Here is a 55,963-nt window from a genome sequence, read left to right as displayed (position 1 = left end):
ACGGGGGAGGGTGATGGTGACGCGCAGGCCGCCGTCGGGGCGGGCGCGCAGGTCCAGGGTGCCGTGGTGGGCCTGGGCGATGGCCGCGACGATGGAGAGGCCGAGGCCGCTGCCCTGGCCGGTGCCGGTCCGGTCGGCGCCAAGGCGGCGGAAGGGCTGCGAGAGTTCCGCCACCCGCCGCTGGTCAAGGACCGGTCCGCTGGACTCGACGACGAGGGACACTGCGCCTGTGCCGTCTCCTTCGGCCCGTACCGCGACACTGATCCAGCCCCCGGGGTCGTTGTGCGCGATCGCGTTGCCGACCACGTTGTCGGCCACGCGGCGCAGCAGTGTCCGGCTGCCCCACACCCACGCGGAGTCGTCGATCCGGTTCTCACGCACGGTCAGGCCCTTGGCCGCGATGTCCTTTGTCCGTCCGGTCAGGGCGGTCAGCGCGAGTCGGCCGAGGTCGAGGCGCGCCGAGTCGGTGAACTCACCGTGCTGGGTGCGGGCCAGGACGAGGAAGCTCTCCAGCAGCCGGTCCACCCGGTCGAGTTCGGTGCGTATCCGGGCGGCCAGCGCGGCCGTGCTCTCGGGTACCGGGCCCGGCTTGGCGAGGGCCACATCCAGGGAGGCCCGCATCGTGGTGAGTGGGGTGCGCAGCTCGTGGGAGGCGTTGGCGACGAAGAGGCGCTGGGCGTCGAAGGAGCTCTCCAGGCGGCCGAGGAGGTCGTCGATGGTGTCGGCGAGGTCCTTCACCTCGTCGCCGGGGCCGCCGATGGCCAGGCGTTCGTGCAGGCTGTCGGCGGTGATCCGGCGGGTGGCCGCTGTCATCACACGCAGCGGGCGCAGCACCCGGCCGGCGACGAACCAGCCGAGGCCGACCGAGTTCACCGCCATGACGCCGAGGGCGATGGCGGAGCCGATCAGAATCTGCCGGGACTGGGTGTCGTGCGCCTGAGCCAACTGCTGCTCCAGCTCGTCGATGCGGCCCTGGGCCTGTGCCGCCGTGGCGGGCTGATGGGTGCCGCCGTCGGGGGCGGTCCGGCTGGAGCGCGATCCGCCGGATGCCACCACGGCCGCGATGGCCAGCAGCGCCGTTCCCGACAGCAGGAACAGAGCCACGTACAAGGCGGTGAAGCGGGTGCGGGCGGTGCCACGGCGCAGGCCGAGCCCGGCAGCCAGGCCCGCGAGCCGTCGGAGCGGACCCCATTTCATCCGCGTGCTCCCCTCTCGCCACCGCACCAGGACACGTACCGGGCCAGGCTAGGCCGAGGCGCCTAACAGCGGGATGACAGTGGCCGTTCGGCCCCTGTAACCCGCTCCGTCACAGGGTGGGGCCCATGAGCGATGAGAGCACGAAGGCGACGATCGAGGTCGTCGGTCTGCGTAAACGCTTCGGGCCACGGACGGCTCTGGACGGGATGACGTTCACCGTGCGGCCCGGACAGGTGACCGGCTTCGTCGGCCCGAACGGCGCGGGCAAGTCCACCACCATGCGCGTGATCCTGGGCCTTGACGCGGCCGAGGAGGGAAAGGCCCTGGTCGGCGGGGTGCCGTACCGCACCCTGCGTCGCCCGCTTCGGCATCTGGGGGCACTGCTCGACGCCTCCGCGCTGCAGCCGAGCCGCACCGCCCGTAACCACCTGCTGTGGCTGGCCCACTCACAGGGCGTGCCGGCCCGGCGGGTGGACGAGGTCATCGATCAGGTCGGCCTGGGCGCGGCGGCCCGGCGCAAGGCCGGCGGCTTCTCGCTGGGCATGCGCCAGCGCCTGGGGATCGCGGCAGCGCTGCTCGGCGACCCGCCGGTCGTCATGCTGGACGAGCCGTTCAACGGCCTCGACCCCGACGGCATCGTGTGGGTGCGCGGCTTCCTGTCGTCGCTGGCCCGGCAGGGCCGCGCCGTCCTGGTCTCCAGTCACCTGATGAGCGAACTCCAGGACAGCGCGGACCATCTCGTGGTGATCGGCCGCGGCCGGGTCGTCGCGGACGCAAGCGTGTCCGAGTTGCTCGCCGGGGCGTCCGGCGGCCGGGTCACCCTGCGTACCTCCGCGCCTTCGCGCGCCGCCCAGGTCCTGCACGGCGCGGGCGCCACCGCTCTCGCCTCCGGCCCCGACACCCTCGGCGTCACGGGCCTGCCCGACGAGGAGATCGTGGCCCTGCTCGCCCGGAACGGGGTGCCGTTCTCCCAGGTGTCCACGCACCGGGCGACGCTCGAAGAGGCCTACATGGAGCTCACCCGGGACGCGGTGGAGTACCGGGGCATCCCGGCGGGGGAGACCACGCGATGACCGCCACCCTCACCCCTCGCCCCCCGGCCACGAGGCGCGCCGGGCGCGGCGGGTTCCTCAGGACGCTGCACGCCGAGTGGACGAAGTTCCGTACGGTACGCGGCTGGGTCCTCGCCATGGCGGGGGCGCTCCTGGTGACGATCGTGATCGGCCTGCTCGGCACGGCCGCCCCCGGCGGTCGCGGCGCCGACTCCGCCTCGTACCCGAAGGGCCCCGGCGGCGAGGCCGTCAACGACAGCTTCTACTTCATCCACAAGACGCTCACCGGCGACGGCGCCCTCACCGTTGCCCTGCGGTCGCTGACCGGTGTGGCCGACACCGGGACCGGCAAGACGGCCCAGGGCGTCCAGCCCTGGGCGAAGGCCGGGATCATCGTGAAGGAAAGCCTCGTCCAGGGATCCCCGTACGCGGCGGTCATGGCCACCGGCGGTCACGGCGTACGCATGCAGTACGACTACACGCACGACACGGCGGGCCCTTCCGGCAAGGTCTCCCAGGAGTCCCCGCGCTGGCTGCGCCTGGTCCGCTCCGGTGACAGTCTCACCGGTTCCACCTCCACCGACGGCTCCCACTGGACCGAGGTCGGCCGTGCGAAGCTGCCGGGGCTTGCGCGCACCGTGCAGGCCGGGCTCTTCGCGACGTCCCCGGAGGCGAAGCAGGACACGGCGGCGGGCGCGGGCTTCAGCCCTGCCGTGGCCACCGGCACCTTCGGCAGCCCGGCCCTCACCGGCGACTGGTCCCGGGGGGCATGGAGCGGCACACAGGTGGGCGGCGACGCGGGCACCTCCGGCAGCTACACGAACACCACCGAGGGCGGCTTCGCCCAGACCGACGGCGGGTTCACCGTGACCGGGGCCGGTGACATCGCACCGGTCGTCGGCGGGCCCGTCATGGGCGTCGGATTCTCCGTCGAGAACTTCCTCGTCGGCACGTTCGCCGGGCTGATCGTGGTGATCGCCCTCGGCACGGTGTTCATCACCGGCGAGTACCGGCGCGGTCTGCTGCGTACGACCATGGCGGCAACTCCCCTGCGGAGCCGGGTACTTGGTGCCAAGGCGCTGGTGGCCGGGGGCGTCGCGTCCGCCGTCGGCCTGGTGGCCGCCGCGATCACCGTTCCCGTCGGGGAACGCAGCGCGCGCGGCAGGGGCTTCCATGTCTTCCCCGTCACGTCGGCGACCGAAGCGCGCGTGATGGTCGGCACCGGCCTGCTCTGCGCGGCCGCCGCCGTGCTCGCTCTCGGCGTCGGTGCCCTGCTGCGGCGCAGCGGCACGGCGGTCGCCCTGGTCATCGCGTCGATCGTGCTGCCCTTCCTGCTCGCCACCTCCGGCGTACTGCCCCCGGGCGTCTCGGAGTGGCTGCTGCGGGTGACCCCGGCTGCGGGCTTCGCCGTCCAGCAGACCCTGCCGCAGTACGCGCAGGTGCTCAGCGTGTACGAGCCGTCGACCGGCTACTACCCGCTGGCGCCGTGGGCCGGACTCGCCGTGCTGTGCGGATACGCCGTGCTCGCCTTCGGCCTGGCCGTGGTGCGGCTGCGCGGGAGGGACGTATGAGTCTTCTGAACGGTGCACGACTCACGAGCACGGCGGACGGCGCGTGGCGAGGGGACTTCGGCCGCGCCCTGCGCGCGGAGTGGACGAAGCTGCGCACCGCAGGGGACATGGGCAGGTTGCTCCTCCTCGCCGTCGTGCTGACCGTGGCCGTCGGCTGCGGCACCGCCAAGGCCGTGAAGTGCCCGGACGCGGGGTGCGGCCAGGACGCCGTCAAGCTCGCCCTGACCGGCGTCACCGTCGGGCAGGCGGTCATCGCCGTCTTCGCGGTGCTGGCCGTCAGCGGCGAGTACGGCACCGGCATGATCCGCACCACGTTCACGGCGGTGCCGAACCGGCTCACCGTCCTCACCGCCAAGGCGACGGTCCTCACCACGGTCGTCCTGGCCTCCGGGGCGGCCGCCGTCCTGGCCTCCCTCCTCGTCGGCCGCCACATCCTGCCCGGCAACGGATTCACCGAGGCGCACGGCTATGCCCCGCTGTCCCTGACCGACGGCCCGACCCTGCGCGCGGCCGTGGGTTCGGTCCTCTACCTCGTCCTGATCGCCCTGATCGGCCTCGGCGTGGCGACGGCGGTACGGGAGGCGGCGACCGCCATCGGGATCGTGCTCGGGCTGCTCTACCTCTTCCCGGTCGTCACCCAGGTGGTCAACGACCCGGAGTGGCAGCGCCACCTCCAGCAGATCTCGCCCATGAGCGCCGGACTCACGGTCCAAGCCACCGTTCATCTGCACGAGCTGCCCATCGGCCCCTGGGCCGGCCTGGGCGTGCTCGCCGCGTGGGCGGCGGCAGCGCTGCTGGTCGGCAGCCTGCTGCTGCACAGGCGCGACACGTAGCCGAATCGGGCCGACCGCGAGCTCGGTGGCTTCGGGCCCCGACGACTTTGGGAACAGGTATACGACGGCCACCCCGGATCCCTGCACCGCCACCCCTTCGGGCAGCGGTGCAGGGAGGTCTTGGGGATGTGGTCCGAACGCTGATCTCCCCGTGGCCGGCGCCTCGGCCTCGGAGCGGACGCGCGTACTCGATCCTGTCGGCCGGGTGGTCCAGGATCTGGTGACAAGGCCGCGTGGACCTGCTGGACACCCGTGGTGTTCCACGCCCTGCCCGACGGCTCCCGGTATGCGCACTTCGGGGTGCGGGCCACGGCCAAGTCCGGATGCTGACCGGCGCCAACGCCTTCCAGGACCGGCCGCCCCCCATGTGCCGGTCGGTCTAAGATCCACTCCTGTTGGTGAGCGGGAGCCGGCCTGCGGCGAAACGAAGTCTTCGAGGAAACGAATCACACCATGTCCGAACAGGTCGCCGCGGAATTACGGCGTGCAATCGCCGTACACAGCCGCCGTGTCGTGGACTCCTCGGCCTTCGCCGGCACCGTGTTCTGCGTCATCGTGGCCAATGCGGCCCTGCTGGGGGTCGAGACGTACAGCGGCGTCGTGCAGGAGTGGCACGGCGCGCTCAAGGCGACGGAGCATGTCTTTCTCGCCGCGTTCACCATCGAGATCCTGCTGCGGGCCGCGGCCCACGCCGACCGTCCCAGGGACTTCTTCCGCGACCCCTGGAACGTGTTCGACGTGCTCGTCGTCGCCCTGGCCTTCCTGCCGTTCGCCCGCGAGAACGCCACGGTGCTCCGGCTGCTGCGGCTGGCCCGGGTGCTGCGTGCGGCACGATTTCTGCCCCAGCTGCGCATCGTGATCGTGGCGGTCGGCAAGAGCCTGCCCGGCACGCTGAGTTTTCTGCTCGTCGGCGCGCTCCTGCTCTATGTGTACGCCATGGTCGGCTGGGTCTTCTTCTCCGACGACAACCCCGAGCACTTCGGCTCGCTCGGCCGCGCGGCGCTCACGCTCTTCCTCCTCATCACCCTCGACGGCCTCGGGGACGCGGTCCGTGCCGCGCTGGAGATCTCGCGCTGGACGATCGTCTACTTCGCCTCGTTCGTCCTGCTCGGTTCCTTCCTGCTCGTCAATCTCCTCATCGGCGTAGTCATCAACTCCCTTGAAGAGGCGCGGGAGTTGGAGAAGGAGCGGGAGTCGCAGGAGAGCGAGGTGCCTTCCGGAGGGCCGCCCCGCGCCGATGACGGCACCGAGTCCCTGCGGGCGCAGCTCGATGCCGCCCGCCGGGCCCTGGACGGCATCGAGGCCGACCTCGCGACACCCCGGCAACCGTGCGGCTGCCGGGGCGCGGCCGAGGGGGAACTCGTGGGGGCCGGGGAGCCCGTCCCGTAGGAGCCCGTGCGACGGCAGCCGGGCCGTCAGCGGTCCAGCACCGGACCGGCGGTGTCGAGCGCGGCACCGGCGTGATCGGCGAGGGTCACCGCCACGAGACGGGCCTGCAGGGACGGGACGGTTCCGGGGATGGGCCGGAGCATGAACCGGCCGGAGTAGTGGCCGCCCGCCGAGGCGCGGAGCTCGATCTCGCCCTCCGGCCAGCCGTCGCGGTCGATGTCGCGGCGCCGGTGCCCCACGACGACGGAGCCGTCCTGCTCCAGCCGTGGCGGGTGCCCCAGCAGGCTTCCGTACTCGAAACGGCATTCCCGCAGCCGCAGCAGGCCCACGAGCTGCTGACGCACCCGCTCCACCACCAGGTCGGGAGAGGCGGCGGACTGGACGAGCAGGGCGATGTCGTGGATCCGGGCGAGATGGTCGGCGTCGGTCACGGTGATCACCCGCAGACGACGGGCGTGCGCGGCCAGTTGCGACACCACGAGACCGACGGCCAGGAGCAGGACCGCCGTCTCCACGTTGTCGGTGCCCGTGATGCTGAACCGCTGGTACGGCGGCGTCAGGAAGAAGTCGAACCACGCGGCGGACGACAGCGCCGCGACGGCCCCGGCCCAGCGGTTCCCGAGGGCCGAGACGGCCACCACCACGACGACCAGGACCAGAGCCAGGTTGGTGCCCGACAGGCTCGTACGGAAGGGCGTCAGCACCAGCGCGGCGAGGAGGGGGCCGACCAGGGCCGCGGCCAGTGCGATGCGGTCACGAAGCGGGAGTCCCATGATCCACCTCGCTGTGGTCCAGAGGTGTTCCGGAAGGCCGGCCGGTCCGGCCGGCCACTCCAGCATGCCTCCGGACCGTCCCGTCCGGATTCCCGGGCCGGATGCCTTGACGCGTTCCTGGCGCGGACCGGACATGGACGGACGCGCGCTTGGCGCAACGCCGTCCCGGCTCCTTGGAATCGCACGCACCACGCCGCGTCCGCTCTCCGGCCGAAGGTCACCCGACAGGCTCTCGGCGCCCGTCGCCCGGCTGCGGCGGGTCCACCCGCACCAGGCCCGACTGGTAGGCCATGGCGACGAGTTGGGCCCGGTGCCGGGCTCCCAGCTTGCTCATCGCCCGCCCGACATGGGTGCGTACGGTCAGCGGGCTGACATGCATCCGCTCGGCGATCTCGTCGTTCGACAGCCCCTCGGCGGCCTGCGCCATGACCTCGCGCTCGCGGGCGGTCAGGACGTCCAGTGCCTCGGGCACGGCGGCGGTGCCCTCCGGGCGGGCGAGATAGCGGGTGATGAGGGCCCGGGTCGCGGTGGGTGACAGCAGCGTGTCGCCCGAGGCCACCGTGCGGATCGCGTCCAGGAGTTCCTCGGGGCCGACGTCCTTGCCGAGGAAGCCGCTGGCGCCCGCGCGCAGGGCCCGCGCCACGTACTCGTCTATCTCGAACGTGGTGAGGATGAGGATGCGGGTCTCCCGCAGTGCCTCGTCGCGGCAGATCTCCTCGGTCGCCGCCAGTCCGTCGAGGCCCGGCATGCGGATGTCCATCACGACCACGTCCGGCGCGGTGGCACGGGCCTGCTCCACCGCCTCCCGGCCGTCCGCCGCGACGCCGACGACCTCCATGTCGTCGTTCGAGTCGATCAGCAGCCGGAAGGTTCCGGCCAGCAGCGCCTGGTCGTCGGCCAGCAGTACCCGGATGGTCACCGCGCCGTCCTCTCGTGGTCGTTCTGGCGGGGTTCGGGTTCCGCCGTCTCCAGGGGAAGTTCCGTGGTCACTTCGAAACCGCCGCTCGCCCGGTGCCCGGCGGCCAGTCGGCCGCCGACGGACAGGGCCCGTTCCCGCATGCCGATGAGGCCGTACCCGGGCGCGCCCGCCGTCTGCGGCTCGTGTCCGTCGTCGGTGATGGTGAGGGTGAGCAGACGGCGCGTGTAGCGGAGCCGGACCGAGGCCGTCGCGGAGCCCGCGTGCTTGGTGACGTTGGTCAGCGCTTCCTGCACGATCCGGTACGCGGTCAGGTCCGTGCCCGACGACAGCGCCCGCTTCTCACCCTCCACCGACACCGAGACGGCGAGGCCCGTCCGCTCGAACGAGGCGATCAGCTCCGGGAGCTGGGCCAGCCCGGGGGAGGGTTCCAGAGGCGTCTCCGGATCGCCCTCGCGGCGCAGCAGCCCCACGGTCGCCTTGAGTTCGCGCAGTGCGGAGGAGGTTGTTCCGGCGAGCTGGTCCATCATGTCCTGCGCCTGCTCGGGGCGGCTGCGCAGCAGGTACGCGGCGGTGGCCGCCTGTGCGTGGGCGAGGGCGATGTGATGCGCGACGATGTCGTGGAGCTCGCGGGCGATCCGGGTCCGTTCCTCGCTCACCCTGCGGTGTGCCTCCTCCTCGCGGGTACGTTCCGCCAGTTCCGCCCGTGCCTCCACGGCGGCGAAATGGTCGCGCCGGGTCCGTACCGACTCACCGAAGGTCCCCGCCAGCAGGACGCAGGACAGGATGCCGATCTGGTTGGGGCGCAGCAAGGAGCCGCCGCCCCAGATGAGGGAGAAGACGGCGAGGATGACGGCCGCCGCGGCCGTGTACACCGTGGTCGTGCGGAGGTCCGTACGCAGCGCCAGGAGGTAGAGGGCGACCATGGCGGCGCCCGCGACGCTCGGACTGGGATCGAACCCGATGCTGTTGCCCATGAGGGCCAGGACGCTGCCGCACACCGTCGTCACCACCACCACCGTGCGCGGATACCGGCGCTGCCCCAGCAGCAGAACGGCGGAGGGCACGACGGCGGCCAGGGAGAAGACGAGCATCGGGGAGCGGACGATCCGGCCGCCGGTCAGGGTGCTGGAGAAGACCGCGAAGACCCACAGCAGCACAGCCACCGCCGCCTCGACGGCCCGGGGGTGGCGTCGGGCCCATTGCCACCAGTCGGTGAACACGCAGTCTCTCTTCCTCTTCCGGAGGGTCTGTCCGGCCATCCATGGTCGTCGACCCGGCCGCCCGCCCGCGCGGGGCGGCCGCGGGCCCGTCCGTCGTGCTTGGGGCGGACGGGCCGGCGGCCGTCTCACGTCACTCCACCTCGACTCATACGCGTACGGGACGGGGGTCGGGTTCCGCCGTCGGCGCGGGCGCCGCGGGCCCGCCGTGGTTCAGCTTCTCGCCCTCGACGTCCACCTGGGGCAGGACCTTGTCCAGCCGGCGGGGCAGCCACCACGCCCGGTCGCCGAGCAGGGCGAGCACCGCCGGGACGACCGTCATCCGGACGACGAACGCGTCGAAGAAGACAGCCGTGGCGAGGCCGACGCCCATCATCTTGATCATCGACTCGCTCATCCCGATGAACCCGGCGAACACCGCGATCATGATGACGGCCGCGGCCCCGACGACCCGGGCACTGTGCCGGAACCCGGTGACGATCGCCTCGCCGGGCCGCTCCCCGTGGACGTACGCCTCCCGCATCCGGGTCACGAGGAAGACCTCGTAGTCCATCGCCAGACCGAAGACCACCCCGATCAGGAATATCGGCATCATGCTCATCACGGGTCCGGTCTGCTCGACGCCGAGGGCGTCGGCGAGCCAGCCCCACTGGAAGACCGCGACGATCGTGCCGAAGGCCGCCGTCACGGACAGCAGGAAGCCGAGGGCCGCCTTGAGCGGGACCAGCAGCGAGCGGAAGACGACCATCAGGAGCAGGAAGGCCAGGCCGACGACGAGCGCGAGGTAGGGGACCAGTGCGTCGGTGACCTTCTGCGACACATCGATGTTCACCGCGGTCGCACCGGTGACGAGCATCGTCGCACCGGTCTCGGACCGCAGGTCACGAGCCTCGTCGCGGATGGTGCGGACGAGGTCCGTGGTGTCCGCGGAGCTCGGTCCGGTGGCGGGTACGGCGGTGAGCACCGCGGTGTCACCGGCCTTGTTGAAGGCGGGGGGCGTCGCGGCGACGACGCCGTCGGTGGCGCCGAGCTGCTCGGCGGCGCGCGCCGCGGCGGCCTTCGGGTCGTCCGAGCCCTTGGCGTCGACGACCACGGTGAGCGGTCCGTTGAAGCCGGGCCCGAAGCCGTCGGCCAGGGCGTCGTAGGCGCGGCGCTGGGTGGTCGAGGTGGACTTCGACTCGTCGCCCGGCATGCCGAGCTGGAGGTCGAGCGCCGGTACCGAGATCAGGCCGAGGCCGAGGACGCTGAGCACCAGGACCGCGAGCGGCCGACGGATCACGAAGCGGGCCCAGCGGGTGCCCAGGTTGGGCCGGCCGTCCTCGGCGCGCTGCCCGCCTTGGGCCTTGCGCCGGGCGCGCGGCAGGACGGCCTTCTGGAAGAAGCCGAGCAGCGCGGGCAGCAGGGTCATCGCGACCAGGACGGCGATCACGACGGTGCTCGCCGCGGCGAGGCCCATCCTGGTCAGGACGGGGATGCCGACCACGGACAGGCCCGCCAGGGCGATGACGACGGTGAGACCGGCGAAGACGACGGCGGAGCCCGCCGTTCCCACGGCCCGTGCCGCGGCCTGTTCGGCGCTGTGGCCCTCCGCGCGTTCCGTCCGGTAGCGCGAGACGATGAACAGGGCGTAGTCGATGCCGACCGCGAGCCCCAGCATCAGGGCGAGCGTGGTCGTGGTCGTGGACATCCCGATGGCGACGATCGAGGCCACGCCCACGCCGATGCCGACGATCGCGGTGAGCAGCGGGAGGCCCGCGGCGGCGAGCGATCCGAAGGTGATGAGCAGGACGACCGCGGCGGCGGCGACCCCGATGAGTTCGGTCGTGCCGCCGAGCTCTCCCTCCGGGACCAGGGCCGAACCGCCGAGCTCCACGGTCAGGCCCGCGTCCCGTCCGTTCTCGGCGGCGTCCTCCAGCGCCTTGGTGGTGGCGTCGGTGAGGTCGGTGCTCCGTACGTCGTACGAGACGGTGGAGTACGCGGTCGTGCCGTCCTTGCTGACGGCCCCGGCCATGTCGAACGGGTCGAGCGCGCCCTTGACCTGCGAGCCGGCCGCCACGTCCGCGACGATCCTCTCGACGGCGGCCTTGTTCGGGCCGGCGGTGATCTTCTGGCCCTCGGGTGCGACGAAGACGATACGGGCGTCGGCGGCGTTGGAGTTGCCGCCGGGGAAGCGCCGGTCCAGCAGGTCGAACGCCTTCTGCGACTCCGTGCCGGGCATCGAGAACCCGTCCTCGGGGGCGGTCGGCGCCTTGGCCGCCGCGAACGCGCAGGCGGCCAGGACCACCACCCAGAGCAGGGCGACGAGCCTGCGTCTCCGGAAGGAGAAGCGGCCCAGCCGGTAAAGGAAGGTAGCCACGAAGAGGCGCTCCAGTCTGTCTGGATCGGGCAACGGGTCGGCGGCGCGCATGCCGCGCTCCGGCCGTGCCGGGGCCGCGCCGGGCCACGGCGGGGCCGGAGGAATGCCTCAATCCTTTGTGAACAGGGGCGTCATCGTCGTCGTCCGCCTGCATGGAGTCGCACGTACTACCGCTGACGTACGCGGGGTCTCGGCCGTACCGCCGGAACAGGACGGCGGGGGCGCGTCGCGGGAGCTGCGCGACGGGGGACGGCGTGCGAAGTTCCGTTCGCGTGGCGGGAGATGGAGACGGCGCGCCACGGCGACGGAATCACCCCCCTGTGTGCGCGACCGTGCGCATGGGGCAGCCCCCGGCGGTGCGCCAGCACCATCCGAGGGCCTGCACTCCCCGAACCCCCTGGTCCTGCCTCGGCCGCGAGAGCTCCCGATCACGGGACAGCCCTTACTTTCCGTCCTTCGTTCGGGCGCGGGGCCGTCCGAAGTCCTGCGTCCAGTAGTTGCCGGGCTGCGCGAGACCCAGGCCGATCTCCTTGAACGAGCAGTCGAGGATGTTGCGCCGGTGGCCGGGGCTGCTCATCCAGCCGGCCATGACGCTCTCCGGGGTGGTGTAGCCGTGGGCGACGTTCTCGCCGTACGCGCTCCGCTCGTACCCGGCGTCCGCGATGCGGTCGCTCGGGGCGGAGCCGTCGGAACCGGTGTGGGACATGTTCCGGTGGGAGGCCATGTCCGCGCTGTGCTTCCGGGCGGACTTCATGAGTTTCGTGTTCGTCGTCAAAGAAGGGCAACCAACCGCGCGGCGCACACCGTTGACCAGCGTCAGCAGGCGCGCGGTCTCCTTCTGATGCGGGCCGAAGAGGGTCGCGGTGGCGGTGGTGGGCACATCTGCGGCTTCCGCGGTCCCCGCGAGTCCCGTGGTTCCCACGGCTCCCCCGGTTCCGAGAGCGACGACAGCAACGGCCATCCATCGGCGGGACGTCTTACCGCGGTGCTTCCTCATGTGTGTGACCTCACTCGGTATGCGAAACCCGGCAGTCGGTGTTTCGCCCGGGAACGGCTGCAGGAGTGTGCTGCGGGAAGCGCCGGACCTGTTGACGTCCCCCACGTACCCCGCCTCCGGACCCCTTCCCGCCTCCGGCGGTCCCGCACTCGAGAGCGAGTCCGACCGGATCGAGTGGATCCCGTCGACGCACGCACGCGGGATGATCGACCGCCGAGGCCCCCGCCCGGCAGACTATTTCGCCCGGGGAAGCCGAGCCGTTCGTCCACACCCGTCGCCCGACAACGTGACACCAGTGGAGCAATGCGCCGTCGGGCCGGGCCCGGTCGAGGCGAGATGCCCTAACGCGCCGTCCCGGCCCCCTTGGCGTCGCGGCCGCGGCGGGTCGCGGCGGCGACGGTGGCCATCAGCTCCGCGTCCAGGACGGACGGGTCGGCCAGCCGGGTCGGGGCGGCGTAGGAGTTGAGCAGCGCCTTCGTGACGCGCAGGGCGGCCTCCGGCCGGCGCACGATGGGTTTGGCCCACGCGGTGACCGCCGCGTCGAGGGAGTCCTCGGGCACGATGCGCTGGAGGACGGACAGTTCGTACGCCTCCGCGGCGTCGAAGGCACGTCCGGTCAGGATGAGCTCGCGCGCACGGGCGGCGCCGACCTCATGGATCAGCCGGGGCAGCACGCCGCCCCACGCGGTGGGCAGCCCGAGCGCCAGCTCCGGCAGCCGGAATCCGGCGGTGTCCGCGCCGACGCGCAGATCGCAGGCGAGTGCCAGCGCCAGTCCCGCGCCGATCGCCTTGCCCTGGATCCTGGCGATGGTGACGGCCTGGCTGGTGGAGATGGCCTCACAGACGCGGCGGGCCTTGTCGCCCGCGATCCGGATGCCCCGCCCGGTGGGGTCGTCGTCGAGCCAGTCGGCGAACTCGCCGCGGTCACCGCCCAGGCAGAAGTCGTCGCCGGCACCGCTGAGCACCATCACCCGGACATCGGGGTCCGGGACGGCCAGGACCGCCAGCAGATCGTCCAGCATCGCCTCGGTGACAGCGTTGCCGGTGGCGGGGGAGTTGAGCTCCACCCGCAGGACGGGGCCCTCGCGTTCGGTGCGCACCGTGCCCGGTCGCCGGTAGGGGGAGAGGCGGTCGGGGAGGGAGAGCTTCATATCGCCACGTTCATCGAGGTCACGCGCCTGAAGACCAGGCGGGACGCGTAATTGGCCGGTGTGACGGCGCGCAGGGTGGGGAAACGTTTCAGGAGCTGGGTGAGCAGCGTGCGGGCCTCCAGGCGGGCGAGGGCCGCGCCCAGGCAGTAGTGCACCCCGCCGCCGAAGGTGAGGTGGGTGCCGGTGCGCTCGATGACGAAGGCGTCCGGGTCCTCGTTGCGCCGCGGGTCGTGGTTGGCGGCCCCGTACATGACGTGGACCATGCTGTCCTTCGCGATCGGCACGCCCGCCAGGACCGTGTCGTCGGCCGCGATCCGGGTGTTGATCCCGATGGGCGGGTCGTACCGCAGGACCTCGTCGACGGCGGCGTCGATGTAACCCGGGTTCTCCGCGAGCCACGCCCACCGGCCGGGCTCCCTCTGCAGGAGACCCACCATGGTCGACAGCAGGGTCGCGGTGGTCTCCAGCGAGGCGATGGTGACGAACATGGTGAGACGGTAAAGGATCTCGTCCGCCGCCTCGCGGTCGGGCTCCTTCGCGTCCCAGGTGTGGATCCAGCCGGTCAGGACATCGTTGCCGGGGTTCGCGCGGCGCTGCTTCACGAGTTCGGTGAAGTACGCGCGTAGATGCACGGTCGCCTCGGCGGACACGGCGAGCTGGCTCTTGGTGGGCAGCAGCTCCTGGGCGTGCACCTGGTTGTGGGTGATCTCCAGGATGTGGGCGTAGTCCTCGGGCGGGATCCCCAGCCAGGAGCCGATGGTGCTGATCGGGAGCTGTTCGCTGACCGTACCGACGAAGTCGGCCTCGCCCCGGCGCAGTTCGTCGGCCAGATCGTCGAGGAGGCGGGTGACGTGTGCTTCGACCTGCGGGGTCAGCCGCTGGATGGTCGAACGGTCGAAGAGGTTGCCGAGGCTGCGGCGCTGGCAGGTGTGCTCGGGCGCGTTGAGGCGGGAGAGCGTCTTGGTCATCTCCTGGGTGGCGACCGCTTCCCAGCGCTCGGTGTCCTCCTGGCGCTCCTGCCAGGCGAAGTCCGGCGCCAGCCAGTTGCGACCGCGGAGCACTTCGCTGCACGCGTCGAACCCGGTGACGAAGTACGCGTCCCAGGGAGCGCGCACGACATCTCCCATGGCTCTCATCTCAGCCAGGAGGCCGTAGGGATCGGCCTGCCCCTCCGGCGATTTGAGACGTCGTAGGAGGGAGATGAGGGCACGGCGGTCGACGGCGGGCCGGTCTGTGCCACATATAGCGCTCACGCAGAGTTCCTTGCCCTGGGCTCATGGTTACGGCCAGAACTTACCCCTCCGCATATGTCCGCCAAGCGTCGATCCCTGTTGCTCCTGTCACAGAGAAATGCCCTGCTGACCCCTTGTCATGTGCCGGACGCTGTTCGAGCCGGGTGGTGGACAGGGCCGGGTACGCGTATGAACCGGCCCTGTCCCATGGCGCCGGACGGCGTCATACCCGGAAGACGTCCAGAAAGGAACTCCACCAGCCCTTCGTCTTCTTCGGCGGCTCCGCGTGGTCGTAGCGCGCGGCGGGAAGCTCTTCAGCAGGGGTGATCCGGGACGAAACGGGCGACTGCGTCGCCGCCTTCGCCGCATGGCGCGGCGCACTCGGGCTGAACCGGACCGGCAGGGACACCATGGCCCGGTGGAACGGACCCGGCCGCCATTCGATCGCCGAGGACGGGATGGCGAGGGCGAGGTCCGGCACCGAGTTGAGGATCTTCTCGATCGCGGTGAGGGCGATGAGCTGGGCGGGGGACTTCGCCGGGCAGACGTGCGGGCCCGCGCCCCAGGCGAGGTGGGCGCCCTTGCTCAGGGTCTGGCGGGCGTCGGTGAGCGCGGGGTCGCTGTTCGCGGCGGCGAAGCTGATCAGTACCGGGGTCTCCGCCTTCAGCGTCACACCGCCCAGGTCGACGTCCTGGATCGGGTAGTGCGTGGCGTAGTTGGCGATCGGCGGGTTGTTCCACAGCACGTCGTCGAGGGCGTCCTCGACCAGCATTCCCGTACCCCGCCGGTGCGGGTTCCCGGCGTTGTCGGACAGCAGGAGGAGCAGTGCGTTGGCGATGAGGTTGCGTTCCGGCTCGATGCCCGCGCCCATCAGCATGACGAGCTGGTCCTTGAGCTCCTCGTCCCGCAGCCCGGCCGGGTGCTGGATGAGCCAGGAGGTGATGTCCTCACCGGGCTGCCGCCGCTTGAGCGCGACGAGCTCCATCAGGCACTCCGTCAGCTCGGCGTTGGCCCGCAGCACGTCCTCGCCGTCGAAGATCGCGGACATCGAGCGGGTCAGCCGGTCACCGATGTCACCGGGGCAGCCGAAGAGCTGGTTGAACAGCAGCAGCGGCAGGAGCTTGGCGTAGTCGCCCAGCAGGTCGGCGCTGCCGCGCTCGATGAACTGGTCGATGAGGTAGTCGGCGATGCGCTCGACGTCCCGGCTGAGCCGGTTGGTGTTGAGCCGGCCGAGGCTCTCGGTGACCGCCTTGCGCAGCCGCAGATGCTCGGTGCCGTCCGTGAACAGGCAGTTGGGCCGGTACGCCATCATCGGCAGCACCGGGCTGTCGAGCGGTATGCGACCCTCCCGCAGCGCCGCCCACCGCCTGGAGTCACGGGCGAAGAAGGAGGGGTTCTGCAGAACCCGGAGCGCGGCCTCGTGCTGCACGATCAAAGTGGCGTCCACCCCGGGAGCCAGCTCGATCGGAGCGGCGAGCCCGTGCGCCCGGAACTCGTCGTACACACGCTGCGGATCGGACGCGAACTCCGGCCCGTAGAGCGACTTCTGCCGCTCGCCGTGCATCGGGCACCCGGTGGGGGCGCTGTACGGGGTGGCTCCCGGCTGAGAGTCCATGTGTGATTCCTAGGTGTGATCGCGGGCCTCGTGGGCCCGGACGGTGGACGGAAGACGGGGCTCGGGTCACCCGTTCCGACGGACGGCGTACGGAGCGGAGGTCAGGCCACCCGGGCGAGAAGGTGCTGGACCAGCGTGATCAGCGCCTGCGCGGACGAGTTCTCGTCCCGGGCGTCGCAGTAGACGACCGGGGTGTCCGGCAGCAGGTCGAGTGCCTCGCGCAACTCCTCCTCGGCATGCCGGGAGTACGGGTCGAAGCTGTTGACCGCGACGGCGTACTCCAGCCCGTACGTCTCGACCAGGTCGATCACCGGGAAGGTGTCGGCGAGACGGGCCGGGTCCACGAGGAGCAGTGCCCCGAGCGAACCCCGGGCCATGTCCTCCCACAGCTCGACGAAACGCTGCTGGCCCGGCGTACCGAACAGGTACAGCACCAGCTCGTCGCTCAGCGTCAGACGGCCGAAGTCCAGCGCGACCGTCGTGGTGACCTTGTCGGGTGCGCCCCGCAGATCGTCGACGTGGGCACTGGCCTGCGTCATCCTCTCCTCGGTACGCAGCGGTGTGATCTCGGAGAGGGTGCCGATGAGCGTCGTCTTGCCCACGGCGAAGTGTCCGACGACGAGGATCTTCGCCGCACGCTGTACCGCGTCCGGCACATAGATGCTCTCAGCCGAACCGGACGTGGAGTCCATGCAACACCTCTTCGAGGATCTTCCTGTCAACGAGCTGAGCCGGCGGTGGCGCCTTGCGGCGCATCAGATGACCCTGTTCCGCTAAATCGTTCAGCAGCAGCCGTGCCACTCCTACGGGCAGTTCCAGATGGCCCGCGACCTCGGCCACCGAAAGATAGCCGCCGGAGCACAGCTTCCAGATCGCCCGGACCTCGGGGCTCGGGTTGGGGGGCTGCTGCCGGCCGGGTGCGATGGTGACCAGAGTGACGAGGGACAGGCCCTCCGCGTCGGGCAGCCCGCGTCCACCGGTGATGACGTAGGACCGGACGAACCCGCTGCTGACGGACTGCTCCTCACCCGGCGCCGTCATGCGTCGCTTCCGACGTTGTGGCGGGGAGGCGTGGTCATCGCCTTGCCCAGCGCGGTGACCTGCTGCTGCATACGGAAGGACATGGCCTCCATGTCCACGTCGGCCGCGGCGGCCGCCGCCAGGTAGGCGCCGGTGCCCGCGGCGATCAGGAAGATCCAGCCGTGCTCGTACTCAAGGAGCGTCTGACGCCAACGACCGGGGGTCTGGGCCCCGATGAAGGGCGCGACGGCCCGGCTCAGCGACTGCATGGAACTCATCGCGGCCGCCACGGTCTCCGCGTCGTCCCGGCCGATCTCACTGGAGTTGGCCAGCAGCAGGCCGTCGGCGGAGACGAGGATCGCGTGCCGAGCGCCGGGTACCTGGAGCACATCGTTGAGCACCCAGGTCAGATCGGGGTTCACTGGATCTCGGGTCCTTCCATCGTCGTCATGTCACGTCCGGACCGTGTTCCGCGCTGGAACGCGCCCAGGCGGGAGGCGGTTTCCTCGTTGCTGCGCACCGGCCCGGGGTCGGTCGACGGCACCACTGAGACCGGGCTCTTGCGACGACGCTTGGGCAGGCCACCGGCGGTGGTGAAGGACCCCGAGGGCTGCGGGGCGGAGACCGGCTGTGCGGCCGGCGGGAACAGCGGGGTCGGCGGCGGCGCGCTCACCCGGCGGCGGGGGAGCGCCGACACCTCCGCGTCGTGGTCGAGGGGCGCCGCGGCGGCCACCGGGGGCGTGGGCGCATCACCGGTGAGAAGCTCGTCGGGCAGGAGAACCACCGCGCGTACGCCTCCATAAGGGGATACCGAGTCCACCGAGACCTTGAACCCGTAGCGGGCGGCCAGCACACCGGAGACGGCGAATCCGAACTGTGGGGGAATGCCCAGGCTGGAGACGCTGATCGCGGCCTGGGGTGCGAGGAGGGCCGCCGCGCGGTCCTTCTCCTCCTGGCCCATGCCGAGGCCCGCGTCGTCGATGATGAGGCAGACGCCCTTCGGGACGGCCTGGATGTTGATCTCCACCGGCGTGCCGGGGGCCGAGTAGTTGGTGGCGTTGGCCAGCAGCTCGGCGAGGACCACCGCGACCGGTTCCACGGCCTTGCTGACGACCGAGAAGTTGACCTGTCCGTTGACCCGGACGCGGTCGAACTGGCGGATACGGCCCTGCGCGCTGCGGGCCACGTCGAAGACCGAGGCGACGGTCTCCCTGCGCCCGAGCCAGCCGCCGCACAGCACCGCGATGCCCTGCGCGCGGCGGCCGAACTGGCTGTTGGCGTGGTCGATGGCCATCAGGTCGGCGAGCATGTTGGGGTCGTCGCCGTACTTCTTCTGGGCGTTCTCGACGACCACCTGCTGCTCGTCCGCGAGTCCCTGAAGGGTACGCACGGCCGCCTTGAGGACGGCCTTGGTCTCCTCCTCGGCGTCCTTGCGGACCTCATTCATCTCGGCGGCCTGCCGGTGCAGCAGACCGGTATGGGCTACGTGGAGCTCGTCCCGCTGCCGTTGCAGCGCGTCACGCTCGCCCCGAAGATCTGTGTTCTGTCTGCGCAGCCCGATGTTGGTCTTGCGAGCCCGCAGGACGGCACCGACAGCGACCAGTGCTACGACAACCAGCGCCCAGAAGAGAGGGCCCTGTGCAAATGTCATGAGACTCACTTCAAGTGCCATGGCTATGGAAACGGCTTGACGCTCCCTCATGAGCCGCACCGGCCGGACTGGTCTAGTCGCGACTTGTGCCACGCAGGGAAGGCCCCTCCGGAAGCGGGGCCGAGGAATTCATCCCTCCCGGAATGCCCCCATACGCCATCAGCCCACTGGAAGTAAGATGATCTTAGCATCGGCCTCTCGGGTAAATGTCAAGACCGACACGCCAGTTGCACTCTTGACGCGGAATGTTCACATCCAGGGCCGAAGTCGGCCACCCATGACCGGGCTGACCTGGGTTTTTTCGGTGGACATAGGTGACGAACGGTCAAGAATGCGTACCCGGTGCGTATATGAATGTGTGACCCTCCTGGCCACCCCCGGGGCATACGCGTCGGTGGACGGCGCATGCGCCGTGCCTGCGTGAAGGGTTCGCGGATCGCTCGCTCCCGACCGAGGCTTCCGTCGCGCTTCCTTCCTCTGTCGCGCGCATGCCGCCTCTCCGTGCACCTGGACCGGGCGCCGGGGCGATGTGGCCCGAGCACGAGCATCCGGTCCTCGGCACCCCGCAGCGACCGGGGGCGCTCGACGGCCTGGCCGCCGCGCTCTTTCGGCGGGCCCGCTCCGGTTCGTGCGGTGCGTGACAACCCTGGCCCGGGCCCGTCGCGCATGTACGAGAGCGGGCCCGGCCGCGGGACGGTGGTGCCCGGAGTACGTGACACATGGGGCGGCAGCTGTCACGTCCCGCACAGCGGGTACCGGGTACCTCCCCTGGGCGTACGACCGCGGCGAGCGCTGGCGGCATCCGCGTGAGGATGCAGACTGGGAGTGCACGCCCCGGCGTGCCGGTGACGGGGCTCACCGCAACCGCGGACACCTTCCGCCGACGGTCCCCGGCCATGCGCGTGACGACACCGTGCCCGCCTGCCGCTTGGAGGCCGTTGCCGTGGAATTCGACGTGATCGTGGAGATCCCCCAGGGATCCCGCAACAAGTACGAGATGGACCACGAGGCCGGGCGCATCCGGCTGGACCGGATGCTCTTCACGGCCACCCGCTATCCCGCCGACTACGGCTACATCGACCACACGCTCGGCCGGGACGGCGATCCCCTGGACGCCCTGGTGCTCGTGGGCGAGCGGACCTTCCCCGGCTGCACGATCCAGTGCCGGGCCATCGGCATGTTCGTGATGCGCGACGAGAAGGGTCCCGACGAGAAGGTCCTCTGCGTTCCCGCGCACGACCCCCGCCACGCCGGCCTGCGGGACATCGGCGACGTGTCCAGCTTCGACCTGCTGGAGATCACCCACTTCTTCGAGGTCTACAAGGACCTGGAGCCCGGCAAGTCGGTGGAGGGCTCGCACTGGGAGGGACGCGACATGGCGTACGCGGAGATCGAAGCCGCCCGGAAGCGGGCCGCCGGTTCCTCGGGCGGCGGCTGAGAGTCTGTCGGGTGACCTTCGATCGGGCAGCGGACGCGGTCTGGTGCGTGCGATTCCAAGGCGCCGGAAGGTCCTCGGATGGGGTCTCCCCTGCTCCTTGAGAGCTTGGGGAAGGAGCTACCAGGGCATTTCGGCAACGCGGGAAGCGTGCGTGCCAGGGCGTGGCCGCCCGGTCAGAGGTCGCCCGACAGGTCCTGAGCCGCGCGGGCGCCGTGTTCCGCGGCCCCGACAGGCTCTCTCAGCCGCGGTGCGCACGGGTGCCGGACAGCAAGACCAGAGCGGCGGCCTGGATCGCCACGACCACCACGACGAGCACCGGGACCGAGTAGCCGTAGAGACCGCCGACGAGCGCGCCACCGGCCAGGGTCGCGGCGCCGATGACCCCCGCGAAGACCCCGTAGGCGGTCGCCCGCCGCCCCGGCGGGACGAGATCGGCGACGGTGGCCTGCAGCGTGGACTCCTGGATGCCCATCGCGGCCCCCCACACCAGTGAGCCGATCACCGCGACGGCGAGGCTGCCGCCGAAGGCCAGCACGGGCACCGAGGCCGCCAGCAGCGGCAGCACGGCCAGCACCCGGGGCCCGATCCGGTCGTAGGCCCATCCGGTGGCCAGCGCCGCCAGCGCGTCCATGGCCATGGCACCGGCGTACAGCACCGGAACCCAGGCCGTGGCGAGCAGCCCGTGCGTGACGAGGTGGAAGGACAGCACACCGTAGGTGGCGAAGCCCGAGGTCGTGACGGCCGTGAACGCGGCGTACCGCCAGAACGCGGCCGGCAACCGCCCGGAGCCGGTCCCCGTGCCGGCCGTCGCTTCCGTCGCCGCGCTTTCGTACACCGCCGGCTGCGGGACGTGGTGCCTGAGCCGGACCAGCAGGGCCAGGACCGCCACGCCCGGCAGGGCCAGGACGCCGAGCGCCGGTGCGTAGTCGCCGCCCGTCTGGGCCAGCACACCGGCGACGGTCAGCGGGCCGATCAGCGCGCCGACCTGGTCCATCGCCTGGTGCACGGCGAAGCCCCGCCCCCGGCCCGTCGCCGCGGTGGCGTACGACAGGAGCGTGTCCTTGGCGGGGGAGCGGACGGCCTTGCCGACCCGTTCGGCGACGACCAGGGAGCAGGCGGCCCAGAGCACCCCCGTCAGGCCCAGCACCGGCACGCTGACCACCGTCAGCGCGTATCCGGCGATCGTCCAGCCCCAGAACCGGCCCGTCCGGTCCGCCAACGGCCCCGAGACCAGCCGCAGGATCAGCGCCGCCGCCTCACCCGCGCCCGTGACGACACCGACCACCAGGGCCGAGGCCCCCAGCGAGGCCAGCAACGGACCCGTGATCGAACGCGCCCCTTCGTAGACGAAGTCGGCGAGCAGGCTGATGGTTCCGAACCAGACCACGAACCGCCAGGGGCGCATCGCCGGCCGGTGCATCACGCCCACAGGGCCTGGGCGAGGGAGACTCCGGCGAACGCGGCGCCGAGTCCGGCCACGACGCTCGCCAGGATGTTGACGGCGGCGTAGAACCTGGCGCCGTCCTCGGCCAGCCGCAGCGTTTCGTAGCTGAAGGTGGAGTAGGTGGTGAGCGCCCCGCACAGCCCGGTGCCGAGCAGGAGCTGCAGGTGGGAGGTGGCGGCCCCGGCGGTGGCGGCGCCGGTCAGCAGCCCGAGGACGAGCGACCCGCTCACGTTGACGGCGAGGGTGCCCCAGGGGAAGACGGTGTCGTGCCGGGACTGGACCGCGCGGTCGGTCAGATAGCGCAGCGGGGCGCCGACCGCGGCCCCGACGATCACCAGGAGCCAGTTCACGGGTTCTGCTCCCGGTCGTCGTCCTGCCGGACAGTCTCGCAGCGGTCCAGGACGGCCAGGCCGCCGCCCGTGAGCAGTTCCTCGACGAGCGGCAGGAACGCGCGGATCCTCTCCTCGGCATCGACGATCACGACGGCCACCGGCAGGTCCTCGCTGAGTGAGAGCAGCCGTTGGGTGTGGATCATCGAGGAGGCGCCGAACCCCTCGATTCCGCGGAAGACGCTCGCACCTGAGAGTCCCGCCCGGTGTGCCCGGTGCACGATCTCCGTGTACACGGGCCTGTGGTGCCAGCCGTCGGTCTCGCTGACGAGGACCGTCAGCCGCAGGGCCGGGACCGTGTTCGTCCGTCCTGTCATGGTTGCCTCCACGCCAGTACGCGGCGGGTGGCCCACACCGCGCTCCACACCGCCGCCAGGGCGGCGAACAGTGTCAGTCCCAGATACGCCAGGCCCGGACCGGGCCGGCCGTGGGCGACGAGGCGTTCGATGTCCACCGCGTAGGTGGAGAACGTGGTGAATCCGCCCAGCACCCCCGTGCCGAAGAAGGGTCTCACCAGGCGGTGTGCCGCCCATACGTCGCTGATCACCACCATGAACACGCCGATCACCGCGCATCCGACGACATTCACGGTCAGCGTCGTCCACGGGAAACCGCCCGGAGCGGTGGGCCACAGGAGGGACGCCCCGTACCGGGCCGACGCCCCGATCGTGCCCCCGAGGGAGACCACGGCGAGGACCGGCCACTGCCGCCGGGAGAGCCCGATCCGCCTGCCGGGCGCACTCCGCCCGGCGGGCGGAGTGCCGCCGCGCTCCGTCACCGCTGCCGGGGGCACACGGCGTGACTGGGCCTGCCTGGGCATACGTCTCCCACCTGCCGGGCGCCCGCGCACGGGCGCACTCCATCGCAAGCAGGGACCGTTGGCGGCGCGCGCACGCGCCCCGCGGTTCGGGTACGGCGGGCCCCACCGCCGTGCAGCAGCCGTCACCGGCCGCCGCTCCCCCAGGCTAGCGCCGCCGACGGCATCGCGGCCACCGCAGCCGGCGCGGGCGCATCCGGCGCGAACCGTGAAGGGGCATATCGGGCAAACAGGTAAAAATAACGCTAGGTTCTCCCTGGGTCGGGCGAGGGAGTCTGCGGGGCCGTGCAGCACACCGGGACGCATCGACGAGGAACGACATGACTGACACGGGCAGCGGCGCCGAGACCGCAGCCGCCGGACCGCGTCCGGCGGTGAAGCTCACCCCGCTGACGCCGGCGGCGATGGTCGCCGGCTCGACGGTGGGCGCCGGGGTGTTCTCCCCGCCACGGCGTTTCGCCACGGAGACCGGCGTGGCCGTCGCACTGATCGCCTGGGCGATCGCGGGCGTCGGGATGCTCCCCGACCCCGTCCGACCGAAAGGCACACCGTGACGAGCATCGACACCACCGGGCCGGCCCTCGGCGTCCACTCCGAGGTCGGGAAACTGCGCAAGGTGCTGGTCTGCGCACCCGGCCTCGCACACCGCCGGCTCACCCCCACCAACTCCGACGACCTGCTCTTCGACGACGTGATGTGGGTGGAGAACGCCCAGCGCGACCACGCCGACTTCGTGAACAAGCTCCGCCTGCGCGGGGTCGAGGTCGTCGAACTGCACGACCTGCTCGCCGAGACGATGGCCGACGCGGAGGCGAAGAGGTGGCTCCTCGACCGCAAGATCACCGCGAACGAGGTCGGCATCGGCCTCCAGGACGACACCAGGGCCTTCCTGGAAACGCTCCCGCCCCGCCGGCTCGCCGAGTTCCTGATCGGCGGCCTGGCCACCGCCGACCTGCCCGACGACTTCCGCTCCCCCTACGTGGCCCTGGCCCGCGAGTCAGCCGGCGTCCGCGAGTATCTGATGCCCCCGCTGCCCAACACCCTCTACACCCGTGACACCACCTGCTGGCTCTACGGCGGACTGACGATGAACCCCCTGTACTGGCCCGCCCGCCACGACGAGACCCTGCTGATGAAGGCCGTCTACACCTTCCACCCCGACTTCAGGGGCTCCACGGTGTGGTGGGGCGATCCGGAACGGGACTGGGGCCAGGCGACCTTCGAGGGCGGCGACATCATGCCGGTCGGCAAGGGCGTCGTGCTCATGGGCATGAGCGAACGCACCTCGCGCCAGGCCATCACCCAGGTCGCGGACGCCCTGTTCAGGAACGGCGCCGCCGAGCGCGTGATCGTGGCGGGCATGCCCAGACTGCGCTCCGCCATGCACCTCGACACCGTCTTCACGTTCGCCGACCGCGACCTCGTCACCCTCTACCCGAAGATCATGGACGAGGTCCACACCTTCTCCCTGAGGCCCGGCGACAGGGCCCCCGGGATCGAGATCACCGACGAGGGCACGACGCCGTTCGTCGACGTGGTCGCCAAGGCGCTCGGCCTGTCCGAGCTCAGGGTGATCGACACCGGCGGCGATGTGTACGCCTCGGAGCGCCAGCAGTGGGACAGCGGCAACAACGCCGTGGCCGTGGAACCGGGCGTCGTCTTCACGTACGACCGCAACACCCAGACCAACGCCCTCCTGCGCCGGGCCGGGGTCGAGGTCATCACCGTCGTCGGCGCCGAACTCGGCCGCGGCCGGGGCGGCGGCCACTGCATGACGTGCCCCCTGATCCGGGACGCGGTGGCCTTCTGACCCCGCCCGCCCCCACGGCCCCGCCCGCAGGGCCGGGATGGCCGATCGGGTGAACGACGGCGCGTGCCGCGTCCACCGGCCGCCGCAGGCGCGACCATACGCAGGCGATGGTTCCACCCCGAGGAAAGGGCTCTTCCGTGCGCCGTGCTCTGATCGTCGTCGATGTGCAGAAGGACTTCTGCGAAGGTGGCAGCGTCCCCGTGAAGGGCGGCGCGGACCGGGCCGTGGCCATCGCCGACCTGATCCGACAAGCCGACGGGCAGTACGCACACGTCGTCGCCACCCGCGACCACCACATCGACCCGGGCGCCCACTTCTCCGAACACCCGGACTTCCAGAACTCCTTCCCCGTGCACTGCGTCGTCGGCGGCGAGGGAGGCGAGTTCCATCCGGACTTCGCACCCGCCGTCACCTCCGGCGCCGTGGAAGAGGTCTTCTACAAGGGCGCGCACTCCGCCTCGAAGAGCGGCTTCGAGGGGGCGGCCGAGGACGGTACGTCACTGACGGACTGGCTGCGCGCCCGCGATGTCACCGACCTCGACGTCGTCGGCATCGCCACCGACCATTGCGTGAAGGCCACCGCGCTGGACGGTGTGCGAGCGGGCTTCGAGGTGCGGGTCCTCCTCGACTACACCGCCGGCGTCGCCGCCGACACCACCAGCACCGCGATCACCGAGCTGCGCCGGGCAGGTGTCGCACTGAGCGGCAAGCCCGTCGTCCTGGCCTGACCGGCCGGCCCGGCCCCGACACCGTGGCGGCGGCCGGCCCGGCCCCGACGGCGGCGCGGAGCGTACGGCCGGGGCCGGCCGGTGCACGCCGGGGAGAGGGCCGCGGCAACGCCGCCGCGGTCCTGATCCGGAAGTCCCGGGGCCGCCACCTCGTCCGTTTGACAGTCGAACAGGCGGTGCTGCGATAGTCGGCGGGTGCGTATCGGCCTCCTCGGACCCCTGGCTCTGGACACCGGCACCGGTCCGAGGCCGGTCGGCGGCCCGCGACTGCGGGCACTGCTGGCCCGGCTGGTGCTGGACGCCGGGCGCGCCGTGCGGCCGGAGGCCCTGGTCGAGGCGCTCTGGGCCGAGTCACCGCCGGTCGACCAGGCAAATGCCCTGCAGTCGCTGGTGTCCCGGTTGCGGCGCGTACTGGGCGACCCCGCGTTGCTCACCTCCGGTCCGGCCGGGTACCGGCTGGCCGTCGAGGCGGACGCGGTGGACGCCGTCCGGTTCGAGCAGTTGGCCCGCTCGGGCCGGCAGCTGCACGCGCGGGCCCGGCCCGCCGAGGCCGCCGCCACCCTGCGGGAGGCCTTGGACCTGTGGCGCGGCCCCGCCCTGGCGGATGTGCGCGAGGCACCTTTCGCCGGCGCCGAGGCCGAGCGGCTCGAACGGGCACGGCTGGCTGCCCTGGGGGACCGGATCGAGGCCGACCTCGCCCTGGGAGCCGATCCCGACCTCATCGCCGAGCTCGAGTCGTTGACAGCGGACCATCCGCTGCACGAGGGGCTGCACGCCCAGCTGATCCGGGCCTTGGCCGTCGGCGGCCGGGGCGCCGAGGCACTGGCCGCCTACCAGCGGCTGCGCGGCACGCTGGCCGACACCTTCGGCAGCGACCCCGGACCACAGGTGCAGGCGGCGCATCTCGCGGTACTGCGCGGCGAGATCCCCCGGCCGGAGCCCGATCACCGGCCGCCGCACCACCGGCAGGCCCGCCGAACGTCGTCGAACGGCAACCTGGACGCTCCGCTGACCAGCTTCGTGGGGCGCGAGGACGACGTCCGCCGGGTGGTCGAACTGCTCGGCCGAGCCCGGTTGGTGACCCTGGTCGGCCCCGGTGGCTCCGGCAAGACCCGGCTGGCCGACACCAGCGGCCGACGGCTCACGCCGTCGGGCGGGGTGTGGTTCGTCCCCCTGGCCCCGGTCGGCGCGGACGACGTGCCCCGCGCGGTGCTCGACGTACTGCGCGTGCGCGAGGCGGGGCTGCTCAAGCGCACTGCGACGCCGGGCCGTTCACCGCTCGCACCGGGCAGTGCCCCTGATTCCGCCGAGGAGGTCCTGGAGCGTCTGACCGAGGTGCTGGCCGACGACGATCCGGTGCTGGTGCTGGACAACTGCGAGCACGTGGTCGAGGCCGCCGCGAGGCTCGCCGAGACCTTGCTCGGCCGGTGTCCCCGGCTGAGGGTGCTGGCCACCAGCCGGGAGGCGTTGCGGATCGGCGGGGAGAACCTGCACCCGGTGCTCTCCCTGGAGCTGCCGGAACCGGGCTCGACGGCTCAGGAGGCCCGCGCCTGCGCGGCGATCCGGCTCTTCTACGACCGGGCCGCCGCGGTGTGTCCCGGCTTCACCGCGGAAGGCGGCTCACCGGAAGGCGGCTCACCGGACGACGGCTCACTGGAGGCGGTGGTCGAGATCTGCCGCCGCCTGGACGGTCTGCCCCTGGCGATCGAACTGGCCGCGGCACGGCTGTGCACCCTCCCCGTCGAGGCGGTCGAGGCCCGGCTCGACGACCGGTTCCGGCTCCTCACCGGGGGAAGCCGCACCGCACTGCCCCGGCACCAGACCCTGCGTGCCGTGGTGGCCTGGAGCTGGGAGCTGCTGGACGCCGACGAGCGAACGCTCCTGGAACGGCTGTCGGTGATGCCCGGCAGCTTCACCGAGGACGCGGCGCAGGCCGTCGGCGGGCTCGACGCCCCGGCCCATGACGTACCGGAGCTGCTGACGGCGCTGGTCGACAAGTCCCTGCTGCACCCGGCCGGGGCCGTCGATCCGGGCGAGCCGCGCTACCGGATGCTGGAGACCATCCGCGAGTACGGCCTGGAGCAGCTCGCCCGGCGCGAGGAGGCCGACGCGGCCCGGGCGCGGCACGCCGGGTTCTTCCTGGAGCTCGCGGAGATCGCCGACCCCCGGCTGCGCACGCGTGAGCAACTGCGCTGGCTGGCCCGGCTGTCGGCGGAACGGGACAACCTGCTGGCCGCGATCCGCTGGGCGGTCGAGTCCGGGAACGCCGGCACGGCGGTCAGGTTCGGGGCAGCGCTGTGCTGGTTCTGGACCATGCGGGACAACCCCCCGGAGTCGCTGGACCTGCTGGGCCGGATGCTGGAGGTCCCCGGGCCGACCGATCCGGTGGCCCATGCGCTGGTGGTCGCGGCTCACGCGCTCGGCACCCAGGCCATCGGCCTGCCGCAGGAGACGGAAGCCGCCTTCGGCCGGATCGAGCAGGCGACGGAGGGCATCGACCCCGGCGTCCATCCCGTGCTGGAACTGGCCCGGTTGGCCGCCGCGGTCGCCGTACCGGCGCCACGGGTCCGGGCCGCCACGACGGAGCCGCCGCGGAGTGCGACGGAGGCCCCGGCCGAACCGGAGCCATGGACACGGTCGTTCGGGCTGCTCGTCCGGGGCCTGCTCGCCATGCACACCGGGGACGTCACCCATGCGAAGGGCCTCCTCACCCGCGCGCGGACCGGCTTCGAGGAGCTCGGGGAGCGGTGGGGCCTGGCGATCACGCTGAGCACCCTCGGGTCGATCCTGCGGCTGTCCGGCGAACTGTCCGGTGCGCTGGCGATGAACGAGCAGGCCACCCGGTACTTCCGGGAGCTCGGCATGGAGGAGTACACGATCGAGAACGAGGTGCAGTCCGCTCTGCTCCGAGCCCGGGCCGGGGACGTGGACGGCGGGCGGCGGCAGTTGGAGGACTTGCTCGACCGGGTGACGCGGACCGGGTCCGCGGAGCCGTGGGCCCAGGTGCGTCTGGGTCTGGCCCGGCTGGAACGGCGGGCCGGACGGCCGGGGCAGGCCCGCGAGCACGCACGGATCGGACTGGACGAGGCACCGCCCGGCCAGGCGACCCCGTCGCACCTCACCGCCCTGCTGCTGGGAGTGCTCGCCCAGATGGACGCGGCGGACGGCTTCCCGGACGACGCGGTGCGCCGGCTCGACCATCCGGCGGTGCACCTGATGCTGGCCTGGGACACGCCGGTCGCGGCCGGGATCGCCGTCGTGACCGCGGAGATCGAGCTGTGCCGCGACCGGCCGGACAGGGCGGGAGAACTGCTCGGGGCCGCCACCGTGCTGCGCGGCTCGGACGACCTCGGGGACGCCGACGTGCGAAGGATCGCCGAGCGGGCCACCACCGTGCTGGGGGCCGACGGATTCTCGGCGGCGCACACCGCGGGCGCGGCGATGTCGCGGAGCGGGGCCAGGGGCCTGGTGTCCGCGGTCGTCGCCGCGCCCGGGGCTCACTCGAACCGCTTCGATCAGCCGGTGTGAGCCGTGGCCCCGCCGGCCGGGGCCGGCTTGCCGAACATGCTGCACATCACGGCGGTCCGAAGCGCCTGGTCGGCCTCGGCGATCTCCGGGTCGGCCTCGAACTCGAACAGGAACTCCGTCGGGACGAGGACGGTGGCGGTGCGACTGCCGGTGCCGTCGGTCATGTTGCTGCTGGAGTAGCCGGTCATTCCGCCGTCGTGGGCCCAGATGGTGCCGCAGGGGGTCGGGCCCGTCTCCACGCCCAGTCCGGAGCCGGGCCCGTCCGGGTTCTCCGGGTCGATCGGGACGGTGGTGCGCATCTGTTCCAACTGGGCGGCCGGCAGCAGCTCGCCGGACATCAACGCGGTGTAGAAGCGGGACCAGTCCTGGGCGTTGGACACCACGGCTCCGGCGGCCCCGCCCCAACTCGGGTCGTTGTCCGAGACGTCCACGTGACCGTCGTGGCCCGGACCGGCGACCTCCTTGAACTCGGCGGGCACACCGGGTGGCATGTGGGCGGGGTCCGGTTCGTAGCCGTGAGCGTGCCGGCCACGCCAGGTGGGGCCCGTGGCGAAGTAGGTGTGCTTCAGGTTCAGCGGCCGGGCGATCCGGTCACGGACGAGATCGGCGAGGCTCGCCCCGGTGACCTGTTCGAGGACGGCCCCGACCGCGGCGTAGTCGGTGTTGCTGTAGGACCACTTCGTGCCCGGGGCGAACAGCGGCTCGTGCTTCACGCCCACGGCGAGCAGTTCGGCGGAGGTCCACTGTCGCGGGTCCTTGCCGAGGATCGACTTCAGGACCGCGGCGTCCTGGGTGTAGTCGAACAGGCCGCTCGTGTGGTTCAGCAGCATCCGCAGCGTGATCGCCCCGCCGTTCGGGACCCTGCCCGGCAACCACTTCTCCACCGGGTCGTTCAGGGCCAGCTCGTTCTCGGCGACCAACTGCAGAACGAGTGTGGCCATCATGGTCTTGGTGTTGGAACCCATGCGGAACTCGTCCCCCGCGTCGAGCCGGTGGTCCCGTTCGGCCCAGGGAGCCTGCTCAGTGATCTCGACGGGCCGGCCACGGCCGTCGTCCACCCGCACGATCACCCCCGGCGCCCCCGCGTCGACCAGTTTCCGGGCCAGCAGCGTCAGCCGGGCCCGCTGCGCCTCGGCCCCGCTCCGGGCCGAGGCGGACGTGGACTCGGCGCTCGGCAGTGCCCGGGGGGAGGCGGGGAAGGCCGCACATGCCGCCAGTCCCAGGGCCAGAACCGACGCCGTCACCGAAGCGGGCGTCACCCGCAGACGACGTGAGCGCAGCGCACGATCCGACGAAGAAGCATGTGGGGACATCGATCAGTTCCTCCGGGTTGGGGCGATCTGGACGACCTCAGCCTCCGACCCGCCACTGGCAACCCACGCACAGCCCGCTGTCAGCACGGCCGCTTCGAGCCGGACGTCATCGAGAGCGGGCACCGCGCTCGCGGTCGGAGCGGCGGCGATCACCGCCGTCCGGCCGCGCCCCGGCCTAAGGGACGCTCTGACACGGCTGCTCGCGACCGCCGCCGTACGCTGCCTGAACCGCATCACTTCAGCCCTCGACCGGGAGCCCCGCGTGAGCGATCAGCCCGACCAGCAGACCGAGAAGCCCTTCCTGTACGTCGTCGTGTGCGCGGCCGGAATCGCCGCGGACGTCGGCAGGTTGATCACGGCGGCCCAGAAGGCGAACTGGGACGTCGGCGTCGTCGCCACCCCGCAGGGCCTCGGCTTCATCGACGCGAAGGCCGTCGAGGAGCAGACCGGATACCCCATTCGTTCGGCCTGGCGCTCACCTGGCGAACCCCGCCCGCTGCCGCCCCCCGATGCCATCGCCGTCGCCCCGGGCACCTTCAACACGATCAACAAGTGGGCGGCGGGCAGCTCCGACACCCTGGCCCTGGGCATCCTGTGCGAGGCGTACGGCTTCGGCATCCCGACCGCCGTCCTCCCGTACCTGAACTCGGCGCAGGCCGCCCATCCGGCGTACCGGGCGAGCCTGGACCGGCTGCGTGGCATGGGCGTCCTGATCGGGTCGCACGAACCGCACCCGCCCGAGGGCGACGGCGAGGCCGACCGCTTCCGCTGGGAGGAGGCGCTGGAACTGCTCACTCCGGAGCTGTCCCGCCCGGCCTGACCGGCGCCGCCGGTCTCGCGGCGGCCGCGGCCGTGCTCCGGCCGGGAGGCCGGAGCACGGGCGTTCGGGCGGTCACCAGTTGATGGCGTCGTCCATCGACTGCTGCCAGTACGTGACCTTGAGCGAGTCGTCGACGTAGACGCCCTTGGCGGGCAGTGAGGGGTGGGCGCCCGCACCGACGCTCTCGTTGCCGGAGCGGCCGTGGAAGTAGACGACCAAGGACTTCTCCGTGTGGCCGTTGGAGCCGCTGCCGTCGGTGGCCGACAGACTCACGGAGGCATAGCCGGATTCGCCCGGCTTCAGCGTGACGACGGCCTGCGGCTTGGAGTCCTCGATGACCGGCGGCACCGACTGGGCCTCGCCGAAGCGTACGGCCGGGTAGCTGTGCAGGTAGCAGGTGTTGCTGCCGGTGTTGGTGACGGTGAGGAGCATGTGGTTGACAGGGCGGTTCAGCGGGGCTGCGACGGTCTTGGTGTTGGAGCCCTCGCAGGTGACGATCTTGCCGGAGGCGGGGGCCTTCGCGGCGGGGGCATGCGCGGCCGGCTTCGAGGCGAGGGTGGCCGTCTTCGCGTTGCCGGAGGAGGAGCCGTGGTCGGAGGATCCGGAGGCGGGGGCCGACGGTGCGGACTCGGGCGCGGAGGACGAGGCGTTCGTGGCGGAAACCGCCGAGGCGCCCTCGTCCCGCCCGCCCGTTCCGTCGCTGCACGCGGTCAGGGAGAGGGCGCCGAGCGCGATGGTCGCGGCGGCGGTCAGAAGGCGGGTGCGGGAGTTCCGGATGCTCGACATGTGGCCATGCCCCTTCGTTGTCCAGGTGGGTGTGGTGCTTGGATGACTGGAGCTTGTGGGGTGATCCGTCCCAGCCGCCATGGACAGCGCGGGGTTAGGAACACTGGAACACTGGAATGGGCTCTGAGCAGGGGGAAAGCAGTGCCCCTGGAATGCGTGAACGGGACATGGGGGGATCGTGGAACGAGTGTCGGAGAGGGAAGGGGCCGGGGGTACGGGCGAGTTCGCGGCGCTGCTGCGGGAGCTGAAGGACCGTTCGGGGCTGAGCTACGGGGCGCTGGCCAAGCGGCTCCACATGAGCACGTCGACGCTGCACCGCTACTGCAACGGCACCGCGCTGCCCACGGAGTACGCCCCGGCGGAGCGCTTCGCCAGAGTGTGCCGGGCGACGCCGCCGGAGCTGGTGGAGCTGCACCGGCAGTGGATCCTGGCGGACGCGGCACGAAAGGCCAGGCCGGACCAGGGCACGGCGGCCGGGGCGAGGAACGCGGGTGACACCGCCGCGGATCCGACCCCGGCGACGGATTCGGCCGAGGAGGCCGGTCCAGCCGAGGAGACCGGTTCAGCCGAGACGGCCGGTGGAACCGGTTCGCCGGAGATGGCGGTCACCGGACAGCCGACGGCTTCGGCCGACGCGGCGTCAACGCACGGACCAGGTGGAGACGATGAACCGGTCGTCGTCGACATGCCGCGCGGTCCCGTGCCGTTACGGCGTCGCCGTAACGCGCTGATCGCCTCCGTCGCGGTGGCCGCTGTGCTGGGAGCCGTGGTGCTCGCCGTCAATGTGCCCTTCGGCCGGGGCGGGAACGACGCGGGCGACCGGCGCGCAGCCGATACCACCGTCGCGACCACCGATACGGCGCACGCCAAGAAGCCGCCGGCGACGGACGCCGCGACCCCTTCCCCGACCGGTAGGAGCCGCACACCGTCCCCTTCCACCTCGACCGCCGGACCCACCCCTGGCAGCTCGAAGCGCGGCGACGCGCCGGGCGCGGCCGAGCGTCCCGGTGGCAGCACCGCCGTACCGCTGAACGTCGCCTCCCGCCCCTACGTCTACGACAGCCCGTGCAGCCAGCACTTCCTCGTCGACAGCGAACCCGAGCAGGTCGGTCCGCCCGCGAGCGAACAGGACGCGCCACGCTGGGCCGCCGCCTACGGCGCGGTCTCCTCGGGGGAACAGCGGGTCGCCCTGACCGTTCAGGGCACCGGGCGGGACACGGTCGTCCTGGAGGCGCTGCACGTACGCGTCGTCGGCAAGGGAGCGCCGCTCGCCTGGAACGACTATTCGATGGGGGTGGGCTGCGGGGGTGGCGTCGGCACCAAGTCGTTCGACATCGACCTCGACAACGGCAGCCCCATGGTCACCGTCAAGAACGGCCAACGCGACTTCCCGTACAAGGTCAGCGAGTCCGACCCGGAGGTCTTCTACATCACCGCGCACACCAAGGCGCACGACGTCCGCTGGGACCTCAGCCTGGACTGGTCCAGCGGCGGCCGCCGCGGCACGGTGCACATCGACAGCGGCGGCACCCCGTTCCGCACGAGCGCCGACGCCGGACGACCCGGCTACGACTACCCGTTGGGCGGCGGCGAGTGGATCGAACGGGAGGAGGGCTGACCGGATCCGCGCGGGCGTCGGCGGGACCGGGCGCTCGATCTCCCCGTTCCTTCCCCTCCGGGCCGGACGCTTCCCTTCCGGGCCGGACGCTTCCCTTCCGGGCCCGACGCTTCCCTTCCGGGCCCGACGTTCACGGTGAGCGAGTGGCCGGCCTGATCCACGTGGAAACGATGGCTGTGCCCCATGAAGCACCGCCACGGCGCTGTCGGCAGGACCGGTCCGGATCTGGCGCCCTCACCGACCGTATCTGCCCGGCGACACGCTGAACGCAGTCCACGGAACCGACGGAGTCCACGGCACCGAGGAGGGAACGCGTCCTGGGCCCTGACCGACCGCGGGAGATTCCGAGAGCGACAATTGTGGTGGGTGCCGTGCCGGTCGGTTCATGGAGTCAGGTCGCGAGGTCCTGCCCGGTGGACCGGGTGCCGAGCCGGCGGGAGACGACGATGAACGGCTCGGTCCGTATCGGACAAGTTGTCGGGGTACCACTGCGGATGCACTGGAGCGTGCCGCTGCTGGTGGTCCTGTTCGCGTACGGTCTCGGCCGCCAGACCCTCCCCGCATGGACTCCGGGGCAGTCGAATGCGGTGTACACCTTCGCCAGCGCCGTAGGGGCACTGCTGCTCATGGCCAGCCTTCTGCTCCACGAGACGGCACACGCTGCGACGGCCCGCAGGAAGAAGATCGCGGTACAGGATGTGACGCTCTGGGCGCTGGGCGGGATGACCCGGATGGGGCGGCCGCCGACGGCCGCGGTGGCCTTCGCGGTGGCGATCAGCGGCCCGCTCACCAGCCTGATCATCGGAAGCTCCGCGCTCGGAGCGGGAATCGGGCTGCACGCGCTGTTCGGCTGGGCGGTGCCCGCCGCCGTTCTGGTGTGGCTCGGCTGGGCGAACCTGTTCCTGGGCGCGTTCAACCTCCTTCCCGCTGCGCCGCTCGACGGCGGAAGGGTGGTGCAGGCGCTGTTGTGGTGGCGTACCGGAGACCGGGAACGTGCGGATCGGGTGGCCTCCCGAAGCGGTCAGATCGTGGGCGGGCTGCTGATGGCCTTCGGCTGGATCTCGTTCCTGCGCGGGGCGCCGGACGGGCTGTGGCTCATCTTCGTCGGTCTCTTCATCGCGATCGTCGCCGGCGCCGAACGGCAGCGCGCCGTGATCCACACAGAACTGCGGGGCGTCAGGGTCGCCGACGCCATGTCCAGCCCGGTGACCACCGGCGCCGACTGGCTGACCGTCCGGCATTTCATCGACGAGGTGGCGGTGCACTCCCGCCATTCCGTCATGCCGCTGCTCGATTTCGAAGGCCGTCCCAGCGGGATCGTTCAGATCCGCAGGCTTGCCCGGACACCGGAAGCGCGCCGGGAGGAGCTGCGCGTGCGCGAGGTGGCGGTTCCGTTGTCACAGTGCGCGGTTGCCGCCCCGAGCGATCTTCTGAGTGAGGCTCTCGACAAGCTCCGCCCGGGTACCGGCATGCGCATCCTCGTGGTGGACGGGCACCACCTGGTGGGGATCGTCACCGCGAAGGACATTTCGCGGCTGATCCAGCGGCACACACTGGGGGGCCGAGGGCCCGACTGAGCCCCCGGGGCCCGCGGCCTCGTCGGCGATGTGGTCCCCGTCCGACGGTCGTCACTTCCGCACCAGTGTGCGACGGCAAGGGCCACTCACATTTCGTTCGGCAGCTGACTCGGTTACGAAAACGCCGCCGAAGCAGTGAGTCATCTCTTGGGCCTCACTCCATTTCTCTCCGGGGGCTGCGTTTCTTCGGCGATTCGAGAGGATTTGTCTGCTGTTCTGTCGGAAGAAATTACTCGGGAGGATCGACTCTACTGTCGTGGGTGCGAGGGTGTGCGTAAAAGGAGCTGCTCACTTTCGTGATATAGTCCTGATGAATTTACAGGACGCCACGAAAAAAGGGGAATGGCGTGAATACCGAGAAGGTTACGGCTCGACGTCTTTCGGCCGAAGAGGTTTCAGAACTGGGCCTCCAGGACGGCATCTTCGTCTCGGCGGAGATGGACGGCCTTCCTCTCGACTGCTACGCCCCGGCTTTCCTCACGAAGCCGGGTAAGAATTTCGAGGGAGGGTCCTTCACTGCGAGGACGATCTTCGGCGAGGAAATTCATGTTCTCCCGGACAATGCCGAAGAGCGCGGGATCTGGATTGCCGACAAGGCAGGGGAAGAAATCGAGGTTCTCCAGAGTGCCGGCGTTCTCCTGAATCTCGCCCTCTTCGTTCCCGGCGGGAACAAGGAATCTCTGGATGCGCTCTATTCCGCCGCACGGGACGCGTTCGGCGCGGGGATCGTCCAGCGCTGGAGCGAGGAAACCGTCGCGGTGCCGGAAGTCAAGGTGGACCTGTACGAGGAGCCGGCCCGGGGGCGGAAGAACACGAACAACCAGAACCGCGACCGCCGTGCCCTGGACATCTACCCGACCCGAGTGCGGTTCCTGGAGCCCAGCGATGGCTGGAGGTTCATTGTCGAACCGCACAAGGAGATCGTCGATGACACCCCGACGATCTGACCTGATGGCAGGTTAGGGGCTGTCCCGTAATCCCAGGCGGGCACGCGACGACAGCTACGGCACCTCGCCGCGTTGTCGAAACGTCCGCATGCATCCAGTATGCGGACGCCCCTCCGCCTTGCGATGCACCGCATCCGACGCCGAGCGCTGATCCACCGCGGACCGCGGGACAGCCCTTAGCCTCGACGCCTCGATCTTTCGCGAGAGCCCGTCAGCTTGCCGGCGGGCTCTTCCGCGTTTGTCGGGGCGTGTGGGCAGGCCGCCGGCCCGGTTGCCGCGTCGGGTGGGCTCCGGGGCCCATGTCTGTCCTCGGCCGGTGGCGGTGGCGAGGTGGGGGAGCCGCAGGCCGTCGGCGCCGGTGAAGGGCAACCGGATGCCGAGGCGCGGCCGTTCCTCGCGGACGAACAGCCGCACGCCCTTCGGCCGGCCGGTCAGGCGGTCCCCGTCGAGCTCGGCGACCCAGGAGCCGTCGCGGATCCCGCCGCCGGGTCCGATGGCGGGCATCCGGACGGAGGGCGGGACTATCAGCACGGACTGGTCGATCTGCTCGGTGACGGTCGTGCCGACCGAGCGGGGCAGCCACCCTGCTTCGCGAACCGTTCGACGATTGCGTGGGTGCCTTGGCCGCAATCCGTGCGGATCAGCGCCTGCCGTCCTCGCCGGCACCTTTTCGAGGCCGTTGCGCCCCCTCGTCTGTCGCGGAGCTCCTGCGTTTGTCGCCGACCCCCTGCGGATTCGTCCGTGATCGGTAACAGAGGGACCTTGCATGGGCGTTCGTATGTCTTCATGGGTGCACGGCATCGGCGGAGACAGCAAAGGGGTGGGCGGCATGGCGAAGCACAAAGGAAGGGGATGGCACAGCCGACTTCTCGCGGCGGCGCTCGGGGTGACGGCGGTGGCCGCTGCCACCTCGGTGTGGACCGCGCAGGCCGACACCGCCGGAGGGCGGCCGCCGCAAGCGAGTGTCTCGGAGCCGGACGCCCGGCCTCAGGACCGTGTGACCAAGGTGGCGGCGGACATCGCGCACGCCTCGGACCGCGGCGCCCGGGGCGTCAACATCACCATCGACGACGGACCGGACCCGGTCTGGACACCGCAGGTGCTGCAACTGCTGAAGAACAACGGTGTGAAGGCCACGTTCTGCATGGTGGGCACGCAGGCCCAGATGTACCCGGACCTGGTCAAGGCGGTCGTGGCGGCCGGACACCGGCTGTGCAACCACACGGTCTCGCACGACACCACGATGGACACCAAGTCCGAGGCCTACCAGTCCCAGCAGATCCTGGATGCCGAACGCATGATCACCAAGGCGTCCGGAGGCGTCCGGCCGCAGTACTACCGGGCCCCGGGCGGTGCGTTCACCCCGTACAGCCGGCAGCTCGCCGCGTCCCGGGGAATGCGGCCGCTGGGCTGGAACGTCGACTCCAGGGACTTCGAGCGCCCCGGCGCGAACGCCATGGTCGCCACCGTCAAGCGAGAGATCTCCAACGGGCCGACCGTCCTCTTCCACGACGCGGGAGGGGATCGCTCCCAGACCGTGGCCGCTCTGCGCGAGGTGCTGCCCTGGATGAGGCAGCAGGGGTACTCCTTCGGCTTCCCCGTACGGTGAGTGGTTCGCCCGCGCCGACGTCCGGACCCGGACCCGCGGTACCGGCGGACAGGCATGAACAGCAGAACCCGACCGCTGACGAAAGCCGCCCGGACGGAGAGGTGAAAGCCACCCGTTGAGGGCCCTCAGGCCCGGCGTACCGGCCGTCGGTCCGCCGGGTGGCGGCTCATGGCGGTCAGCGGCGGCCGTGGTGGTTGCTGTGCTTCGTGGTGGAGCGGGGCTGCGGGTGGGGCGGGCCGGGGCGGGTGCCTGCCGTCGTGGAGGTCGCCGGCGCGGGGACGGGGGTGCGCTGGACGCAGACCATGGCGGCATCGTCGTCCAGATGCCCGCCCACATGGGCCAGAAGGTCGGCGCGCAGGTGGTGGATCAACGCCCGAGGACTGTCGTGTGCCTGGGAGGCGGCACGTTCGGCCAGCGGGTAGAAGATTCTGCCGGAGTCCCGGGCTTCTATCACGCCGTCGGTGTAGAGCAGCAGCAGGTCCGCGGGCCCCAGGGCGAAGGTGTCCACCTGGTACTGGGGTGTGGTCAGCTCGCCCAGGCCCAGCGGCAACGTGGGGCGGGTGGGGTCGAGCGCGGTGACGTGGCCGTCGCGAAGCAGCAAAGGGGGCGGGTGCCCGCAGCTGATCATCTCCACCTTCTCACCTGCGTCGGGGATGTCGATGACGGCGGCGGTGATGAAGCACTCCCCTTCCTGCTCCGACTCGGCGGGTTCGACCATGCTCCAGCACACGCTGTTCTCCAGGTAGGCCATGAGGTCGGGCAAGGAGGACTGCCGGTGCGCGGCCGCCCGGAACGCACCCAGCAGCAGCGCGGCGTCCCCGATCGCGGTCAGGCCCTTGCCCCTGGCATCCCCGATGATCAGCCTGGTGCCGGCCGAGGTACGGGTGGCCGCGTACAGATCGCCGCCGATCTGTGCCTGCTCCTCCGCCGCGAGGTACACCGAGGCCACCCGCAACGGCCCGATCTGCCGCGGCAGCGGCCTGAGCACCGCTCGCTGCGTGGCCTCCGACACCGTCCGCACCTGTGCCAGCTCACGACCGTACCGATCCCGCAGCCACCGGAACACCGTCACGATCGCCGAGACCACCACCACGGCGACGATCTGCGTACCGATGCTCTCCGTGGTCAGGATGCGGAGCCCTACGCCGATGCCGAACAGGGCCGCCACGGCGATGGCTCCGACCACGGCGGTCAGGAGGGGGCCGGCGAAAGAGGCGGTGAGCGCGGGAGCCACGATCAGCAGGGGGCCCAGCGCCACGTCGGGCCCGGTCGTCGCGTCGACAAGCACGATGCCTGCGATCAGAGCGAGCGGTATCGCCAGCAGAGCGTCACTGGCCCGCCAGGAATGTTGGCGGAACGAGAGCCGCCGCCATATACCCATACGCCTGAATTTTACCTGCTCGGGCGGTTCTCGGGTGGGTCCCCGGTCCCGCCCAGCGGTTTCGGCCGTGACCGTCGCAGTCGGTGACGTCGCCCTGGACGGAAGGCCACGGTCGTCTCGCCTTCCGATGTGTCGCTCGGCCACGCGGCCGGGCCCGTGGCTCGCCGCCGAGGCGCCCCCGTCCCACGGGCTGCGCGGCGGTGATCGGTCAGATCAGCGAGCGACCGGTCGGCCCGAGCCGGAGTACCTGAGGTGCTGATGTCTGTTCCCGCTCGACATCCGGCAGGATCTCGTGCCGTGCGAGGGGGTGGGCCCGCATGTCGGCGAGGTGCCGGCGGTGCGCACTCTCGTCGGGGTACGAGGTGAAGATCGCGGCGACGTTCTCGCCGGCGCGGACCGGCAGCGCGGCGAATGTGTTGTGCGCGTGCTCGGTGGTCAGGAAGGCGAGCGGGGCGGGTCCCGTCTCCCGGAGCGCGGGGAGGAGGCCGTCCCGGATCAGCGCGATGCCGTCCTGCCGTCCGGGAGGGAAGGACCACACGGTGGCGGACACGAACCGGTCAGGCGCCGCGGCGCCGGCCGGGGACCGCCCGGACAGCGCGCCGGTGAAGCCGCCCCCGGCCGACACGGGGCGCAGGAGGAGGACATCGTCGGAGTCGATCATGGTGTCGTTCGCCTGCGGACCGTGCTCGGCCCAGACGGGCCCGCCGTAGAAGTCCGTGAGCGCGCGATGGCGCGCCGCCATGTCCCGGAATCCGCGCAACCAGACGAAGCGGTCCGGATCGTCGAGGTCCCGGAACTGGCCGAGCACACTCATCCCCACGTCTTCCTGGGATTCGACGAACTCCCGGTCGAACAGCTCGATGAGTTCGTCGCGCCGCCGGGGACGCAGCGTGTACTGGCGAAGCTCGATCACGGCCGGTGGGCCGACGAGTTCGGTGTGTGGCACAACAAGACTCCTGTTCCGGTGTTCTCCGTGCAGAGTTCCCGGCCTGTTCGGTCGTAGCCGGGGAACGGTTCGACGGTAGGGGCGCTGTGTGACAGGTGCTGTCAGGGTTTCCGAGGAGAATGCGCGCATGTCTGCCAGTCGACTGCTCTCGGTGCTGCTGTTGCTGCAATCGCGGGGCCGTATGTCCGCGCGGGGAATCGCCGACGAGCTGAACGTGTCCGTGCGCACCGCCTACCGTGACGTGGCGCGCCTGCAGTCCGCAGGGGTTCCGGTCTACGCGGAGCCGGGCCGCGGGGGCGGCTACCGACTGCTCGACGGCTACCGCACCCGCCTCACCGGGATGAGCGAGGGCGAGGCGCGGACACTGTTCTTCGCCGGACTGCCCGGACCCGCCGCCGACCTGGGATTCACGGCCGAGATGTCGGCGGCCCGGCTGAAGCTTCTCGCCGCGCTGCCGGCAGGACTGCGTGAGGAGGCGGCGCGAACCGCGGCGGTGTTCCACCTGGACGCCCCCGGCTGGTACCGGGAGCCCGAACAGACGCCGCATCTCCCCCTGTTCGTCGACGCGGTTCTCACCCGGCGTGCGGTGGATGTGCGTTACCGCCGCTGGCGCGCCCCGCAGGAGGTGAATCGCCACCTCCACCCCTACGGCCTGGTACTCAAGTCCGGTACCTGGTACCTCGTGGCCGCCACCGACAGGGGGACCGCGACCTACCGCGTCGCCCAGGTCCTCGACGCGGTGCTCGGCGACGAGCGGTTCGACCGGCCGCAGGACTTCGACCTGGGCGCGTACTGGGCCTCCTACCTCGATGACTTCCAGGCCCGCCGCTACACCGGCACAGCCACCGTCCGCCTGTCTCCCCGGGGACGCCGGCGCCTTCCTGACAACGTTCCCCCGGAGGTGGTGCGGGCTGTCGACTCCACCGCGACCGCCGTCGGCGACGACGGATGGGTCGAGGCGGTCATCCCGGTCGAGGGCACCGAGCACGCCTGCGGCGAACTGCTGAGGCTCGGTGGCGATGTCGAGGTCGTCGCACCGGCCGAACTCCGCCGAGCCATGGCCGCCACCGTGGGGATACTCGCCCGAACCTACGAGAACAAGGGGCCAGGCGGTGCGCTGGCCCGCGACGCCTAGAGAGAGGTCTGGGCAACGACGAGGCCCCAGGTCGCTGCCCCGGGGCCTCGTGGAAGAGCGGGTGACGAGAATCGAACTCGCGCCCCGAGCTCGGGAATCACCGCTGCTCTGTGGGAGCGTCAGTTCTCTGACCTGCGGGAACGCTCTCATGGGTGGCTCTTGGCGGTGATTCGGTCGTACTCGTTCTGACCGCTGTTCACTGCTCCGGAGGGCATGGTTGGGGCACGGTCGGCTCGGCCTGAATGGGCGGCATGTTCCCCACAAAGGAATCGAGCGGTGTCCCTATTGCGTCGCGTCGCAACTCTCGCAGCGGCTCACAGCCGCCCGCTCGATGTTGCCCTGGGTGGCGCGGAGCGGGCTGGAGGGCGCGAGACGACGCCATGCCCCGGGCGAGGGGGTGAGCACCCAGCCGTAGCGGGGTGGCCGGATGTCGGCCGGGACGATGTGCATGCAACCGGGAAGGTGGGCCTTGCCGCTGGCGTGGATGATGATCGCAGCCACCGGCCAGCCGTCCCAGTCGCTGGTCGGTGCGCTGCCGCGAGGTGCGCGCGGAGCGCAGTCTGCGCAGTTGTGCATTTCATGGCGTTCGCAGTACTGCATGGTCCTCACCCTGTCAGGTTTCGAGCCGTTGCTCGGTGCGCTCGAGCCAACTTCGGTACCAGTACGCGAAGTCATGCCCGGTCGGCTCGATCCCTCGGTCCATCGGTCTCAGATCCTCCCAGATGGCACCTCGGTGCGGGCCCGTCATCACCATCAGCGACGCATAGCCGCATCCCTGCTCGCTGAGGAACACCGCGCCTGCCTCCTGCGCGTCATGCAGTTCCTCGTAGCGCGCATCCCAGGCCGCGTACGCGCGGCGGAACTCCTCGTCGGCCGCAAAGGCGCCCATCTCGGGTTCCTGTGCCTCAAGTGCGGCAAGCTCACTTCGCAGCGCCTCGGCCACGAAGGGCCGTCCGGCGAACTCGGCGGTGGTCGGCTGCGCAGAGAAGGTGAGGCCGATGCCGCGCCACTGCCACCCACTGTCGCCCAAGGTCGGTGTCATCAGGCCGTAGTCGGGGCCGGCTCCCCCTCCTCCGACCTGGAGGAGAAAACTCCGATACTGCGCGGGCAGACTCACGCCCAGGTCCGCCTCCAGTGCCTGGAGCTGTTCCTCGCTCATGACCGGACCGAGGCGAAAGCCATGCCCCTGCGCCCCGAAGACTTTGTCCGCTCCGGAGTGTTCGGTGAGCCGGAGTACCCGATCCCGCACTCCCGCCCACGTGTCCTCACTCATGGGTACACGCTAGGACGACGCGCACCGTACCGGCACGGAATTTACCGTGGGGCACGAGTGCCCAGCGCACGCTGGCCTCTGCCGTCGCCAGCGTGATCGCTCGCGACGGCAGGAACCGGGTCGGCGGGCTCGCCGGCCATACGCGGTAAGGGTGCCGGCTGCACCGGCCGGGAAACCTGAGAGGTCTGGACAATGACTAAGCCCCAGGTCCCTGACCTGGGGCTTCATCTGAAGAGCGGGAGACGAGAATCGAACTCGCGTTCCGAGCTTGGGAATCACCCGGCCCTTGACCTTACATATGGGCTCTGACCTGCTGAAATGCGTCCCGATGGTCAGGCCCTGACTGCTACATCGGTTCCTATGGTGACCGCTGTTTACCGCTCCTACTGGCACGTTGTGGCACGGCCTCTTGCGCGGTGACAGGGGGTGTGCGTTGCCCAGCGCGCTGGCGTGGTTCGCCTGGATGCCTGGTGGCGTGGGCGTCAGCTTTGCCTGTGCTGCTCACGTATCCGTTCGGAGGGCCCCCACGGGCCGTTGGCCCGCAGATCGGTGAGCAGGGCAAGTCGCTCGGGCGGGACGCGGCAGGTCCCGTCTGCCCTGGGGTTGCTCGCACCGGACCCCCAGGTTACAGTTATTTCAGATGATACGTGGGCGGGGTCAGTGATTGGAGGCGGCCATGGCTCGTTCCAGCGTTCTTGCCCGTGCCGAGAAGGTGGAGCCGAATCCCTCGCACCAGGGTGCGCTCGCGGCGACTGCTCGGATGGTGCCGGAGGCGGTCGAGGTGTTGGTGCGTACCCGGGATGGCAGCGAGCTCGTGCTGCCTGGGGAGCTGGTCCGCCTGCTCCTGACCTCGGCCGGTGAGCTTGCCCGTGGGCATGCGGTGACGGTCCTGGCGTCCGAGACGCAGCTGTCGCCCGCTGAGACTGCTGAGCTTCTGGGTCTGTCTCGGCCGTTCGTCGCACGCCTGCTTGATGCCGGCGACATCCCTTCGACGAACCTGCCGGGCAGTAGCCACCGGGTGGTCCGCCTTGCGGACGTGCTGGTGTTCCAGCGGCAGCGTGAACGACGCCGAGAGGGCCGGCGCCAGATCGCAGATGTCTTGGAGGGTGTCGATCCGGCCTCTTGATCCGGGCTTCACGGTTAGCCGTCGAAGTGAAGAAAGAGGGGGAGCGTGGCAGCGCGGGTCTTTGTGGACACCAACGTCCTGTTTCCGTTCTCGGTCATGGACGTGATGCTGGCCCTCACCGAGGATGCTATCCACGAGATCGTGTGGTCCGAACGGCTGCTCGCGGAGTGGGAGCGGGTCATCGTCCGGGAGGGAAAGCGTTCGGCGAAGTCGGCTGCCGCAGTTGCCCAAGCCGTCCGGCGTTTCTTCCCCGACTGCGAGATCGAGACCGCGGTATACGGGCACCTCGTGGATGAAATGCCCGGTGATGACCCCGACGACCGGCATCACTCGGCGGCAGCGGTGGCGGCCGGTGCCGACGCCCTGATCACGTGGAACGTTGCCGACTTCCCTGCCGGTGATTTGGCCGAGCGCGGAGTGCGAGTGATCGACCCGGATTCGTACCTGTGCGGGCTGTACAAGGAGTTGCCGCACGAGGTCGCGGAGACGGTAGTCAGACTTGTCGGAGAGAAGCGCAACCCGCCAGTCACTCTCGCTGATGCCGTCGCCCGTCTCGCGAAGGCCGGCTTACCCGTCTTCGCTGACCTGCTGACAGGACACCTCGGGCACCGAATGAGGTGACGCGAGGGCTGGTGGTGCGGAGGTGGTGCCGAACCCCTGATGCGGACCAGACGGAAAAGAAGCCCCTGGCCGTCGGCCTGGGGCTTTTTCATGGAGCGGGTGACGAGAATCGAACTCGCGCTCCGAGCTTGGGAATCACCCGGCCCTGCTGTATCAACATGCCGCCTGAGCTGTACGAACGGGCTTGTGCTACCGGAATCCGAATGTCGTACAGGCGCCTGCGTTGACCGCTCTTTACCGTTGCTACTGGCACGTTGTGGCATGGTCACCGCTGGTGCGACCGAAGGATCGCCGCTTGGTGAGTGACGTTGGGGGGCGGGCTTCGTACCAATGGGGGTAGATCCCCGGTGATCTGCGGCATGGGCGCCGTCGTGCTGTGGTGGCGTGTCCGAGACCGGCAGTTCCATCTTGGGGCCATCGGCCGTCAGTCAGGTCTCCTCCCAGTGATCGGCCGCTTTCGTCAGCCGTCGACGTCACCGACCACTGGGGTCACGATGGCCGGCGGTTGCGGCCAGCCTCCTTCGATGGCCGGGCCACTACCTGCAGGAATGTTCGCGGCTATCAGCGCTGCGGCCTCGCGAGCGCCGAGGCGGGTTCCGAGCACACGTGACGGAATGTGCGGCGACCACAGCGAGCGGACGAGAACCACGTTCCACAGTCCATCTCCGCTCGGCACTGCCCGTGGAACCTCTTCGTAGAAGGGATCAGCCGTACTGCTGAGGAGGCTGAACTCCCCGTGCGAGGGAAACGGGAAGAACACGCGCAGGGCCGGCTGCGCATGCAGGGCCTCGGCCAGTTCGGCGTCGCCCAGCCTGATCGTCGGTGAGCGTTCCAGGGTCAGCCGCCATGCGGTCGAGACCACCATCCCCGGCGGTGCCGCTTCCAGCGGGTTCGCCGCGAGCAATGTCCACTCGCGCCGCAGTTGATCGATCGACGCCCCCTCACGCCAGGCGTGCAGGATGGCGTCGACTACCGCGATGTCACCGGTACTGCCGAAGGCTCCCCAAGGCCATCCGGAGTCCGTGGAGATCTCGATGCGGAATTCGCGTTCGTCAGCGTTTGTCGCGTATACGGCGAACCGTGCCTTGCCACGTGCACAGCATGCGGCGACCGCAGGGTCGTACCCCTCAACGGGATCCAGCGGTTCGGCACAGTGCCCGCGCCGAACCGCCTCGCGAGCCAGCGCTTCTCTCAGGCCACCTGGCGCAGCCAGCTCCGGATAGAGCTTGGGCAGCACTTCGCTTGAGCGTTCGGGCATGTGCACACCTTAGGTAGTGATAACGAGGCCAGGCGGGCTGATCGCGCCGAACCGTGAACGGGCGCGGTATCTGAGCTGGGCAAACGTTTGCTGTGGGCCGCGGGCGGGGTGGTTCGCCGCCCCCTTCTCGACTGCTGCGCACCGTACCTACCGGGACGTAGTGGCACGTGCCGGCCCCTGGCTGAGGGCCCTCTACCCGGCTATGTCCCCCTCAGGGTGCCCTGGGGTGAGGAGCCGCCGCAGTGCCGTCGGTGTGTGACCGAGGTAGTGGCGCATGGTCCGGGTGAGGTGGGCCTGGTCGGAGAAGCCCAGGTCGGCGGCGAGGGTGGCGAGGCCTTCCTCGCCCGCGTTCAGACGGTCGAGGGCGCGGCCGACACGGACCCGGTTGCGGTAACGGGTCAGGGAGACTCCCAGCACGTGGGTGAAGGCGCGGCTCAGACGGTAGGGCGAGACGCCGAGGAGCTCCGCGAGCGGCAGCAGTCCCTCGGAGGCGGGGTGGGCCTCGCCGATCGCCTGCCGGGCCGCGGCGACGAGCGGCCCCTCGTCCCGGCCGGGGCGCGTGCCGGTCGGGACCGCTCTGTCGACGGCCTGTCCGACGGTGGCGGAGAGCAGCCCGAGGAGTTCTTCGGTCACAGCGTGGTCCACGTCGCCGGTGCGGGCGGACGCGAGGACGCGGCGGCGGGCCAGGTCGAGGCGGGCGTCCACGTACACGCTCTGCCGAGCCGGGCGGGCGTCCTCGCCGGCCACGGCCCGCCACAGCGTGGGCGTCAGGCTGATCGAGGTGCACTCGTCGCCCCCGGCGGCCGGGTGCGCGAAACGCTCTTCCTCACCCGGCACACCGAGATAGCCCGTCGTCGGGTCGACCTCGGCCGGGGCGCCGGCCACCTGCCTGCGGAACCGGCCGCGCTGCACGAGCACCACCCGGTAGTCCTCGCGCACCTCCGTCTGCGACCAGTTGGTGTGGTCGTCCCGGCAGCTCACCGCAGTGATACGGAAGTCGGGCCGGGCGGCGAGGACGGTGGCGGTGAGCACTCTTCGACGCTACGCCGGGGGTCTGACATCGGCCCCCCCCCGCAAGGATCTTCAAGACCGGGATGGGGCGTGGCGAGCAAGCTGAGCGGCGTCGCACGTCATCCCGTACCGCGCTCAAGGAGCCACCGTCATGTCCGTTCTCGCGCAGATCAGCACCGTAGTCATCGATTGTGGAGACCCGGTTCGGCTCGCCGAGTTCTACAGGGAGGTCACCGGCTGGGAGATCACCTACAGCGGCGAGGACTACGCCTCCCTGGCCGGCGTGGAGCAGCCCGGCCTGGCGTTCGTACGCATCGAGGGCTACCAGGTCCCGGGCTGGCCCGACGATGCCAAGCACGCCCACCTCGACTTCACGGTCACCGACCTGGAGGAGGCGGCCGGCCGGATCCTCGCCCTCGGAGCGTTGAGGCCCGAGTTCCAGCCCGGCAAGGACCAGTGGGTCGTCCTCACCGATCCCGAGGGGCATCCGTTCTGCCTCACCACCGGCGCCTGACGCGTCCCTCGACAGGAGAAGGGCACATGGCTCACATCAACAAGGAATTCCTGATCGACAACTCCCCGGAAAACGTCTGGGCGGCCCTGCGCGAGGTCGGAGCCGTGCACCAGCGCCTGGTGCCGGGCTTCGTCACGGACACTCGCATGGAGGCGGACACCAGGATCGTGACCTTCGCGAACGGTGTGGTCGTGCACGAGCTGATCGTCGACATCGACGAGGCGTCCCGCCGGGTGGCCTACGCGGTGGTCGGCGGCTCGATGGCGCCGAAGCACCATCACGCCTCGATGCAGGTCCTCGCCGACACCGATGGGCGCAGCCGTTTCGTCTGGACGATCGACGTGACGCCGGAAGAACTCGCCGTCCCCATCGGTGAGATGGCTGAGCAAGGCTCGCGCATCATGCGGGAGACGCTGAAGGCCGCCCCGGGCCCGGCGGGCAGGTAGGAACCTCGGGACAGGTGGTGCAGAGGCGGTGCAAGGCGCTTAGACAGGTCTAGACAACAAACAAGGCCCTGGTCTCCGACCGGGGCCTTCATCATGGAGCGGGTGACGAGAATCGAACTCGCGCTCTGAGCTTGGGAATCACCGGCGCTTGCGCGGTTGGAACGCCTCTGGCCTGCATGTTTGGCTCGGAGCCATGAGACTGGCGTGGTCTCAGGGCGCCGTGCTTGACCGCTGGTGTCCACTCCGGAGGGCACGGATGGGGCACGGCAACTGAGGGTTGGGCAGTCGCGAACTGCATCCTTGCCGAGCGGTCGGCATCCCCGAGGTCGTCAGTCTTCGTGCGGAGCCTCAAGCTCCTGAAGCCGTTCACCGATGTCGTCGGCCCATGCCTGTGCCCACTGCCGCAACGCGATGATTGCTTGCTCGTCGAGCTCGTACGCGGCGAATTCCGTGTCGTCGATCCAGTCGGCTCCGCCCAGCCGTGCCTGAAGTTCGCTGAGGTCGAAAGAGTCGCGGGCGTGACGTCGTCCGAGCTCTTCGAGTTCGACGGGGCTCCAGCGGTTCGCGGCGGCCTGTACGTCGATCAGGTCCCTGGCGAGTCCACGGTCGGCCAGTGCGCGGACCTTGGTGCCGACGACATCTTCGAGTGACAGCACCAAGCCGTGCTCGGTGAGCACAGGAGGCCGCCATAGTGCCTCCTTGAGGATGTCGACCTCGCACTCTTCACGGCTGGCGGTATCGGTGACGATCAGGCGCGCGGACAGCGGGTCTGTCTCGAGGGCTCTTACGCGCCACCCGCGCTGCTCCAGTCCAGTGCGCACGGCAGTAGCGATGTCTTCCATACGGCCTGGGTTCTCGGTCGCGACATCGAGGTCCTGGCTGAGCCGGTCGACCAGGCCGTGTGCTTGGACCGCGTAGCCACCGGTGAGCGCCAGAGGGTAATTACCGCCCACGGCGAGCACGTCTGCAAGCAGGCGGCGGTGCAGTTCTGTGAGGTTCACGCAGCGGCCTGGGCGCTGTCGGCCAGTTCACCGAAGGCGCTCTCCCAGACCTCGCGGACATCCCGGCTGACCAGTGTGCGCAATGTGGGCCACAGGCCGACGAGAAGGTCCTGGTCGAGGTACTGGACCAGGTCGTCGTGCTGGCCCTCGGCCAGGACGATGCGGTAGTAGCTCATCCGCAGCCGGGGCCGGTCGAGGTCGAACGTGGTCAGCCCTGACCACGCAAGGTGGAGCGGCAGGCGTACCGGGCCGTGCTTGGGACCGGCAAGCTCGGAGAGCGCTGCGGGCAGGCGCCGGGCGAACTTGGCACGACGGAGATCGGAGGGACGAGGCTGTGATGCCATACATCGATTATCCAGGAAGAGCCGACGATGAGCCGCTCGGTCCGCAGACACCACTCCTGTGAGCAGGAGACCGGTCCGCTGCCCCGCCGGCGGCGCCCATCGGGTTGTGCAAGTCCACCACGGCGAGAGGGATGACGACAATGCGGCCGAAGGCCCACAACAGGTTGCCGCGGATGGTGGCGCGGGCGCGTCGGGCGAGGGTGGTGTCGGGGGTGCCGATGGCGACAAGGGTGCTGGTGCCTATCGCGGTGCCGAGGTCGGCCCCGGCGAGCGCCGCCGCGTCGTAGACGCGGCCCCCCTACAGCCGCGACCCGTTTCCCCTCCGCACGCAGCGCGCGGACGAGGTTCCGCTTCGAGCTCGGGGACCGACGGCTCCCAGCACCAGCGTGATGCCCGCCAGAGCGCCCACGACGATCGAGAGCGTCTGGCCACTGGTCCGGCTGACGGAGTACGCGACGATACCGGCCACCGCACCGACCAGACCCGCGAGCGTCGCCCGCGCCGAGATCCGGGCGGCTGGCCCCCATGCGCCATTGCGACGTGTCGTCACAAGAATCTCCCCTGACTCCCTGTCGGCCCCCGACAGAGCTGAGTCACCGCCGATGCCTTCAACACCCTTCGCCCCGAGGGGTATACGGAACAAGAAGGAACCAGCCGCACGGCCGTCTCCACCTCCGTACCGCGATGCGCGGTACGGAGGAATCACCTGTACCCGGCCATCGAGAGTGGGCTCGAAGGCGTCCTGCTCGACGCCGAAGTGGCTGTTGCCCTCCTCGGTAACCCCGCACGCAACTGACATGCAAGGAGACTGACTCAAGAATTCTGTTAACCCATGTAATCGAGGAACCTGGCTGGAGGGTCCGGTCGTAGAAGCGTTGATGGGCCCGTTTTCACATGCTTTTTCGTCTCTGCTGTGATCGTGGCGGGGTAGATCGCCTACCGCTCCGCCAAGGCGGACAGAGTGAGCACTGTGAATGCGCGTTTGGCCCGCGTGTCTTCTTCCTCGTACGGTCCTCACATCGGAAGCTCAACTGGCCCAACCGTCAGGAGCCACCATGCAGTTGGCACACGATGAACAAACCGGTCTTGTTACCCGAACCCAGATCGCGGAGCGCGCGGGCGTGAGGCGCCCGGCCGTATCGAACTGGGCCCGGCGGCACAAAGACTTTCCCACCCCTGTGCGCTCCGGCGATACGGAGCTCTTCCACGAGGCCGAGATCGCGCGGTGGCTGATGAACCGCACCGTTCCTCAATCCCAGTTGCTCGACGGGGAGCAGGCGGGAACCACCTACGCCGACCGATTCCGCCGGACCAGCGGTGACCGACCGCCTGCGGAACCGAAAGCCGTGGGGAGCAGCGCTCAGCGCACCGGGACCGAGGACAAGAAGGCCGTCGATCAGCTGATGGGCCGACTCGCGGACCGGGTCCGAGGCCCGGCGACGATGGCGGACTTCGTGAATCTCTGTCTCATCGTGATGTACGTACGACATGCGGAACCGGACCAGTGGCGCCGGATCGAGGACGCCATGTCGGCAGGTCGAGGGGCCCGGGACGTGCAATCGCTGCTCCGTTCCCTCGGCGACATGGCCCAGGACACGCTGCGCCGGAACGGTGACCGCACCGACATGCGCAGCAGCTTGCTGCAACTGGAACCGCGGAGCTGGGACGACCTCACCACGGCAGTACGGACGGCGGCCGGCACAGGCGTTGGGGCGTTCCAGCTCGTGTGGGAGTCGTTCAGCGCCCGGGAAGGGCTGCAAAGCTCGGAGTTCTGCAGCCCGGTGGGCCTGGCCTCGTTGTCCGCGGAACTTGTACTGACCCCGGGGCAGGAGGCCACGGTGCTGGACCCCTACACGAGGGGCGGAGAGATGCTGGCGGCTGCGTGTCGGCACATCGGAGGCGCGCGGGGGACCGTGTACGGCGAGACCCTCAACAGCCGGCTGCAAGCGGTCGCGAGTCTGTACCTTCTCCACCTCGGCGTACGACCGAAACTGACCAGCACCCGGTCCGACCGATGGCCGCCGAACCGCGAACACGGTGCCGACGTGGTGCTGACGAACCCTCCGTTCAACATGAGCGACGCACCCGGCCCCGGGCGCCGGACGGGAAACTGGCCATACGGACCACCACCACAGGGCAACGACAATTTCGCCTGGGTGCAGTACGTCCTCGGTGCGCTGGTACTCGGCGGTCGAGCCGCGGTGGTCATGCCGGTGAAGGCAGGCAACTCGGTGAACATCGCCGAGCGCAAGATTCGCCGCGCCCTTGTCCGCAGTGGGGCTGTGGAGTGCGTCATCACGCTGCCGTCCCATCTGTTCTCCGCGACACCCGTGCCGGTTTCCCTGTGGTTGCTGCGACGTGTGGAGCATCCGGTGAGAGAAGACGTCTTGTTCGTCGATGCCCAGGAGTTGGGCACAAAGGTCCGGCGTCGGCGAGTGCTGCGCGACACGGACTGCGATGCGATCACGGCCGTGGTCCGCCCGTGGCTCGACGGAGAGCAGCGCCCGGACGGTGAGGAGTACGCGGCGCGCGCTGCCGACCGGGGCTTGTCGGCTGTCGTGGTGGCCCGCGCGGTCATCGCCGACGAGGAGTGCTCGCTGCGCCCCGCCGATTACTTGGGGGGCGGAAACTACGGCGCTGCCCCCGTTGCGGCCCAGTTGCGCGCAGCCAGTGAGGAGGCGGCAGGGCATACGGACATGCTTCGCCTGCTGGAGCAGCGATCGGTGGAAACGGGTAGCGGCTACCGCACGGGCTCGGGACCCGTCGGCTGGAACGCGGCAGTTCTCAAGGACCTGTGCGAGATCCGGCCCGGTCCGTCATACACCCGCCTTCCAGCGGGGGCACGCACGGCGGACGCCGGTATTCCTCTTGTCTTCCCGCAGGATCTCGTCGGAGGCAAGATCGCGGACGAACCCCAGAACCGCGTGCCGTGGCAGACGGCCGAGCGCTTCAAGAAGTTCGAGTTGCTCCCCAGCGACATCGTCTGCGTGCGTACGGGGGCCCAGCAGCAACCCGCGCTGGTCTCCGGCCCACAGGCCGGATGGCTGCTCAGCTCGAACGTGATGCGTCTGCGCGTACGTCCGAATGCCGAGATCGACCCCCTGTACCTCCACGCGTACTTGGGCCTCCGGTACGCGCGCGAGTGGATGTCTCACCGTGCCGCGGCCACGGCAGCCCCCTCGCTTAGCTCTGCGGCTCTGGGCCACCTTCCCGTGCGCTTTCCGCCGATCGGGCAGCAGCGGCGGAGCGTGGATCTTCTCGGCGAGCTCGGCCGACGCGCCGATGCGTACGCCTCGTACGTCTCGGCACTTGGTCGGCTGCGGGCCGAACTCGCCGAACACCTGCTGCACGGCTCGGTCGAGCCGCTGTGACGGCCTGCCACCGCTGATCTTTCCCACCCGTCCTTCCTCCTTCTCGCCCGTGACCCTCGAAAGGATCGAGTCCATGTCCGAATCGACAGTCCGTTCCGGACGTACGTGGCAGCTGTGGCTGGCGCTGTACGTTGCCTGCTCCATGGTGGTCGGCCTCGCCGTGAGCATGTTGGTACTCCAGTCAGGCGTTGGCGCCACTGATGTCGTTCTGGCAGGGGGAGGCGGCTTCGCGACCTCCTTCGCCCTGTGCCTCGCACTGCCCGCGGCCGTGCGCGAACTCAAACGACAGAGCTGACCCGGACCGGCCGTCCGCGCGGCTGAGCCCGGTCGACGGGGATCCTCAGGCCACGGATGCTGCGAAGTCGGCGACAGCCTTCCGTAACGGCTCGGGTCCGCGTACCGCCTCAGGCTGAACGACACCGGCCGTCCGGGGTTGCCGCCCCATCAGCCGAGCCAGGAGAGAACCCCTGCTTGCGCCAGACCGCGATACCCCACGTCTCCGCCCAGCCCCGCGCCGCGAAGGAGGTGAACAAGAACGACCGGACGAGCTGTACCGCCGCCTGCTGCGGCTGCACATCCTGCCCTTCTTCGGCGAGATGGATCTGGACGAGATCCGCCCACCGGTCGTCCGGACGTGGCGGGCCGAGCGCCTGGCCGCCACCAGCGCGACGACCGTTGCCAAGTCCTACCACCTGCTCAAGGCGATCATGGAGACGGCGGCGGACGACGAACTGATTCGCCGCAACCCGTGCCGGATCAAGGGCGCGGGAAGTGAGAAGGCGAAGGAACGGTCGACAGCCACGGTGGAGCAGGTCGACGCTCTCGCCGAGGCCATCGGCCCCCGGTGGCGGCTGATGGTCTACCTCGGCGCGCGCGGCCCCATGAGGCCGGAGGAACAGGCCGAGCTGCGCCGCAAGGATGTGAACCTGGACGAGATGACCATCCGGGTACGCATGGCCGCACCCGAGCTGACCACTGGGCGCCGCGCTCCCGGCGACACCAAGTCGGAAGCGGGCAAGCGGGTCGTGGTCCTGCCGGCCTTTCTCCGGACCGACCTACGACGTCACCTGGACTGGTACGCGGAGAAGGGGCCGGACGGACTTCTGTTCGTGGGGGAGAAGGGCAAGCCGTTCCGGCGATCCACCTTCGGGCGGAAATGGCGCAGGGCTCGCGCGCTCGTCGGCATGCCGGACGGCTTTCGTTTCTACGACCTTCGTCACACCGGGCACACCCTGGCCACGCGGTCCGGGGCCACAATCAAGGACACGATGGTTGAGCGGACTGAACGACCTCGTGCGCGCCGCCCGCGAGAGGGCCAAGGAGAAGCCTTCTGGTGCGGGACGCTTGAACTGGTCCAGACAACAAAGAAGCCCCCGGCCGCTGGCCTGGGGCTTTTTCATGGAGCGGGTGACGAGAATCGAACTCGCGCTCTGAGCTTGGGAAGCTCATGTTCTACCATTAAACTACACCCGCGTAACGCACCGATCGATCCGCTGCGTATCGTCACACACTGTACCCCATGCCAGGTCCCCGGCGTTCGAGCCGTGGGGCCCTTTTGTTGTGGGGGAGGGTGGATGCGGTTGCTGTGGGCGGGAGTTGGGGGCGTAGCGTGGGTGGTCGGAGTGCCGCCTGGAGTGGCGTCCTGTTCATCCCCTAATGTGGCTTTCTCGTCCAAGGCTTGTTGGGGAAGGGACTTGATGGACTCCATGGAGCGCACCGTCGTCCGCTGTGCCGAAGGGCACGTTTTCGCTACCGCTTCGTTCCCGATGCAGCAGCTCGGGTCCGGGCGGATCGGTCCCGGGCGGCTCATTCGCTGTCCTCGTTGTGCGCGGTTGCGGCATGCCGTGCCCGTGGTGTTCGAGGAGCGGTAGCGGCGGTGTCGGGCGCGCGGGGCGGTCCCGGATTGGGGCGGGCCCGCGCGTTCTGCGTATCCTCGGGGCGTGCTTCTCTCAGACAAGGACATCCGGGCCGAGATCGACGCCGGACGTGTTCGCATTGATCCGTTCGACGCATCGATGGTGCAGCCCTCCAGCATCGATGTGCGGCTCGACCGCTATTTCCGGGTGTTCGAGAACCACCGCTATCCGCATATCGACCCGGCCGTCGAGCAGGCCGATCTGACGCGCATGGTCGAGCCGGACGGGGACGAGGCGTTCATTCTGCACCCCGGTGAGTTCGTGCTCGCTTCGACGTACGAGGTCATTTCGCTTCCCGACGATCTTGCGTCGCGGCTGGAGGGGAAGAGTTCGCTGGGCCGGCTCGGTCTGGTGACGCATTCGACCGCCGGGTTCATCGACCCCGGTTTCTCCGGTCATGTGACCCTGGAACTGTCGAATCTCGCGACGCTGCCCATAAAGCTGTGGCCGGGGATGAAGATCGGGCAGCTGTGCATGTTCCGGCTGAGCTCGCCCTCGGAGTTCCCGTACGGCTCCGAGCGGTACGGATCGCGTTATCAGGGCCAGCGCGGGCCGACCGCGTCGCGGTCGTTCATGAACTTCCACCGGACGCAGGTGTGATGCCCGATGAGTGCTGAGGTGCGGGAGAATCTGACGTACGACGGCTTCGGCCATGCCGTGCGTGAGCTGGCGCAGGCCGTGGCCGACGACGGGTTCGAGCCCGATGTCGTGCTGAGCATCGCGCGGGGCGGGGTGTTCGTCGCGGGTGGGCTCGCCTACGCCCTGGACTGCAAGAACATTCATCTGGTGAATGTGGAGTTCTACACCGGTGTGGGCACCACCTTGGAAATGCCGGTCATGCTGGCACCCGTGCCGAACGTCATCGACTTCTCGGACAAGAAGGTCCTGATCGCCGACGATGTCGCCGACACCGGGAAGACGCTGAAGCTGGTGCGCGATTTCTGCATCGATCATGTTGCGGAGGTGCGCAGCGCGGTCATCTACGAGAAGTCGCATTCACTCGTGAAGTGCGAGTACGTGTGGAAGAAGACCGATCGCTGGATCAATTTCCCGTGGAGCGTGGAGAAGCCCGTCGTGCGACGCAGCGGGCAGATTCTCGACGCCTGACGCGCGAAACTCCGTGCGTGCGTGATGCCCGGTGGACGGTGGCCCGACGGCCCGGGTGAGTGATGCCACTCCGGCCGGTGCGGGACGGGTGCCGGTCGTAAGGACGGATGGACGGATGGACGGACCGAAAACCCCCGGCGCTCGTGCGCCGGGGGTTATCTTCTTGTCCGGGTTCTGTCTGTCCTTCGACGGGACCGTTTCCCGCCGACGGGACCGTTTTCCCGCGGGCGGGACCGTCAGATCGTGCCGAGCTTGATGATCGACAGCAGCGCGATCAGCTGGATCGCGGAGGCGCCCAGCGCCTTCGGCCACGGCAGGTCGTGCGATTTGCTCACCATCGAGGTGAAGAGCGCGGCCGAGGCCAGCCAGGTGATCCAGCCGAGGATCTGGACCAGGGAGTTCTCGCCCCCGAGGAAGAGGGCGAATATCAGGCGGGGCGCGTCCGTGATCGACATGATCAGCATGGAGAGGCCCACGGTCGGCTGCCAGGAGCCGTCGCCCCCGAGCTGGCGGGCGAGGGTGTGCGTGACCGCGCCGAGGACCAGACCGCCGATGACGAAGCCGATGCCCGTGATGACGACGTAGGGGACCGCGGTGGAGATCGTCGCGTTGATCGCGTCGTCCCGGGCCTGGTCGAAGCCGAAGAGGGCGAGCAGGCCGTACAGGAACGTGACGATGAGCGCCGGGCCCCAGACCGGGTAGTCGCGCATCTGCCA

53 protein-coding genes, 1 tRNA gene and 1 pseudogene (2 of these 55 running past the window's edge) are annotated in these 55,963 nt (G+C 70.2%); 25 read left to right on the top strand and 30 right to left on the bottom strand.

Going from position 1 to position 55,963, the window contains the following annotated elements:
* Positions 1-1,197, bottom strand: partial view of a sensor histidine kinase gene (locus ACIQCZ_RS17300; protein ID WP_402283125.1) — the 5' portion only. The gene continues 57 nt to the left of window position 1, outside the view; the window shows 1,197 of its 1,254 coding nt (coding positions 1-1,197); it begins with the start codon at positions 1,195-1,197; the stop codon falls past the left edge of the window.
* A gap of 125 nt (positions 1,198-1,322) precedes the next feature.
* Here ACIQCZ_RS17300 and ACIQCZ_RS17295 point away from each other — a divergent pair, with 125 nt between their 5' ends.
* The 4 genes from ACIQCZ_RS17295 to ACIQCZ_RS17280 all read left to right on the top strand — a co-directional run bounded on the left by ACIQCZ_RS17295 (position 1,323) and on the right by ACIQCZ_RS17280 (position 6,042).
* The gene (locus ACIQCZ_RS17295) at positions 1,323-2,270 is read left to right on the top strand and encodes an ABC transporter ATP-binding protein (RefSeq protein ID WP_402283123.1); all 948 of its coding nucleotides are present in this window, start codon (positions 1,323-1,325) and stop codon (positions 2,268-2,270) included.
* Positions 2,267-3,820, top strand: a complete 1,554-nt coding sequence (locus ACIQCZ_RS17290; RefSeq protein WP_402283121.1) for an ABC transporter permease subunit — start codon at positions 2,267-2,269, stop codon at positions 3,818-3,820. The genes ACIQCZ_RS17295 and ACIQCZ_RS17290 overlap by 4 nt, the downstream gene beginning before the upstream one ends.
* Positions 3,817-4,653 (top strand): ABC transporter permease subunit, encoded by an 837-nt coding sequence (locus tag ACIQCZ_RS17285; protein WP_402283119.1) that lies wholly within the window; start codon positions 3,817-3,819, stop codon positions 4,651-4,653. Before ACIQCZ_RS17290 ends, ACIQCZ_RS17285 begins: the two co-directional genes overlap by 4 nt.
* 453 nt (positions 4,654-5,106) lie before the next feature.
* The gene (locus ACIQCZ_RS17280) at positions 5,107-6,042 is read left to right on the top strand and encodes an ion transporter (RefSeq protein WP_402283117.1); all 936 of its coding nucleotides are present in this window, start codon (positions 5,107-5,109) and stop codon (positions 6,040-6,042) included.
* Between the two features lie 26 nt (positions 6,043-6,068).
* Here the strand turns inward: ACIQCZ_RS17280 and ACIQCZ_RS17275 are convergent, their stop codons facing one another.
* The 12 genes from ACIQCZ_RS17275 to ACIQCZ_RS17220 all read right to left on the bottom strand — a co-directional run bounded on the left by ACIQCZ_RS17275 (position 6,069) and on the right by ACIQCZ_RS17220 (position 18,973).
* Positions 6,069-6,815: a DUF4118 domain-containing protein gene (locus ACIQCZ_RS17275; RefSeq protein WP_402283115.1), complete on the bottom strand. Its 747-nt coding sequence runs from the start codon at positions 6,813-6,815 to the stop codon at positions 6,069-6,071.
* Between the two features lie 217 nt (positions 6,816-7,032).
* On the bottom strand, positions 7,033-7,734 hold the full coding sequence (locus ACIQCZ_RS17270) for a response regulator (RefSeq protein WP_402283114.1): 702 nt from the start codon (positions 7,732-7,734) through the stop codon (positions 7,033-7,035).
* On the bottom strand, positions 7,731-8,954 hold the full coding sequence (locus tag ACIQCZ_RS17265; RefSeq protein WP_402283113.1) for a sensor histidine kinase: 1,224 nt from the start codon (positions 8,952-8,954) through the stop codon (positions 7,731-7,733). Before ACIQCZ_RS17265 ends, ACIQCZ_RS17270 begins: the two co-directional genes overlap by 4 nt.
* 145 nt (positions 8,955-9,099) lie before the next feature.
* Positions 9,100-11,307 carry an MMPL family transporter gene (locus ACIQCZ_RS17260; protein WP_402283111.1) on the bottom strand — a complete coding sequence of 736 codons (2,208 nt, stop codon included), beginning with the start codon at positions 11,305-11,307 and terminating at the stop codon, positions 9,100-9,102.
* A 442-nt stretch (positions 11,308-11,749) separates the two neighbouring features.
* The gene (locus ACIQCZ_RS17255; protein ID WP_402283109.1) at positions 11,750-12,304 is read right to left on the bottom strand and encodes a CAP domain-containing protein; all 555 of its coding nucleotides are present in this window, start codon (positions 12,302-12,304) and stop codon (positions 11,750-11,752) included.
* A 341-nt stretch (positions 12,305-12,645) separates the two neighbouring features.
* Positions 12,646-13,455: an enoyl-CoA hydratase/isomerase family protein gene (locus ACIQCZ_RS17250; RefSeq protein ID WP_402283107.1), complete on the bottom strand. Its 810-nt coding sequence runs from the start codon at positions 13,453-13,455 to the stop codon at positions 12,646-12,648.
* On the bottom strand, positions 13,452-14,582 hold the full coding sequence (locus ACIQCZ_RS17245; RefSeq protein ID WP_402283106.1) for a cytochrome P450: 1,131 nt from the start codon (positions 14,580-14,582) through the stop codon (positions 13,452-13,454). Before ACIQCZ_RS17245 ends, ACIQCZ_RS17250 begins: the two co-directional genes overlap by 4 nt.
* A gap of 328 nt (positions 14,583-14,910) precedes the next feature.
* Complete coding sequence (locus tag ACIQCZ_RS17240; RefSeq protein ID WP_402283104.1) at positions 14,911-16,302, bottom strand: cytochrome P450; 1,392 nt, start codon at positions 16,300-16,302, stop codon at positions 14,911-14,913.
* Between the two features lie 101 nt (positions 16,303-16,403).
* Complete coding sequence (locus tag ACIQCZ_RS17235) at positions 16,404-16,994, bottom strand: GTP-binding protein (RefSeq protein WP_402283102.1); 591 nt, start codon at positions 16,992-16,994, stop codon at positions 16,404-16,406.
* The gene (locus ACIQCZ_RS17230) at positions 16,969-17,343 is read right to left on the bottom strand and encodes a DUF742 domain-containing protein (protein ID WP_351071722.1); all 375 of its coding nucleotides are present in this window, start codon (positions 17,341-17,343) and stop codon (positions 16,969-16,971) included. The genes ACIQCZ_RS17235 and ACIQCZ_RS17230 overlap by 26 nt, the downstream gene beginning before the upstream one ends.
* The gene (locus tag ACIQCZ_RS17225) at positions 17,340-17,744 is read right to left on the bottom strand and encodes a roadblock/LC7 domain-containing protein (RefSeq protein WP_351071720.1); all 405 of its coding nucleotides are present in this window, start codon (positions 17,742-17,744) and stop codon (positions 17,340-17,342) included. The genes ACIQCZ_RS17230 and ACIQCZ_RS17225 overlap by 4 nt, the downstream gene beginning before the upstream one ends.
* Positions 17,741-18,973, bottom strand: coding sequence for an ATP-binding protein (locus tag ACIQCZ_RS17220; RefSeq protein ID WP_402283101.1), 1,233 nt, complete (start codon positions 18,971-18,973; stop codon positions 17,741-17,743). The genes ACIQCZ_RS17225 and ACIQCZ_RS17220 overlap by 4 nt, the downstream gene beginning before the upstream one ends.
* A 943-nt stretch (positions 18,974-19,916) precedes the next feature.
* Here ACIQCZ_RS17220 and ACIQCZ_RS17215 point away from each other — a divergent pair.
* Complete coding sequence (locus ACIQCZ_RS17215) at positions 19,917-20,411, top strand: inorganic diphosphatase (protein ID WP_376277695.1); 495 nt, start codon at positions 19,917-19,919, stop codon at positions 20,409-20,411.
* A gap of 238 nt (positions 20,412-20,649) precedes the next feature.
* Here the strand turns inward: ACIQCZ_RS17215 and ACIQCZ_RS17210 are convergent, their stop codons facing one another.
* The 4 genes from ACIQCZ_RS17210 to crcB (ACIQCZ_RS17195) are packed head-to-tail and all read right to left on the bottom strand — an operon-like array spanning position 20,650 to position 23,064.
* The gene (locus ACIQCZ_RS17210) at positions 20,650-21,831 is read right to left on the bottom strand and encodes an MFS transporter (RefSeq protein WP_402283547.1); all 1,182 of its coding nucleotides are present in this window, start codon (positions 21,829-21,831) and stop codon (positions 20,650-20,652) included.
* Positions 21,831-22,205 carry a fluoride efflux transporter CrcB gene (crcB, locus tag ACIQCZ_RS17205; protein ID WP_402283100.1) on the bottom strand — a complete coding sequence of 125 codons (375 nt, stop codon included), beginning with the start codon at positions 22,203-22,205 and terminating at the stop codon, positions 21,831-21,833. The genes ACIQCZ_RS17210 and crcB (ACIQCZ_RS17205) overlap by 1 nt, the downstream gene beginning before the upstream one ends.
* On the bottom strand, positions 22,202-22,561 hold the full coding sequence (locus ACIQCZ_RS17200; protein ID WP_402283098.1) for a DUF190 domain-containing protein: 360 nt from the start codon (positions 22,559-22,561) through the stop codon (positions 22,202-22,204). Before ACIQCZ_RS17200 ends, crcB (ACIQCZ_RS17205) begins: the two co-directional genes overlap by 4 nt.
* Entirely contained in the window at positions 22,558-23,064 is a 507-nt protein-coding gene (gene crcB / locus ACIQCZ_RS17195; RefSeq protein ID WP_402283097.1) for a fluoride efflux transporter CrcB, read from the bottom strand. The genes ACIQCZ_RS17200 and crcB (ACIQCZ_RS17195) overlap by 4 nt, the downstream gene beginning before the upstream one ends.
* Positions 23,065-23,381: 317 nt before the next feature.
* Between crcB (ACIQCZ_RS17195) and ACIQCZ_RS17190 the strand changes: the two genes are divergently transcribed.
* The 4 genes from ACIQCZ_RS17190 to ACIQCZ_RS17175 all read left to right on the top strand — a co-directional run bounded on the left by ACIQCZ_RS17190 (position 23,382) and on the right by ACIQCZ_RS17175 (position 29,127).
* On the top strand, positions 23,382-23,615 hold the full coding sequence (locus ACIQCZ_RS17190) for a hypothetical protein (RefSeq protein ID WP_402283095.1): 234 nt from the start codon (positions 23,382-23,384) through the stop codon (positions 23,613-23,615).
* Positions 23,612-24,871, top strand: coding sequence for an arginine deiminase (locus ACIQCZ_RS17185; protein ID WP_402283093.1), 1,260 nt, complete (start codon positions 23,612-23,614; stop codon positions 24,869-24,871). Before ACIQCZ_RS17190 ends, ACIQCZ_RS17185 begins: the two co-directional genes overlap by 4 nt.
* 137 nt (positions 24,872-25,008) lie before the next feature.
* Entirely contained in the window at positions 25,009-25,599 is a 591-nt protein-coding gene (locus ACIQCZ_RS17180) for an isochorismatase family protein (protein WP_402283091.1), read from the top strand.
* 195 nt (positions 25,600-25,794) lie between these two features.
* Positions 25,795-29,127, top strand: coding sequence for an AfsR/SARP family transcriptional regulator (locus tag ACIQCZ_RS17175; protein WP_402283090.1), 3,333 nt, complete (start codon positions 25,795-25,797; stop codon positions 29,125-29,127).
* Here ACIQCZ_RS17175 and ACIQCZ_RS17170 read toward each other — a convergent pair.
* Positions 29,115-30,371 (bottom strand): serine hydrolase domain-containing protein, encoded by a 1,257-nt coding sequence (locus ACIQCZ_RS17170; protein ID WP_402283088.1) that lies wholly within the window; start codon positions 30,369-30,371, stop codon positions 29,115-29,117. The genes ACIQCZ_RS17175 and ACIQCZ_RS17170 overlap by 13 nt on opposite strands.
* 331 nt (positions 30,372-30,702) lie before the next feature.
* Here ACIQCZ_RS17170 and ACIQCZ_RS17165 point away from each other — a divergent pair, with 331 nt between their 5' ends.
* Complete coding sequence (locus ACIQCZ_RS17165) at positions 30,703-31,260, top strand: flavoprotein (RefSeq protein WP_402283086.1); 558 nt, start codon at positions 30,703-30,705, stop codon at positions 31,258-31,260.
* Between the two features lie 72 nt (positions 31,261-31,332).
* On the opposite strand, the gene ACIQCZ_RS17160 is transcribed toward ACIQCZ_RS17165, so the two are convergent.
* Entirely contained in the window at positions 31,333-32,046 is a 714-nt protein-coding gene (locus tag ACIQCZ_RS17160) for a DUF4232 domain-containing protein (RefSeq protein WP_402283084.1), read from the bottom strand.
* Between the two features lie 187 nt (positions 32,047-32,233).
* Here ACIQCZ_RS17160 and ACIQCZ_RS17155 point away from each other — a divergent pair, with 187 nt between their 5' ends.
* The 4 genes from ACIQCZ_RS17155 (at position 32,234) to ACIQCZ_RS17140 (ending at position 37,797) form a co-directional block, all read left to right on the top strand.
* Positions 32,234-33,664 (top strand): helix-turn-helix domain-containing protein, encoded by a 1,431-nt coding sequence (locus ACIQCZ_RS17155; protein WP_402283083.1) that lies wholly within the window; start codon positions 32,234-32,236, stop codon positions 33,662-33,664.
* Positions 33,665-34,110: 446 nt separating this feature from the next.
* Entirely contained in the window at positions 34,111-35,241 is a 1,131-nt protein-coding gene (locus ACIQCZ_RS17150) for a site-2 protease family protein (RefSeq protein WP_402283081.1), read from the top strand.
* Between the two features lie 347 nt (positions 35,242-35,588).
* On the top strand, positions 35,589-36,188 hold the full coding sequence (locus ACIQCZ_RS17145) for a hypothetical protein (RefSeq protein ID WP_402283079.1): 600 nt from the start codon (positions 35,589-35,591) through the stop codon (positions 36,186-36,188).
* Between the two features lie 829 nt (positions 36,189-37,017).
* Positions 37,018-37,797: a polysaccharide deacetylase family protein gene (locus ACIQCZ_RS17140; RefSeq protein WP_402283077.1), complete on the top strand. Its 780-nt coding sequence runs from the start codon at positions 37,018-37,020 to the stop codon at positions 37,795-37,797.
* A gap of 175 nt (positions 37,798-37,972) precedes the next feature.
* On the opposite strand, the gene ACIQCZ_RS17135 is transcribed toward ACIQCZ_RS17140, so the two are convergent.
* Positions 37,973-39,178: a PP2C family protein-serine/threonine phosphatase gene (locus tag ACIQCZ_RS17135; RefSeq protein ID WP_402283075.1), complete on the bottom strand. Its 1,206-nt coding sequence runs from the start codon at positions 39,176-39,178 to the stop codon at positions 37,973-37,975.
* 208 nt (positions 39,179-39,386) lie between these two features.
* The gene (locus tag ACIQCZ_RS17130) at positions 39,387-40,124 is read right to left on the bottom strand and encodes an NIPSNAP family protein (protein ID WP_402283073.1); all 738 of its coding nucleotides are present in this window, start codon (positions 40,122-40,124) and stop codon (positions 39,387-39,389) included.
* Positions 40,125-40,251: 127 nt separating this feature from the next.
* Here ACIQCZ_RS17130 and ACIQCZ_RS17125 point away from each other — a divergent pair, with 127 nt between their 5' ends.
* Complete coding sequence (locus ACIQCZ_RS17125; RefSeq protein ID WP_402283071.1) at positions 40,252-41,259, top strand: helix-turn-helix transcriptional regulator; 1,008 nt, start codon at positions 40,252-40,254, stop codon at positions 41,257-41,259.
* 282 nt (positions 41,260-41,541) lie between these two features.
* Here the strand turns inward: ACIQCZ_RS17125 and ACIQCZ_RS17120 are convergent, their stop codons facing one another.
* Entirely contained in the window at positions 41,542-41,859 is a 318-nt protein-coding gene (locus ACIQCZ_RS17120; protein WP_402283070.1) for a hypothetical protein, read from the bottom strand.
* A gap of 13 nt (positions 41,860-41,872) precedes the next feature.
* On the bottom strand, positions 41,873-42,532 hold the full coding sequence (locus ACIQCZ_RS17115) for an SMI1/KNR4 family protein (protein WP_402283069.1): 660 nt from the start codon (positions 42,530-42,532) through the stop codon (positions 41,873-41,875).
* Positions 42,533-43,208: 676 nt separating this feature from the next.
* On the opposite strand from ACIQCZ_RS17115, the gene ACIQCZ_RS17110 reads away from it, so the two are divergent.
* Both ACIQCZ_RS17110 and ACIQCZ_RS17105 read left to right on the top strand, forming a co-directional pair.
* Positions 43,209-43,658 (top strand): helix-turn-helix domain-containing protein, encoded by a 450-nt coding sequence (locus ACIQCZ_RS17110; RefSeq protein ID WP_402283068.1) that lies wholly within the window; start codon positions 43,209-43,211, stop codon positions 43,656-43,658.
* 45 nt (positions 43,659-43,703) lie between these two features.
* The gene (locus tag ACIQCZ_RS17105) at positions 43,704-44,279 is read left to right on the top strand and encodes a PIN domain-containing protein (RefSeq protein WP_389792942.1); all 576 of its coding nucleotides are present in this window, start codon (positions 43,704-43,706) and stop codon (positions 44,277-44,279) included.
* Positions 44,280-44,739: 460 nt separating this feature from the next.
* On the opposite strand, the gene ACIQCZ_RS17100 is transcribed toward ACIQCZ_RS17105, so the two are convergent.
* Positions 44,740-45,537, bottom strand: a complete 798-nt coding sequence (locus ACIQCZ_RS17100) for a DUF6193 family natural product biosynthesis protein (RefSeq protein WP_402283066.1) — start codon at positions 45,535-45,537, stop codon at positions 44,740-44,742.
* Positions 45,538-45,729: 192 nt separating this feature from the next.
* On the bottom strand, positions 45,730-46,569 hold the full coding sequence (locus ACIQCZ_RS17095; protein WP_402283065.1) for a helix-turn-helix domain-containing protein: 840 nt from the start codon (positions 46,567-46,569) through the stop codon (positions 45,730-45,732).
* 130 nt (positions 46,570-46,699) lie between these two features.
* On the opposite strand from ACIQCZ_RS17095, the gene ACIQCZ_RS17090 reads away from it, so the two are divergent.
* Together ACIQCZ_RS17090 and ACIQCZ_RS17085 are read left to right on the top strand one after the other, a co-directional pair.
* The gene (locus ACIQCZ_RS17090) at positions 46,700-47,062 is read left to right on the top strand and encodes a VOC family protein (protein ID WP_402283063.1); all 363 of its coding nucleotides are present in this window, start codon (positions 46,700-46,702) and stop codon (positions 47,060-47,062) included.
* Between the two features lie 26 nt (positions 47,063-47,088).
* Entirely contained in the window at positions 47,089-47,508 is a 420-nt protein-coding gene (locus ACIQCZ_RS17085; protein WP_402283061.1) for an SRPBCC family protein, read from the top strand.
* Between the two features lie 329 nt (positions 47,509-47,837).
* Here the strand turns inward: ACIQCZ_RS17085 and ACIQCZ_RS17080 are convergent, their stop codons facing one another.
* From ACIQCZ_RS17080 to ACIQCZ_RS17070, 3 genes are all read right to left on the bottom strand, one after another.
* Positions 47,838-48,509, bottom strand: a complete 672-nt coding sequence (locus ACIQCZ_RS17080) for a nucleotidyl transferase AbiEii/AbiGii toxin family protein (RefSeq protein WP_402283059.1) — start codon at positions 48,507-48,509, stop codon at positions 47,838-47,840.
* Positions 48,506-48,853 carry a transcriptional regulator gene (locus ACIQCZ_RS17075; protein WP_402283057.1) on the bottom strand — a complete coding sequence of 116 codons (348 nt, stop codon included), beginning with the start codon at positions 48,851-48,853 and terminating at the stop codon, positions 48,506-48,508. Before ACIQCZ_RS17075 ends, ACIQCZ_RS17080 begins: the two co-directional genes overlap by 4 nt.
* Before the next feature lie 298 nt (positions 48,854-49,151).
* A complete protein-coding gene (locus ACIQCZ_RS17070) occupies positions 49,152-49,403 on the bottom strand; it encodes a hypothetical protein (RefSeq protein WP_402283056.1) in 252 nt (83 codons plus the stop codon).
* A 628-nt stretch (positions 49,404-50,031) separates the two neighbouring features.
* On the opposite strand from ACIQCZ_RS17070, the gene ACIQCZ_RS17065 reads away from it, so the two are divergent.
* From ACIQCZ_RS17065 to ACIQCZ_RS17050, 4 genes and pseudogenes are all read left to right on the top strand, one after another.
* Complete coding sequence (locus tag ACIQCZ_RS17065; protein ID WP_402283055.1) at positions 50,032-52,224, top strand: N-6 DNA methylase; 2,193 nt, start codon at positions 50,032-50,034, stop codon at positions 52,222-52,224.
* 73 nt (positions 52,225-52,297) lie between these two features.
* Positions 52,298-52,519 (top strand): hypothetical protein, encoded by a 222-nt coding sequence (locus tag ACIQCZ_RS17060; protein WP_402283053.1) that lies wholly within the window; start codon positions 52,298-52,300, stop codon positions 52,517-52,519.
* Positions 52,520-52,766: 247 nt separating this feature from the next.
* Positions 52,767-53,498: pseudogene (locus ACIQCZ_RS17055) on the top strand (tyrosine-type recombinase/integrase); the annotation flags it as partial.
* Positions 53,497-53,658 (top strand): hypothetical protein, encoded by a 162-nt coding sequence (locus ACIQCZ_RS17050; RefSeq protein WP_402283051.1) that lies wholly within the window; start codon positions 53,497-53,499, stop codon positions 53,656-53,658. The pseudogene ACIQCZ_RS17055 and the gene ACIQCZ_RS17050, both read left to right, overlap by 2 nt.
* Here the strand turns inward: ACIQCZ_RS17050 and ACIQCZ_RS17045 are convergent.
* Positions 53,624-53,697, bottom strand: a tRNA-Gly gene (locus ACIQCZ_RS17045). The genes ACIQCZ_RS17050 and ACIQCZ_RS17045 overlap by 35 nt on opposite strands.
* Positions 53,698-54,164: 467 nt before the next feature.
* Between ACIQCZ_RS17045 and dcd the strand changes: the two genes are divergently transcribed.
* Positions 54,165-54,740 carry a dCTP deaminase gene (dcd, locus tag ACIQCZ_RS17040; protein WP_072487843.1) on the top strand — a complete coding sequence of 192 codons (576 nt, stop codon included), beginning with the start codon at positions 54,165-54,167 and terminating at the stop codon, positions 54,738-54,740.
* Between the two features lie 6 nt (positions 54,741-54,746).
* On the top strand, positions 54,747-55,247 hold the full coding sequence (locus tag ACIQCZ_RS17035; protein ID WP_402283049.1) for a phosphoribosyltransferase: 501 nt from the start codon (positions 54,747-54,749) through the stop codon (positions 55,245-55,247).
* Positions 55,248-55,483: 236 nt separating this feature from the next.
* Here the strand turns inward: ACIQCZ_RS17035 and ACIQCZ_RS17030 are convergent, their stop codons facing one another.
* Positions 55,484-55,963, bottom strand: partial view of a Yip1 family protein gene (locus tag ACIQCZ_RS17030; protein WP_402283047.1) — the 3' portion only. 468 nt of this gene lie beyond the right edge of the window; the window shows 480 of its 948 coding nt (coding positions 469-948); its start codon lies beyond the right edge, outside the window; its stop codon occupies positions 55,484-55,486.

The organism is Streptomyces sp. NPDC093149 (assembly GCF_044754145.1).
In the GTDB taxonomy this organism is placed as follows: Bacteria; Actinomycetota; Actinomycetes; order Streptomycetales; family Streptomycetaceae; genus Streptomyces.
Note: the sequence above shows the minus strand (reverse complement) of the source record. Positions and strands in the feature narration are given on the sequence as shown.

What these genes read in the sequence shown, in the direction of transcription:
- ACIQCZ_RS17035 (WP_402283049.1), top strand. Translation starts at nt 54,747, where the DNA reads ATGAGTGCTGAGGTGCGGGAGAATCTGACGTACGACGGCTTCGGCCAT.
- ACIQCZ_RS17220 (WP_402283101.1), bottom strand. Translation starts at nt 18,973, where the DNA reads ATGACATTTGCACAGGGCCCTCTCTTCTGGGCGCTGGTTGTCGTAGCA.
- ACIQCZ_RS17290 (WP_402283121.1), top strand. Translation starts at nt 2,267, where the DNA reads ATGACCGCCACCCTCACCCCTCGCCCCCCGGCCACGAGGCGCGCCGGG.
- ACIQCZ_RS17255 (WP_402283109.1), bottom strand. Translation starts at nt 12,304, where the DNA reads ATGAGGAAGCACCGCGGTAAGACGTCCCGCCGATGGATGGCCGTTGCT.
- ACIQCZ_RS17210 (WP_402283547.1), bottom strand. Translation starts at nt 21,831, where the DNA reads ATGCACCGGCCGGCGATGCGCCCCTGGCGGTTCGTGGTCTGGTTCGGA.
- ACIQCZ_RS17190 (WP_402283095.1), top strand. Translation starts at nt 23,382, where the DNA reads ATGACTGACACGGGCAGCGGCGCCGAGACCGCAGCCGCCGGACCGCGT.
- ACIQCZ_RS17075 (WP_402283057.1), bottom strand. Translation starts at nt 48,853, where the DNA reads ATGGCATCACAGCCTCGTCCCTCCGATCTCCGTCGTGCCAAGTTCGCC.
- ACIQCZ_RS17135 (WP_402283075.1), bottom strand. Translation starts at nt 39,178, where the DNA reads ATGGGTATATGGCGGCGGCTCTCGTTCCGCCAACATTCCTGGCGGGCC.
- ACIQCZ_RS17280 (WP_402283117.1), top strand. Translation starts at nt 5,107, where the DNA reads ATGTCCGAACAGGTCGCCGCGGAATTACGGCGTGCAATCGCCGTACAC.
- ACIQCZ_RS17110 (WP_402283068.1), top strand. Translation starts at nt 43,209, where the DNA reads ATGGCTCGTTCCAGCGTTCTTGCCCGTGCCGAGAAGGTGGAGCCGAAT.
- ACIQCZ_RS17120 (WP_402283070.1), bottom strand. Translation starts at nt 41,859, where the DNA reads ATGCAGTACTGCGAACGCCATGAAATGCACAACTGCGCAGACTGCGCT.
- ACIQCZ_RS17160 (WP_402283084.1), bottom strand. Translation starts at nt 32,046, where the DNA reads ATGTCGAGCATCCGGAACTCCCGCACCCGCCTTCTGACCGCCGCCGCG.
- crcB (WP_402283097.1), bottom strand. Translation starts at nt 23,064, where the DNA reads ATGCCCAGGCAGGCCCAGTCACGCCGTGTGCCCCCGGCAGCGGTGACG.
- ACIQCZ_RS17060 (WP_402283053.1), top strand. Translation starts at nt 52,298, where the DNA reads ATGTCCGAATCGACAGTCCGTTCCGGACGTACGTGGCAGCTGTGGCTG.
- ACIQCZ_RS17240 (WP_402283104.1), bottom strand. Translation starts at nt 16,302, where the DNA reads ATGGACTCTCAGCCGGGAGCCACCCCGTACAGCGCCCCCACCGGGTGC.
- ACIQCZ_RS17245 (WP_402283106.1), bottom strand. Translation starts at nt 14,582, where the DNA reads ATGGGAGATGTCGTGCGCGCTCCCTGGGACGCGTACTTCGTCACCGGG.
- ACIQCZ_RS17140 (WP_402283077.1), top strand. Translation starts at nt 37,018, where the DNA reads ATGGCGAAGCACAAAGGAAGGGGATGGCACAGCCGACTTCTCGCGGCG.
- ACIQCZ_RS17295 (WP_402283123.1), top strand. Translation starts at nt 1,323, where the DNA reads ATGAGCGATGAGAGCACGAAGGCGACGATCGAGGTCGTCGGTCTGCGT.
- ACIQCZ_RS17235 (WP_402283102.1), bottom strand. Translation starts at nt 16,994, where the DNA reads ATGGACTCCACGTCCGGTTCGGCTGAGAGCATCTATGTGCCGGACGCG.
- ACIQCZ_RS17150 (WP_402283081.1), top strand. Translation starts at nt 34,111, where the DNA reads ATGAACGGCTCGGTCCGTATCGGACAAGTTGTCGGGGTACCACTGCGG.
- ACIQCZ_RS17100 (WP_402283066.1), bottom strand. Translation starts at nt 45,537, where the DNA reads ATGCCCGAACGCTCAAGCGAAGTGCTGCCCAAGCTCTATCCGGAGCTG.
- ACIQCZ_RS17275 (WP_402283115.1), bottom strand. Translation starts at nt 6,815, where the DNA reads ATGGGACTCCCGCTTCGTGACCGCATCGCACTGGCCGCGGCCCTGGTC.
- ACIQCZ_RS17200 (WP_402283098.1), bottom strand. Translation starts at nt 22,561, where the DNA reads ATGACAGGACGGACGAACACGGTCCCGGCCCTGCGGCTGACGGTCCTC.
- ACIQCZ_RS17115 (WP_402283069.1), bottom strand. Translation starts at nt 42,532, where the DNA reads ATGAGTGAGGACACGTGGGCGGGAGTGCGGGATCGGGTACTCCGGCTC.
- ACIQCZ_RS17285 (WP_402283119.1), top strand. Translation starts at nt 3,817, where the DNA reads ATGAGTCTTCTGAACGGTGCACGACTCACGAGCACGGCGGACGGCGCG.
- ACIQCZ_RS17085 (WP_402283061.1), top strand. Translation starts at nt 47,089, where the DNA reads ATGGCTCACATCAACAAGGAATTCCTGATCGACAACTCCCCGGAAAAC.
- ACIQCZ_RS17090 (WP_402283063.1), top strand. Translation starts at nt 46,700, where the DNA reads ATGTCCGTTCTCGCGCAGATCAGCACCGTAGTCATCGATTGTGGAGAC.
- ACIQCZ_RS17230 (WP_351071722.1), bottom strand. Translation starts at nt 17,343, where the DNA reads ATGACGGCGCCGGGTGAGGAGCAGTCCGTCAGCAGCGGGTTCGTCCGG.
- ACIQCZ_RS17250 (WP_402283107.1), bottom strand. Translation starts at nt 13,455, where the DNA reads ATGAAGCTCTCCCTCCCCGACCGCCTCTCCCCCTACCGGCGACCGGGC.
- ACIQCZ_RS17125 (WP_402283071.1), top strand. Translation starts at nt 40,252, where the DNA reads ATGTCTGCCAGTCGACTGCTCTCGGTGCTGCTGTTGCTGCAATCGCGG.